This window comes from Rhodoferax sp. GW821-FHT09E07, assembly GCF_059416145.1.
The window spans coordinates 394,375-450,490 of record NZ_JBWKOP010000003.1; the positions used below are offsets into that span (position 1 = coordinate 394,375).

General features: G+C 63.0%; 54 protein-coding genes (2 of these 54 running past the window's edge). 38 read left to right on the plus strand and 16 right to left on the minus strand.

The window, feature by feature from the left end:
* Positions 1-2,165 carry the 5' portion of a sensor domain-containing protein gene (locus AC07OE_RS07670; RefSeq protein ID WP_495069964.1) on the minus strand. Its footprint begins 799 nt before the window's first position, so only the first 2,165 of its 2,964 coding nucleotides appear in the window; the start codon lies at positions 2,163-2,165; its stop codon lies beyond the left edge, outside the window.
* Positions 2,162-5,065: a sensor domain-containing protein gene (locus AC07OE_RS07675; RefSeq protein WP_495069965.1), complete on the minus strand. Its 2,904-nt coding sequence runs from the start codon at positions 5,063-5,065 to the stop codon at positions 2,162-2,164. Before AC07OE_RS07675 ends, AC07OE_RS07670 begins: the two co-directional genes overlap by 4 nt.
* 193 nt (positions 5,066-5,258) lie before the next feature.
* Between AC07OE_RS07675 and mutS the strand changes: the two genes are divergently transcribed.
* The 6 genes from mutS to AC07OE_RS07705 all read left to right on the plus strand — a co-directional run bounded on the left by mutS (position 5,259) and on the right by AC07OE_RS07705 (position 13,615).
* Positions 5,259-7,829, plus strand: a complete 2,571-nt coding sequence (gene mutS, locus AC07OE_RS07680; protein ID WP_495070088.1) for a DNA mismatch repair protein MutS — start codon at positions 5,259-5,261, stop codon at positions 7,827-7,829.
* A gap of 13 nt (positions 7,830-7,842) precedes the next feature.
* Positions 7,843-8,376 carry a hypothetical protein gene (locus AC07OE_RS07685; RefSeq protein ID WP_495069966.1) on the plus strand — a complete coding sequence of 178 codons (534 nt, stop codon included), beginning with the start codon at positions 7,843-7,845 and terminating at the stop codon, positions 8,374-8,376.
* 83 nt (positions 8,377-8,459) lie between these two features.
* On the plus strand, positions 8,460-9,287 hold the full coding sequence (locus AC07OE_RS07690) for a proteasome-type protease (RefSeq protein ID WP_495069967.1): 828 nt from the start codon (positions 8,460-8,462) through the stop codon (positions 9,285-9,287).
* A gap of 11 nt (positions 9,288-9,298) precedes the next feature.
* The gene (locus tag AC07OE_RS07695; RefSeq protein WP_495069968.1) at positions 9,299-10,102 is read left to right on the plus strand and encodes an alpha/beta hydrolase; all 804 of its coding nucleotides are present in this window, start codon (positions 9,299-9,301) and stop codon (positions 10,100-10,102) included.
* A gap of 9 nt (positions 10,103-10,111) precedes the next feature.
* Complete coding sequence (locus tag AC07OE_RS07700) at positions 10,112-11,905, plus strand: sensor histidine kinase (RefSeq protein ID WP_495069969.1); 1,794 nt, start codon at positions 10,112-10,114, stop codon at positions 11,903-11,905.
* A gap of 3 nt (positions 11,906-11,908) precedes the next feature.
* The gene (locus AC07OE_RS07705) at positions 11,909-13,615 is read left to right on the plus strand and encodes a putative bifunctional diguanylate cyclase/phosphodiesterase (protein WP_495069970.1); all 1,707 of its coding nucleotides are present in this window, start codon (positions 11,909-11,911) and stop codon (positions 13,613-13,615) included.
* A 21-nt stretch (positions 13,616-13,636) separates the two neighbouring features.
* Here AC07OE_RS07705 and AC07OE_RS07710 read toward each other — a convergent pair whose 3' ends face one another.
* The 4 genes from AC07OE_RS07710 to AC07OE_RS07725 form a co-directional block, all read right to left on the minus strand.
* Positions 13,637-14,461: an undecaprenyl-diphosphate phosphatase gene (locus AC07OE_RS07710; RefSeq protein ID WP_495069971.1), complete on the minus strand. Its 825-nt coding sequence runs from the start codon at positions 14,459-14,461 to the stop codon at positions 13,637-13,639.
* A gap of 65 nt (positions 14,462-14,526) precedes the next feature.
* Complete coding sequence (locus AC07OE_RS07715) at positions 14,527-15,762, minus strand: ABC transporter permease (protein WP_495069972.1); 1,236 nt, start codon at positions 15,760-15,762, stop codon at positions 14,527-14,529.
* Positions 15,759-16,487 carry an ABC transporter ATP-binding protein gene (locus AC07OE_RS07720; RefSeq protein ID WP_495069973.1) on the minus strand — a complete coding sequence of 243 codons (729 nt, stop codon included), beginning with the start codon at positions 16,485-16,487 and terminating at the stop codon, positions 15,759-15,761. Before AC07OE_RS07720 ends, AC07OE_RS07715 begins: the two co-directional genes overlap by 4 nt.
* Before the next feature lie 10 nt (positions 16,488-16,497).
* Positions 16,498-18,108, minus strand: coding sequence for an efflux RND transporter periplasmic adaptor subunit (locus AC07OE_RS07725; protein ID WP_495069974.1), 1,611 nt, complete (start codon positions 18,106-18,108; stop codon positions 16,498-16,500).
* A gap of 192 nt (positions 18,109-18,300) precedes the next feature.
* Between AC07OE_RS07725 and AC07OE_RS07730 the strand changes: the two genes are divergently transcribed.
* The 9 genes from AC07OE_RS07730 (at position 18,301) to AC07OE_RS07770 (ending at position 25,838) form a co-directional block, all read left to right on the plus strand.
* Positions 18,301-18,837 (plus strand): DUF6622 family protein, encoded by a 537-nt coding sequence (locus AC07OE_RS07730; protein ID WP_495069975.1) that lies wholly within the window; start codon positions 18,301-18,303, stop codon positions 18,835-18,837.
* Positions 18,838-18,873: 36 nt separating this feature from the next.
* The gene (locus AC07OE_RS07735; RefSeq protein WP_495069976.1) at positions 18,874-19,287 is read left to right on the plus strand and encodes a DUF2306 domain-containing protein; all 414 of its coding nucleotides are present in this window, start codon (positions 18,874-18,876) and stop codon (positions 19,285-19,287) included.
* Positions 19,288-19,307: 20 nt separating this feature from the next.
* Positions 19,308-20,351 (plus strand): alpha/beta hydrolase family protein, encoded by a 1,044-nt coding sequence (locus AC07OE_RS07740; RefSeq protein ID WP_495069977.1) that lies wholly within the window; start codon positions 19,308-19,310, stop codon positions 20,349-20,351.
* Positions 20,352-20,386: 35 nt separating this feature from the next.
* Entirely contained in the window at positions 20,387-20,683 is a 297-nt protein-coding gene (locus tag AC07OE_RS07745; protein WP_495069978.1) for a 2TM domain-containing protein, read from the plus strand.
* A gap of 5 nt (positions 20,684-20,688) precedes the next feature.
* Positions 20,689-21,750, plus strand: a complete 1,062-nt coding sequence (locus AC07OE_RS07750) for a sensor histidine kinase (protein ID WP_495069979.1) — start codon at positions 20,689-20,691, stop codon at positions 21,748-21,750.
* Positions 21,747-22,571 (plus strand): LytR/AlgR family response regulator transcription factor, encoded by an 825-nt coding sequence (locus AC07OE_RS07755; RefSeq protein WP_495069980.1) that lies wholly within the window; start codon positions 21,747-21,749, stop codon positions 22,569-22,571. The genes AC07OE_RS07750 and AC07OE_RS07755 overlap by 4 nt, the downstream gene beginning before the upstream one ends.
* A gap of 137 nt (positions 22,572-22,708) precedes the next feature.
* Complete coding sequence (locus AC07OE_RS07760) at positions 22,709-23,869, plus strand: branched-chain amino acid ABC transporter substrate-binding protein (RefSeq protein WP_495069981.1); 1,161 nt, start codon at positions 22,709-22,711, stop codon at positions 23,867-23,869.
* Between the two features lie 25 nt (positions 23,870-23,894).
* Entirely contained in the window at positions 23,895-24,485 is a 591-nt protein-coding gene (locus AC07OE_RS07765) for a hypothetical protein (RefSeq protein ID WP_495069982.1), read from the plus strand.
* Positions 24,486-24,701: 216 nt separating this feature from the next.
* Positions 24,702-25,838: a branched-chain amino acid ABC transporter substrate-binding protein gene (locus tag AC07OE_RS07770; protein ID WP_495069983.1), complete on the plus strand. Its 1,137-nt coding sequence runs from the start codon at positions 24,702-24,704 to the stop codon at positions 25,836-25,838.
* A gap of 87 nt (positions 25,839-25,925) precedes the next feature.
* Here the strand turns inward: AC07OE_RS07770 and AC07OE_RS07775 are convergent, their stop codons facing one another.
* A complete protein-coding gene (locus AC07OE_RS07775) occupies positions 25,926-27,050 on the minus strand; it encodes a DUF2157 domain-containing protein (RefSeq protein WP_495069984.1) in 1,125 nt (374 codons plus the stop codon).
* 61 nt (positions 27,051-27,111) lie between these two features.
* Between AC07OE_RS07775 and AC07OE_RS07780 the strand changes: the two genes are divergently transcribed.
* Positions 27,112-28,074, plus strand: a complete 963-nt coding sequence (locus AC07OE_RS07780; RefSeq protein WP_495069985.1) for a glutaminase — start codon at positions 27,112-27,114, stop codon at positions 28,072-28,074.
* A gap of 94 nt (positions 28,075-28,168) precedes the next feature.
* Complete coding sequence (locus tag AC07OE_RS07785) at positions 28,169-29,080, plus strand: hypothetical protein (RefSeq protein ID WP_495069986.1); 912 nt, start codon at positions 28,169-28,171, stop codon at positions 29,078-29,080.
* Here the strand turns inward: AC07OE_RS07785 and AC07OE_RS07790 are convergent.
* Positions 29,061-29,990, minus strand: coding sequence for a sensor domain-containing diguanylate cyclase (locus AC07OE_RS07790; protein ID WP_495069987.1), 930 nt, complete (start codon positions 29,988-29,990; stop codon positions 29,061-29,063). The two genes, AC07OE_RS07785 and AC07OE_RS07790, sit on opposite strands and share 20 nt — an antisense overlap.
* A gap of 86 nt (positions 29,991-30,076) precedes the next feature.
* Here AC07OE_RS07790 and AC07OE_RS07795 point away from each other — a divergent pair, with 86 nt between their 5' ends.
* The 5 genes from AC07OE_RS07795 (at position 30,077) to AC07OE_RS07815 (ending at position 35,313) form a co-directional block, all read left to right on the plus strand.
* Entirely contained in the window at positions 30,077-31,888 is a 1,812-nt protein-coding gene (locus tag AC07OE_RS07795; protein ID WP_495069988.1) for a glutamine--tRNA ligase/YqeY domain fusion protein, read from the plus strand.
* Between the two features lie 28 nt (positions 31,889-31,916).
* Positions 31,917-33,881 (plus strand): DUF262 domain-containing protein, encoded by a 1,965-nt coding sequence (locus AC07OE_RS07800; protein ID WP_495069989.1) that lies wholly within the window; start codon positions 31,917-31,919, stop codon positions 33,879-33,881.
* A gap of 144 nt (positions 33,882-34,025) precedes the next feature.
* Positions 34,026-34,565, plus strand: a complete 540-nt coding sequence (locus AC07OE_RS07805; RefSeq protein ID WP_495069990.1) for a DUF924 family protein — start codon at positions 34,026-34,028, stop codon at positions 34,563-34,565.
* 107 nt (positions 34,566-34,672) lie between these two features.
* Positions 34,673-34,963 (plus strand): nucleotidyltransferase family protein, encoded by a 291-nt coding sequence (locus AC07OE_RS07810; protein ID WP_495069991.1) that lies wholly within the window; start codon positions 34,673-34,675, stop codon positions 34,961-34,963.
* Positions 34,960-35,313, plus strand: coding sequence for a HepT-like ribonuclease domain-containing protein (locus AC07OE_RS07815; RefSeq protein ID WP_495069992.1), 354 nt, complete (start codon positions 34,960-34,962; stop codon positions 35,311-35,313). The genes AC07OE_RS07810 and AC07OE_RS07815 overlap by 4 nt, the downstream gene beginning before the upstream one ends.
* A gap of 17 nt (positions 35,314-35,330) precedes the next feature.
* Here AC07OE_RS07815 and AC07OE_RS07820 read toward each other — a convergent pair whose 3' ends face one another.
* Entirely contained in the window at positions 35,331-36,803 is a 1,473-nt protein-coding gene (locus AC07OE_RS07820; protein WP_495069993.1) for an RNB domain-containing ribonuclease, read from the minus strand.
* A gap of 89 nt (positions 36,804-36,892) precedes the next feature.
* Here AC07OE_RS07820 and udk point away from each other — a divergent pair, with 89 nt between their 5' ends.
* From udk to AC07OE_RS07850, 6 genes are all read left to right on the plus strand, one after another.
* Positions 36,893-37,534: a uridine kinase gene (gene udk, locus AC07OE_RS07825; protein ID WP_495069994.1), complete on the plus strand. Its 642-nt coding sequence runs from the start codon at positions 36,893-36,895 to the stop codon at positions 37,532-37,534.
* A 4-nt stretch (positions 37,535-37,538) separates the two neighbouring features.
* Complete coding sequence (locus AC07OE_RS07830) at positions 37,539-38,411, plus strand: hypothetical protein (protein ID WP_495069995.1); 873 nt, start codon at positions 37,539-37,541, stop codon at positions 38,409-38,411.
* A 46-nt stretch (positions 38,412-38,457) separates the two neighbouring features.
* The gene (gene trxC, locus AC07OE_RS07835; RefSeq protein WP_495069996.1) at positions 38,458-38,898 is read left to right on the plus strand and encodes a thioredoxin TrxC; all 441 of its coding nucleotides are present in this window, start codon (positions 38,458-38,460) and stop codon (positions 38,896-38,898) included.
* A gap of 115 nt (positions 38,899-39,013) precedes the next feature.
* On the plus strand, positions 39,014-40,069 hold the full coding sequence (locus tag AC07OE_RS07840) for an alkene reductase (protein ID WP_495069997.1): 1,056 nt from the start codon (positions 39,014-39,016) through the stop codon (positions 40,067-40,069).
* Positions 40,070-40,140: 71 nt separating this feature from the next.
* Complete coding sequence (locus AC07OE_RS07845) at positions 40,141-40,410, plus strand: MoaD/ThiS family protein (protein WP_495069998.1); 270 nt, start codon at positions 40,141-40,143, stop codon at positions 40,408-40,410.
* 29 nt (positions 40,411-40,439) lie between these two features.
* On the plus strand, positions 40,440-41,537 hold the full coding sequence (locus AC07OE_RS07850; RefSeq protein ID WP_495069999.1) for a WD40/YVTN/BNR-like repeat-containing protein: 1,098 nt from the start codon (positions 40,440-40,442) through the stop codon (positions 41,535-41,537).
* On the opposite strand, the gene AC07OE_RS07855 is transcribed toward AC07OE_RS07850, so the two are convergent.
* Entirely contained in the window at positions 41,534-41,803 is a 270-nt protein-coding gene (locus tag AC07OE_RS07855; RefSeq protein WP_495070000.1) for a hypothetical protein, read from the minus strand. The genes AC07OE_RS07850 and AC07OE_RS07855 overlap by 4 nt on opposite strands.
* Before the next feature lie 106 nt (positions 41,804-41,909).
* Between AC07OE_RS07855 and AC07OE_RS07860 the strand changes: the two genes are divergently transcribed.
* The 4 genes from AC07OE_RS07860 (at position 41,910) to msrA (ending at position 43,887) form a co-directional block, all read left to right on the plus strand.
* Positions 41,910-42,152, plus strand: coding sequence for a hypothetical protein (locus tag AC07OE_RS07860; RefSeq protein WP_495070001.1), 243 nt, complete (start codon positions 41,910-41,912; stop codon positions 42,150-42,152).
* Between the two features lie 70 nt (positions 42,153-42,222).
* Positions 42,223-42,471, plus strand: a complete 249-nt coding sequence (locus AC07OE_RS07865; protein WP_495070002.1) for a hypothetical protein — start codon at positions 42,223-42,225, stop codon at positions 42,469-42,471.
* 11 nt (positions 42,472-42,482) lie between these two features.
* On the plus strand, positions 42,483-43,100 hold the full coding sequence (locus tag AC07OE_RS07870; protein ID WP_495070003.1) for a DUF938 domain-containing protein: 618 nt from the start codon (positions 42,483-42,485) through the stop codon (positions 43,098-43,100).
* 49 nt (positions 43,101-43,149) lie between these two features.
* Positions 43,150-43,887, plus strand: coding sequence for a peptide-methionine (S)-S-oxide reductase MsrA (gene msrA, locus AC07OE_RS07875; RefSeq protein ID WP_495070004.1), 738 nt, complete (start codon positions 43,150-43,152; stop codon positions 43,885-43,887).
* 13 nt (positions 43,888-43,900) lie between these two features.
* Here msrA and AC07OE_RS07880 read toward each other — a convergent pair whose 3' ends face one another.
* Complete coding sequence (locus AC07OE_RS07880) at positions 43,901-44,494, minus strand: 3'-5' exonuclease (protein WP_495070005.1); 594 nt, start codon at positions 44,492-44,494, stop codon at positions 43,901-43,903.
* 44 nt (positions 44,495-44,538) lie between these two features.
* On the opposite strand from AC07OE_RS07880, the gene AC07OE_RS07885 reads away from it, so the two are divergent.
* Complete coding sequence (locus tag AC07OE_RS07885) at positions 44,539-44,871, plus strand: DUF6172 family protein (protein WP_495070006.1); 333 nt, start codon at positions 44,539-44,541, stop codon at positions 44,869-44,871.
* Between the two features lie 4 nt (positions 44,872-44,875).
* Here AC07OE_RS07885 and creD read toward each other — a convergent pair whose 3' ends face one another.
* Positions 44,876-46,189 carry a cell envelope integrity protein CreD gene (creD, locus tag AC07OE_RS07890; protein ID WP_495070007.1) on the minus strand — a complete coding sequence of 438 codons (1,314 nt, stop codon included), beginning with the start codon at positions 46,187-46,189 and terminating at the stop codon, positions 44,876-44,878.
* Positions 46,190-46,345: 156 nt separating this feature from the next.
* On the opposite strand from creD, the gene AC07OE_RS07895 reads away from it, so the two are divergent.
* Positions 46,346-46,486: a hypothetical protein gene (locus tag AC07OE_RS07895; protein WP_495070008.1), complete on the plus strand. Its 141-nt coding sequence runs from the start codon at positions 46,346-46,348 to the stop codon at positions 46,484-46,486.
* Between the two features lie 111 nt (positions 46,487-46,597).
* The gene (locus AC07OE_RS07900) at positions 46,598-47,032 is read left to right on the plus strand and encodes an RcnB family protein (protein ID WP_495070009.1); all 435 of its coding nucleotides are present in this window, start codon (positions 46,598-46,600) and stop codon (positions 47,030-47,032) included.
* On the opposite strand, the gene AC07OE_RS07905 is transcribed toward AC07OE_RS07900, so the two are convergent.
* Both AC07OE_RS07905 and AC07OE_RS07910 read right to left on the minus strand, forming a co-directional pair.
* Complete coding sequence (locus tag AC07OE_RS07905; protein WP_495070010.1) at positions 47,016-48,407, minus strand: DUF3999 family protein; 1,392 nt, start codon at positions 48,405-48,407, stop codon at positions 47,016-47,018. The two genes, AC07OE_RS07900 and AC07OE_RS07905, sit on opposite strands and share 17 nt — an antisense overlap.
* Positions 48,404-51,295 (minus strand): DUF2339 domain-containing protein, encoded by a 2,892-nt coding sequence (locus AC07OE_RS07910; RefSeq protein WP_495070011.1) that lies wholly within the window; start codon positions 51,293-51,295, stop codon positions 48,404-48,406. The genes AC07OE_RS07905 and AC07OE_RS07910 overlap by 4 nt, the downstream gene beginning before the upstream one ends.
* A gap of 147 nt (positions 51,296-51,442) precedes the next feature.
* Here AC07OE_RS07910 and AC07OE_RS07915 point away from each other — a divergent pair, with 147 nt between their 5' ends.
* Positions 51,443-52,588, plus strand: coding sequence for an alpha-hydroxy acid oxidase (locus AC07OE_RS07915; RefSeq protein ID WP_495070012.1), 1,146 nt, complete (start codon positions 51,443-51,445; stop codon positions 52,586-52,588).
* A gap of 11 nt (positions 52,589-52,599) precedes the next feature.
* Here the strand turns inward: AC07OE_RS07915 and AC07OE_RS07920 are convergent, their stop codons facing one another.
* Entirely contained in the window at positions 52,600-53,958 is a 1,359-nt protein-coding gene (locus AC07OE_RS07920) for an ABC transporter substrate-binding protein (protein ID WP_495070013.1), read from the minus strand.
* Between the two features lie 85 nt (positions 53,959-54,043).
* Here AC07OE_RS07920 and dinB point away from each other — a divergent pair, with 85 nt between their 5' ends.
* Positions 54,044-55,312 (plus strand): DNA polymerase IV, encoded by a 1,269-nt coding sequence (dinB, locus tag AC07OE_RS07925; RefSeq protein ID WP_495070014.1) that lies wholly within the window; start codon positions 54,044-54,046, stop codon positions 55,310-55,312.
* Here the strand turns inward: dinB and AC07OE_RS07930 are convergent.
* Entirely contained in the window at positions 55,309-55,764 is a 456-nt protein-coding gene (locus AC07OE_RS07930) for a DUF1569 domain-containing protein (RefSeq protein ID WP_495070015.1), read from the minus strand. The two genes, dinB and AC07OE_RS07930, sit on opposite strands and share 4 nt — an antisense overlap.
* A 235-nt stretch (positions 55,765-55,999) precedes the next feature.
* Between AC07OE_RS07930 and AC07OE_RS07935 the strand changes: the two genes are divergently transcribed.
* On the plus strand, positions 56,000-56,116 hold the 5' portion of the coding sequence (locus AC07OE_RS07935; RefSeq protein ID WP_495070016.1) for a methyl-accepting chemotaxis protein. The gene runs 1,443 nt beyond the window's last position; 117 of the gene's 1,560 nt are visible here — the first part of the coding sequence; it begins with the start codon at positions 56,000-56,002; its stop codon lies beyond the right edge, outside the window.

Genomic DNA, 56,116 nt, shown 5'->3' on the forward strand with positions numbered 1-56,116 from the left:
TCAAAAAAGCGCAACGTATTGCGTCCCGCAGCCTTGGCCTCGTACATGGCCAGATCGGCCTGCTTGAGCAGCTCGTCCACGGTCTGCCGCTGCTGGCCGAACAGCGTGACGCCGATGCTGGGCGTGCTGTGGTGCTCCACCGTGCCCAGCATGTAGATCTGGTTCAGGCTGGCAATCACCTTCTTGCCCACCAACTCCACCTGGGCAATGGCGCGGTCCGGGTCATGCTCCAGGTTGTGCAGCATGATCACAAACTCGTCCCCTCCCAGGCGGGCGACCGTATCGGCCTGGCGCACGCAGGCCACCAGCCGCTGGGCCACCTGCTGCAGCAGCATGTCCCCCATGTCGTGGCCCCGGGTGTCGTTCAGGTCTTTGAAGTTGTCCAGGTCAATGAAGAGCAAGGCGCCCACAGCGCGGTCACGTCCCGCCACCACCAGCGCCAGTTGCAGTCGGTCGATCAGCAGACGGCGATTCGGAAGACCCGTGAGCACATCGAAAAACGCCAACCGCTCGATCTTTTCCTCCGCCACCTTGCGTCCGGTGATGTCGCGCCCCACACCGCGGTAGCCCTGAAAGCGCCCATCCGCATCGAACATGGGCGCGCCGCTGGTGGAGATCCAGTACACATTGCCCTCATCGTCGGTATCGCGCAGCTCCAGCTCACGGAACTCCTTGTGTGCCTGCAGCACCTCGCGGTGGGCTTTCCAGTCCACTTCGGTCATGTTGAGCGCGCCAATCTCCCAGCGCGTCTTGCCAAGGTGGCCCGTCCCCGTCTGGCTGGACTGGGCAGGCGGCGCACCGTCAAAACGGACAAAGCGGAACTCGGCATCCTGTTCCCAGTACCAGTCCGACGACAGCTCGGTGAGCGAGCGGAACCGTGCTTCACTTTCCAGCAAGGTGGCCTGTGAGGCCTTGTGGTCGCTGATGTCGGTCACAGATCCATAGGCCACGTGATGGCCTGAGGGCTCCAGCAGGGTCACTGCTTTGCCGAACAGGGCCCGCACTGAACCGTCGGGCAAGCGGATACGGAACTCATGGGCCCAGGTCGTGCCGCTGAGCACGCTTTCGTTCATGGAATCGATGGTGCGCTGCAGGTCTTCAGGGTGGATGCGGCGGAACAGGCTGTTGGGGTTCTCACGCGCCTGCTCGGCGGTAACACCAAAAATCGCATGGCAGGCGTCGCTGACAAAACTGAAGGCCCCATAGTGCTGCGAATAGCGCACGAACTGGAACACCATCTCAGGCAAGCGGCTGGTCAGGCGCTGGATCAGCTCCAGCCGCTCCTGCAGGGCCTGCTTGACCTTGGCCTCTTCGGTGAAGTCCTGCACCACCCCGAAGTCCACAAACGATCCATCGCTGCGGTGGTGGCGGCGCATGCGGGTGCGCAGCCAGAGCTGGTGGTCACCCTCATTGATCCAGCGGTAGGCCAGCTCGGTGCCGTCCATGCGGGTGCGGGCCTCCAGAAAAGCGGCCCGGTCGTCCGGGTGGATGTGGGCACGTGCCTCTTCAAAAGATAGGTGTTCTTGGGCAGGCGTATGTGCCAGCGCATGCAACCCTTTGGACCACACCGGCAATTGCCCCTGGGTTACCGTCCAGTGCCCCACATTGGCCAGACTCTCGGTCAACTCAAACAACTCCAGCTGGCCCCGCAAATCCTCGTTGGCCAGTTGCAGGGCACGCTCGCCCGCGGCCACAGCCTTCTCGGCCTCGCGTTGCAAAGTGATGTCGTTGAGGTACACCACCGCATGGGGCTCCCCCGCAATGTCGAGGCGGGTTCCATTCATGAGGAACAGCACCTTGCGCCCATCCTTGGTCGTGAATGGCACCTCCTGCTGGTGTCCGACCTCGGCGTTCATCAGCCGCGCAAACGCTGCATCGCGCGCCTCTTGGCTTGGCCAGAAGCCCAACTCCAGTGACGTAGAGCCCACGGCATCCTGCCAGGCGTAGCCAGTCACCTGCTCCCAATGCCGGTTCACGTCGACAAAACGACCATCACTGAGGCGATTGACCGAAATGGCGGCCGGGCTGCGCACAAACAGCGCGTCCAGCATGTCGTACTGGCGCCGCGCCGCTGACTCGGCCGCACTCAGCGCCGAGCGCAAACGCGCCAGCTCGGCCTGCAAGGCCTCGGGTGTCTCGGGGCTCACCGGCTGCTCCCCGCTCATGGACTGGGCAGCTGCAGCAATTCAACCGGCACCGGGCGCCCGAAGAAATAACCCTGAAAAGCCTTGCACCCGTTGCGCAGCAAAAAGTCACGCTGGCCTGCGGTCTCCACCCCTTCGGCCACCACCCCCAGATCCAGGCTCTCGGCCAGGTTCAGGATGGTGCGGGCGATCGCCGCATCGTTGGGGTCGGTCAACACGTCGCGCACAAAGGACTGGTCGATCTTGAGCTGGTCCAGCGGCAGGCGCTTGAGGTAGGACAGCGAGGAATACCCGGTGCCAAAGTCATCCAGCGAAAAACCCACCCCAATGGAACGCAGCTCGCTCATTTTTTCGATCACTTCGTCAAAGTCGGACAACAGCAGACTCTCGGTGAGCTCCAGCTTCAGGCGATAGGGGTTGGCCCCGGTCAGGCGCAACAGATTCAGGATGTGGTTGGAAAAATCGGGGTGCTTGAACTGGCGCGCACTCACGTTCACGGCCATGGTCAACTTCTGCGTATGCGGCTTGGCGCTCCAGGCCACCAGCTGCGCGCAGGCGGCTTCCAGCACCCATTGGCCCAGTGGCAGGATCAAGCCGGTCTGCTCGGCAATGGGAATGAACTCGCCCGGCGACACGATGCCGCGCTGCGGGTGTTTCCAGCGCAGCAGGGCTTCCACGCCCGTGGGCACCCCTTCGGCGTCCACCACACACTGGTAGTACAGCATGAACTCGTCGCGCAGCATGCCCTGGCGCAGGTCAGTCTCCATGGCCGCACGGGCCGTGGCGGCTGCCTGCATTTCCGGGTCAAAAAAGCGCAGCGTATTGCGCCCCGCTCCCTTGGCCTGGTACATGGCCAGGTCAGCCCGTTTGAGCAACTCGTCCACACTGTGCTGGTACTGGTAGAACAGCGTGACCCCGATGCTGGGAGAGCTGTGCAGGTTGTGGCTGGCCAGTGCGAACTGCTGGTTCAGTGTTTGCAAAATCTTCTTGGCCACGGTCTCCGCCTGCGCGGCAGCCTCGGCGGCATCTGTACCCAGCTCTTCGAGCATGACTACGAACTCGTCCCCACCCAGCCTCGCCACCGTGTCCACAGTACGCACACACTCCTGCAGCCGCTGCGCCACCTGCTGCAGCAGCAGGTCGCCCATGTGGTGGCCCAGTGTGTCGTTGAGAATCTTGAAGTTGTCCAGGTCAATGAACAGCAAAGCGCCATGGTGGCCGTTGCGCGCACTGGAGGCCACGGCGTGGTTCAGCCGGTCAATCAGGAGGCGCCGATTGGGCAATCCGGTCAGCGCGTCGTAAAAGGCCAGGCGTTCGATATCGGCTTCGGCCTGCTTGCGCGCAGAAATATCGCGCCCTGTGCCCCGGTAGCCCTTGAACACGCCTTCGGCGTCGAACACCGGCTCGCCGCTGATGGACGCCCACATGTAGGTGCCGTCGGAGCGAATGCGTTGCAGCTCAAAGTCATGAAATGTCTCGTGCGCAAACAACAGGGCCTTGTGCGCTTCCCACTGGGCTGGCGACACTCCTTGCGCCCCGGAATCCCAGCGCGTGCGGCCCATGGCGTCTTCGGGCGCCAGATAGCTGTCGGTGCGGCCATCGCCGTCCACCCGCACAAAGCGGAATTCCTCGTCCTGCTCCCAGTACCAATCGGACGACAGAGCCGACAGGTTGCGAAAGCGCTCTTCGCTGAGCTGCAGCCGGGCCAGCGCTTCTTTTTGCGAGCTGATGTCGGTAATGGAACCACAAAACAGCACTGAGCCGTCGGCCTGCTTTTCGGGCAGGGAATAGCCCAGCACCCAACGCTCCTTGCCATCCACCGGGCGGGTGCGAAATTCGCATCGCCAGGGCTTGACCGCCTGCGTGGCCTCCCAGGTGGACTTGGCCACCATGGCAGCATCGTCGGGATGCACCTGCCGCATGATGGCAGAGGGGTCGTTGCGTGCCTCTTCGGGTGTCAACCCGAACAGCTGCTGCACCGCAGCGCTGACAAACGGGAAGCTGTAGCGCCTATCGGGCCACATCTGGTATTCGTACACCATGCCCGGCGCCCGGCTGGTGATTTTCTGGATGAAGGCCAGCTGGTTCTCCAGCTCCTGGCGCGCCTGCCACTCGCTGGTGAACTCCTGCACGATGCCAAAGTCGGCCCGCACCTGCCCGCCTTCCACCTGGCGGTGCATGCGCGAACGCAACCACACCACACTGCCATCACTGCGCCGCAGGCGGTATTCCACCGTCTGCCCATCCATGCGCTCCCGCGCCTGCAACACGCGCTCGCGGTCTTCTTCCAGCACGTCATTCAGCAGCTCCGTGCTGGGCACCAAGGCACGCCCCTGCTGCACGATCTCGCCGTAACCCCGCGACAGGTGCACCATGGCATCACCGGGGTAGATCACCCAGTGGCCCACTTTGGCCACCGACTCGGTCACCTCGTAGAGCTTGACCTGGCGATTGAGCTTGTGATTGGCATGCTCCAACGCCTGCTCACCGGCGCGCAGGGCCTCGTGGGCCAGACGTTCGGCCGTCACGTCGCGCAGGTAGATCAGGATGTACTGCTCGTTTTGCTCCTGCATCAACGCGGCGTTCATGCGCACCACCCGCGGGTTGCGGTCTTTCATTACCAGCGTCACATCGGTGTCCACCACGCGTCCGCCCGCCTGCAGCGGGGCAAACACACGCATGCGTTCCTCCGGGTCCAACCAGTGGCCCATGTCGACGGCGGTGCGGCCCAGGGCTTCGGCACGGGAATAGCCGGTCAGGCTCAGCCACTCGGCGTTGACTTCCACCAGCACGCCGTCACGCGCACGGGTCAAGGCAATGGCCTCAGGGCTGCATTCAAAAACGGTTTGGAACACCGAACCTGCCAGCCCGGCCGCTGCAACACCGCCACCCACCCACGGGGTGGGAGAAGCGGGAGGCACGGGGTCCGGTCGGGTCTGCACAGCGGTGGGGCGGGGCCAGGGTGGTTGTCTACGTATGATAGGGCCTGAAATCAGGGGGCGCCATCCTTAGGACCTCCATACATACCCGCGTAATTACTTTGGCCACGCCCTCCTTTCCAGCCCCGTGACACGACCTCAAGACCCCGCCGCCCTGGACCCGCAACACACCCCCATGATGGCCCAGTATCTGGGTCTCAAAGCCCAGTACCCCGGCACCCTGCTGTTCTACCGCATGGGGGATTTTTACGAGATGTTTTATGCCGATGCAGAGAAGGCCGCACGGTTGCTGGACATCACGCTGACCCAACGCGGCCAGTCGGCCGGTGAGCCCGTCATCATGGCCGGCGTGCCCTTCCACGCCATGGAGGGCTACTTGGCCAAGCTGATCCGCCACGGCGAGTCGGTCGCCATCTGCGAGCAGACCGGTGAAGTGGGCGCGGCCAAGGGGCCCGTAGAACGCAAGGTGGTGCGCGTGGTCACCCCCGGCACGCTGACCGATGCCGAGCTGCTGAATGAAAAGTCCGAATCCATCCTCATGGCCGTGCACCAGGGCCCGCGCAACCGCTGCGGCCTGGCCTGGCTTTCCGTCACGCAGGGCGTGGTGTTTTTGGCCGAGTGCGCCCCCGACGAAGTCAACGGCTGGATCACTCGTGTGGCACCCAGCGAGCTCGCTTACAGCGCCGGCTGCACCACCACCTTTGAGGACCGCCTCAAGCGCCTGCGCTCCACCAGCAACGCCCTGTACCTGACGGCCCGGCCCGAATGGCAGTTTGACAGTGCTTTAGGCCAACGCAAACTGCTGGACGCGCTGCAGGCCGCCAGCCTCTCCAGCTGGCATGCGCAAGACCTGCCACTGGCCCACGCCGCCAGCGCCGCCCTGCTGGGTTATGCCGAGCACACGCAAGGCCGCGCCCTCACCCACATCCACAGCGTGCAGGTGCAACGCAACGACGCGCTGATCGACCTGCCCGTTACCACCCGCCGCAACCTGGAGCTGGTGCAGACCCTGCGCGGAGAAGACAGCCCCACGCTGTTCAGCCTTATCGACACCTGCATGACCGGCATGGGCAGCCGCATGCTCAAGAGCTGGCTGCTGGAGCCCGCACGCGACCGCACCGAGGCCCAACACCGGCTGCAGGCGATCGGCGAGCTCAAGTCCAACCTCTGGCAAACCCTGCGCGGCCAACTCAAAGGCTGCGCCGATGTGGAGCGCATCACGGCCCGCACTGCGCTGCGCCAGGTGCGCCCGCGCGAACTGGTGGCGCTGGTGGTGACGCTACAAAAAACACAGCTACTTGCCCAACATCTGCGAGGGCTAGAGGGCTATTTGGCCCATATTTCTGAGCAGCTGCAGCCTCCGGGCGACGCCACCACCCTGCTGGCCCGCGCCATCGCCCCCGAGCCGGCCGCCCTGGTGCGCGATGGTGGCGTCATCGCCAACGGCTTTGATGCCGACCTGGACGAACTGCGCGCCATCCAGACCAACTGCGACGTCTTTTTGCTGGACCTGGAAGTCCGCGAGAAAGCCCGCACCGGCATTGCCAACCTGCGTGTGCAGTTCAACAAGGTGCATGGTTTCTACATCGAGGTCACCACCGGCCAGGTGGACAAGGTGCCCGACGACTACCGCCGCCGCCAGACCCTGAAAAACGCCGAGCGCTTCATCACGCCCGAACTCAAGGCCTTTGAAGACAAAGCCCTGAGCGCGCAGGAGCGTGCGCTGGCGCGTGAGAAGTATTTGTTCGAGCAGGTGCTGGACCAGTTGCAGACCCACATTCCGCAGCTCACCCGCGTGGCCCGTGCGCTGGCCGCGCTGGACGCACTGTGCGCGCTGACCGAGCGTGCACTGACGCTGGACTGGTGTGCCCCGCAGTTTGTGGACCAGCCCTGCATCGATATCGAAGCCGGCCGCCACCCCGTGGTGCAGGCGCGGCTGGCAGAGCTTTCCAGCGGCAACTTCATTGCCAACGATGCACGCCTGGGCCCGAAGCAGCGCATGCAGATCATCACCGGTCCCAACATGGGCGGTAAATCCACCTACATGCGCCAGGTCGCCCTCATCGTCCTGCTGGCCAGCATGGGCAGCTACGTGCCTGCCAAGGCCTGCCGCATGGGGCCCATCGACGCCATCCACACGCGCATTGGCGCGGCCGACGATCTGGCCAATGCCCAGTCCACCTTCATGCTGGAGATGACCGAGGCCGCGCAGATTCTTCACAGTGCCACGCCGCACAGTCTGGTGCTCATGGACGAGATTGGCCGCGGCACTAGCACTTTTGACGGTCTCGCGTTGGCCAGCGCGATTGCCACGCAGCTGCACGACAAGACGCAGGCCTTCACGCTGTTTGCCACGCACTACTTCGAGCTCACCGAATTCCCCGCCACCCACCATGCGGCCATGAACGTGCATGTGAGTGCGGCCGAGGCCGGGCGCGACATCGTCTTCCTGCACGCCATCGAACCCGGGCCGGCCAGCAAGAGCTACGGCGTGCAGGTGGCCCGCCTGGCCGGCATGCCGGCAGCCGTGCTGAACCACGCCCGCCACACGCTGGATGCGCTGGAAGCCCACGCCTCGGAGCAGCAAACCCAGGTGGACCTGTTCGCCGCCCCGCCGACACCGGAAGCCCCACCCGTGAGCGCCGTGGAGTCCGCGCTGGCCGCCATCAACCCCGACGCCATGAGCCCACGGGAAGCCATGGACGCGCTGTACCAGCTCAAGGCACTGGCTGCTCGAGAGCAATAGGAATGGATGTGATATGGCCTTCAGGCTTGAGCCCATCAGTGATGAAGCTGTTCTCAGAGATACAGCCACTTACTTGCATGTGTATGGAGGCCAATGGGCCATAGATCACTCGCGCAAAGCTTTTCTCTACTTTTCTGGAAGTGATGCGCTGGATCCGCAGATCCCAGAAGGATTTGTGTTTTCGCTGGAGGGTCAGCGCTACCACGTAGAAGTACTCGACAGCAGCTATTCGGCCGAAGAAGTCCGTATGGCCTCCGATCAACTTTTTATTGTTGTCATAGATGGCCCGCGCGGGGACCCCATGGTGGATCGCTTGTCGGAGCTGCATGCACTCGTTGTGGACGCGTTGAAGCTCTTGATCAATCGTCCCAAAGCCAGCTACCAGATCGTCGAGAAATTCCGACAACACTCCCAGCCCACCTACGTCCCGGCGCCGCCACCACGTGCAGCGCCAAGCTGGGGCGACTATTTGGATGCCTGGGTGCCAATCACCTTCTTTCTGCTCTTCGGACTGCTTGTCTTGTGGTCGTTGAGCAGCAAACATTGAAGCAGCCCCGCCTCTTTCGCAGTACAGGCTTGCCAGCTGGGGATTTACACTAGACCCACTCTCCATCCCCCAGTTCTCCCAAAATGACCTACTGCGTCGCCATCAAACTCAACGCCGGCCTGGTGTTCCTCTCCGACTCGCGCACCAACGCAGGACTCGACCAGATCAGCACCTTCCGCAAGATGATCGTTTACGAGAAGCCTAACGACCGTTTCATGGTGTTGTTGTCGGCTGGCAACCTCAGCATTTCGCAGTCGGTGCGCGAGATTTTGCAGATCGAAAAGCTCAAAGACCACGAGGACGACGAAGGCATCACCATCTGGAATGCCAAGAGCATGTTCGACGCCGCGCGCGTGCTCGGCTCCGCCATCCGCAAGGTGCAGGAGCGCGATGGCGCAGCGCTCAAGAACGCCGGTGTAGATTTCAATGTTTCCCTCATCTTCGGCGGCCAGATCCAGGGCGAAGGCATGCGACTGTTCCAAGTCTATTCGGCCGGCAACTTCATCGAGGCCACGCCCGAGACGCCCTACTTCCAGGTGGGCGAGTCCAAGTACGGCAAGCCCGTGCTGGACCGCGTGATCACCCCCCACACCCCGCTGGACGAAGCCGCCAAGTGCGCACTGGTGTCCATGGACTCCACGCTCAAGTCCAACCTGTCGGTGGGCCTGCCGCTGGACATGGTGGTTTACGAAGCCAACAGCTACCAGACCGACAAGGTGGTGTGCATTGACGAGAACAACCCCTATTTCAAGATGCTGCACAACAGCTGGGGCCAGAAGCTGCGCGAGGTGTTTGACAGCATTGAAGACCCGATGTGGAATGGCGGCCAGACCGAAGTGCCACTGCTGATTCCCAGCACCCGCAGCCTGCCGCTGAAGAAAATCACCACGCCCGACGAAAAACTGATCTAAATCGGTTCTTGATGTCCACCATCGTTTTCTCCCACGCCAACAGCTTCCCCGCCAGCACCTACAAGGTGCTGTTCAAAAGCCTGCGGGCCCGCGGCTATGCCGTGAAGGCCATCGACAAATACGGCCACGATCCGCGCTTTCCCGTTACCGACAACTGGCCGCATGTGGTGCAGCAGCTGGTGGAGTACGCCACGCGCGTGGTGGACAAGGCTGGTGAGCCCGTGTGGCTGGTGGGCCATTCGCTGGGCGGCTTCCTGAGCCTGATGGCTGCGGCCCGCCACCCCGCACTGGCCAAGGGCGTGGTGCTGATCGACTCGCCCATTCTGGGTGGCTGGCGCTCCAAGGCCTTGGGCCTGGCCAAGACTACGCAATTGGTGGGGTCCATCTCGCCCGGTGCCGTAAGCCGCCAGCGCCGCCACCACTGGCCCAGCGTGCAGGCCGCGTTTGAACATTTCCAGCACAAGAAGGCCTTTGCCAAATGGAACCCGCAGGTGCTCATGGACTACGTAGATGCCTTTGTAGAGGACGCTGACGGCAAACGCGTGCTGGCCTTTGACCGCGCAGTGGAGACCGCCTTCTACAACACCGTGCCCGACAACCTGGACCGACTGCTGGCCCGCCACCCGGTGAAATGCCCGGTGACCTTTATTGGCGGTGACCAGTCGGCCGAGATGAAGCAGGTGGGTATGGCCATGACCGAGAAGGTCACCAAGGGCCGCATCATGATGCTCGATGGCAGCCATCTGTTTCCCATGGAAAAGCCCCTTGCCACCGCAGCGGCCATCGAAGCCGCACTGCGGAACATGGACTCCTGACCCAGCGCCATGAGCAACAGCCCGCAAGCGCAACTGGACCTGCTGCAACAGCAGCTCCTGGCCTTGCAGGAGCAGAACAACACATTGCAGGCAGCGCTGGCTGCGCAGCAAACCCAGACCACCGAATGGCTGGAGCAGCGCACCCGCGAACTGCAACAGGAAGCGCAAGCGCAGAAGAAAGCAGAAGCTCTGCAGCGGGTGTTCTACCGCATTGCCGAGCGCGCCACGGCCGGTCTGTCGTTCTATGACTTCCTGAAGGCCGTTCACGAGCTGCTGGGCGAGCTGCTCTACGCCAAGAACTTCTTTGTCTGCCTGTGCCACCCCAGCGACAACACGGTGGACTTCCCCTACTACGTAGACGAAAAAGACGGCGACACCATGCAGTGCAACGATGTGCCGCGCGGCCGCGGTATGACGGAGTTCGTGTTGCGCACGGAGGAGCCCCAACTCATAGACGCCCAACGCTTCGTGGCCCTGCAGGAGTCCGGAGAAATCACCGAGGCCACGGGCGACCTCACCTTCACCACCTGGCTGGGTGTGCCGATGAAAGTCGAGGGCCGAATCAGCGGTGCGCTGGTGGTGCAGGGCTACGAGGCAGGGGTCAAGCCCTACTCCGAAGCGGACGCCGATATCCTGAGTTTTGTGGCCAACCATGTGGGGGCCGCCATCGAGCGCTACCAGGCCATCGAGGCCATGCGCAGCTCGGAGGCGCGCTACCGCTTGGTGATCGAAAACGTGGGCGTGGGTGTGGTGGTGGTGCAAGACGGACGCATGGTGTTTGCCAACCCCAGCATGGTGCGCATTGTCGGGCACCCCCTGGAATACCTGCTGTCCCAGCCCTTCACATCCACCATCCACCCCGACGACAGACCCGCTGTGGTGGAGCGCCACCAGCGCCGCCTGCGGGGCGAGCCTGTGGAGGCCAACTACGGCTTTCGCGTGATCACCGAGTCGGGCGACGAGCGCGCCCTGGAGCTATCGGCCGTCGTCATCCAGTGGAACCAGCGCAATGCCACCCTGATGTTTGTGGTGGATGCCACGGCCCGCTTGCAGACAGAGCAAAGCCAGCGCCAGGCGCTGCAACAGCAGATTGCGCTCAATGACATGAAGACCCGCTTCATCGCCATGGCCTCGCACGAGTTCCGCACGCCGCTGGCCACCATCCATGGCTCGGTGGAACTGCTGCAGCACTACAACGACCGCATGCCGGTGGACAAAAAAATGGCCACGCTGCAAAAGATTGACGATGCGGTGGAACGCATGACCCACATGCTGGAGAACGTGCTGGTCATAGGCCGCACCGACGCCGGACGCTTGCAGTTCAAACCGCGCGCGCTGGGAATGACCGCGTTTTGCCACGCCCTGGTGGACGAGATGCGCAGCGCCATGGCCCGCCAGCTCACGCAGGTGCAACTGGTCCTAGACCTGCCCCCGGCAGAGCAGCGCTACTGGCTGGACGACACCCTGATCCGCAACATCGTGGGCAACCTGCTGTCCAACGCCGTGAAGTACTCACCGCAAGGCGGTGTGGTGCTATTTGCTGTGCAAGAGCTGGACGACGCATTGGTTCTGACCGTGCGCGACCAGGGCATCGGTATTCCCGAGGCCGACCAAGCCCAGCTGTTTGTGAGCTTTCACCGGGCCAGTAACGTGGGGCCGATTGCCGGCACCGGCCTGGGCCTGTCCATTGTCAAAGAAGCGGTGACCTGCCACCTGGGCCAGATCGCGGTGCACAGTACCGTGGGCCAGGGCAGCACCTTCACGGTTACCCTGCCCACCCGCCGCTGCGCCCCCGAGGAATAGCCCATGAAGATCCTGATCGCCGAAGACGAGCCCTCGCTGCGCGAAAACCTGCAGTGGATGCTGGAGCTGGAGGGCTACGAGGTGATGGCCGCACGCCACGGCGCCGACGCACTGGCGCAGGCCCAGGCCAACCGGCCCGACCTGGTGTTGACCGATGTGATGATGCCGGAGATGGATGGCTTTGGCCTGGTGCGTGCGCTGCGCGAAGACGCCCGCACTGCCACCATTCCCATCATCATGCTGACCGCCAAGGCCGACCGCGCGGACGTGCGTGCTGGCATGAACGTGGGTGCCGACGACTACCTCACCAAACCCTGCCGCCGCGATGAATTGCTGGAGGCCGTGCAAGCCAGGCTCCAGCGCAGCAACAGCCTGGAAGAAGCCGCCCAGCGCCTGCAAAACGAAACCCGACAGGCCATGCAGATCGACACGCTCACGGCCCTGCCCGGGCGTGACCTGTTTGAACAGCAGCTGACCACCGCGCTGGAGCGCCAAAGCAGCGTGGCGCTGCTATGCTTGGGGCTCGACGGGTTTTCCAAGATCAACGAATCGCTGGGGACCGGCGTGGGCGATCTGGTGCTGCGCGAAGTGGGCAAGCGCCTGAACCTGTACTCTGCCGAATGGCCGCACCCCACGGCGCATGACAGCGTGGGCCGCATCGGCGGCGACCAGTTTGCGCTGTGCATGGCAGGCTTGGCTGACGAGGCTGCGCTGGAGCAGCGCGCCACCGAACTGCTGCGCCGCCTGGCCCTGCCCTACCAGGTCAGCGGCCACACGCTGTACCTCACTGCCTGCGCAGGTGCCAGCCTGTACCCCAACCAGTCCGACAGTGTGCACGCGCTGCTGCTCAATGCCGAATCGGCCTTGCACCACGCCAAGCCCAACGGCCCAGGTACCTACCTGGTTTTCGACGCAGCCATGAACCGCCAGGTGGCGCGCAGCCTGCAGATCCACAACGAGCTGCACCACGCGCTGGCCCAGGGCGCACTGCAGGTGTACTACCAGCCCCAAATCCGCATTGCCACCGGCGCCGTGGTCGGCTTTGAGGCGCTGCTGCGCTGGCAACACCCCACGCTGGGCTGGATCTCACCGGCCGAGTTCATCCCCGTGGCGGAGCAAAGCGGCATCATCGTGCAGATTGGCCAGTGGGTGATGCACACGGCGGCCACGCAGGCCGCACGGTGGCGGGCGTTGGGCCATACGGGCTTTCGCATGGCGGTAAACCTGTCGGCGCGCCAGTTTGCCGGCAAGGACTTGCCCAAACTCGTAGCCCAGGTGCTGCAGGACACCGGCTTGCCGCCCGAGATGCTGGAGCTGGAAGTGACCGAAAGCATGGCACTGCAAAGCGTGGCCTCTACGCTGAGCACGCTGCACGCCTGCAAGGCGCTGGGTGTGAAGCTGGCGATGGATGACTTTGGCACCGGCTACTCCAGCCTGGCCTACCTCAAGCAGTACCCGCTGGATGCGCTGAAGATCGACCAGGCCTTTGTGCGCAACATCACGCAGGACCCGGGCGACGCCGCCATCACGCGCGCCATCGTGGCCATGGCCCACAGCTTTGGCATGACCGTGATCGCCGAAGGCGTGGAAACCGTGGAACAGCTGGAGTTTCTGCGCGGCTTGCAGTGTGAGGAATTCCAGGGCTACCTGTTCAGCAAGCCCGTGCCCGCGGACGAGGCCGTGCAGTGCTTTGGGGGCTACCGGGGCTAGGCCCGGCACCGCACACAGGGCTTAGGCGGCCCAGGTCACCAAGCCGGTCCACGCCGTGACCAGCACCACCACGCCAAACGCAATGCGGTAGTAGGCGAAGCCCACAAAACTATGGGTTGCAATAAAGCGCAGCAGCCAGCGGATGCACAGCCAAGCGCTGATAAACGACACCACAAAACCCACGGCGAACAGCGGCGTGTCGGCAAACGACAAAATCGCACGCTCCTTGTACAAGCTGTAGACGCCCGCGCCAATCAGCGTAGGAATGGCCAGAAAAAAGGAAAACTCGGCAGCTGCTTTGCGCGACAGGCCCAACAGCATGCCGCCAATGATGGTGGCCCCGCTGCGGCTGGTTCCCGGGATCATGCCCAGGCACTGCACCAGGCCCACTTTCAATGCATCCCACGGGGTCATATCGTCCACGCTGTGGATGCGCGGCACGGGTTTGATGATTTTTTCCACCCACAAAATGATCAAGCCACCCAAAATGAAGGCGCCTGCCACCACGCCGGGGTTGAACAAATAGCTTTTGATGGCCTTGTAAATGAGCAGGCCCAATACGCCAGCGGGCAAAAAGCCGATGACCACATTGATCGCGAAGCGCTGCGCCTGCTTGCTGGTCGGCAGGTTCAGCAAGGTGTCACTGATTTTTTGCCAGTAAACCAAGATCACCGCCAGAATCGCGCCGGTCTGGATGGCGATGTCAAACACCTTGGCCTTGTCGTCGTCAAAGCCCAGCAGCGAGCCTGCCAGGATCAAATGCCCCGTGCTCGAAATCGGCAAAAACTCGGTCAGCCCCTCGACCACGCCCATGATGGCGGCCTTGATCAGCAATGCAATATCCAACTCACTCTCCCGGTTAAGAACAAAATAGGCCTCTAGCCCCCGTATTATCTGCGCAAGCAGCTCACTTATTCATAGCGCAGCGCCTGAATCGGTAACAGTTTGGAAGCGCGGCGTGCCGGGTAGTACCCAAAGAAGACGCCCACAAACCCCGAGAAGCCCACGGCCAGCAGCACCGCCCACAGGCTCAGCGACACCTGCCAGCCCGCAAAGCGCCCCACGCCCCAGGTAGACGCCGCGCCCAGCGCCACGCCCACGGCACCACCCAGCACACTGAGCGTCACCGCCTCTATCAAGAACTGCGCCAGGATGTCGCGCCCGCGCGCGCCCACGGCCATGCGCAGACCGATCTCGCGCGTGCGCTCGGTCACACTCACCAGCATGATGTTCATGATGCCAATGCCGCCAATCACCAGGCTGATGCCGGCAACGGCAGCCAGCAGCAGCGTCATCACGCGGCTGGACTCTTCCTGGGCTTGCAAAATTTCGGTGAGGTTGCGCACCACGAAGGGATCTTCCACCCCCGCCTGCACCTTGAAGCGCTGGCGCAGCAGATCTTTGATGCTGTCTTCCACGGGCTTCATGTCATGGCCCTCACGCACCTTCACGCTGATGGAGCCCACGCGCTTGAGACGGCTGGTGGCGTCGCCGCCCCAGATGCGGTTGCGCAGCGTGCCCAGCGGGATCATCACCACATCGTCCTGGTCCTGGCCCATGGAGTTCTGCCCCTTGGGCGCCAACACGCCGATCACGGTGATGGGGATATTGCGCACGCGCATCACCTGCTCCACCGGGTCCTGCTCGCCAAACAGCTCGCGCGCCACGGTCGCACCTATCCACGCCACCTTGGCCGAGCCGGACAGCTCCGCAGCATCAAACAGGCGCCCGCTGGCCAGCGGCCAATCGCGCGCCTCCAGGTAGTCGTTGTTCACACCCACGATGCTGGTGCCCCAGTTGCTGTTGCCAAACACCAGCTGCCCGCTGGTGCGGGACGTGGGTGCAGCCACCTGCACTTCAGGAATCTCCAGCGCAATGGCCAGCGCGTCTTCTTCGGTCAGGCGCTGGCGGGTCTGCGCGCCCAGGCGTACGCCAGCCTGCGACACACCGCCAGGCAGCACCAGCATGATGTTGGAGCCCAGTCCCTTCATCTGCTCCTGCACGCGGTCGGTCGCGCCCTGGCCCACCGCCACCATGGTGATGACGGCGGCCACGCCAATGATGATGCCCAGCATGGTGAGGATGCTGCGCAGCGTGTTGGCAGAAAGGGACCGCAGTGCGCTGCGCAGGGCAGCAAAAAGGTTCATAGCGGCTTGACCTCCACGGCTGCGACATGCACGGGCTGCTGCACGTCTTCCACCATCAGGCCATCCTTGAACACCAAGCGGCGCCGCGCCCAGGCAGCAATGTCGGCCTCGTGCGTGACCAGCACCACCGTCATGCCCTGGCGGTTCAGCTCGGTCAGCAGCTGCATGATGTCTTCGCTGGTGTGCGAGTCCAGCGCGCCCGTGGGTTCGTCGGCCAGGATCAGCTGCGGGTTGTTCACCAGCGCACGCGCAATGGCCACGCGCTGTTGCTGCCCGCCTGACAGCTCGGCGGGCGTGTGGCTGCATCGCTGGCCCAGACCCACGCGCTCCAGCGCGGCGCGGGCGCGCTGCTGGCGCTGGGCCGCGGGCACACCCGCGTAGACCATGGGCAGCTCCACGTTCTCCAGCGCGCTGGTGCGCGGCAGCAGGTTGAACTGCTGGAACACAAAGCCGATGCGCCGGTTGCGGATGCCGGCCAGCGCGTCCGCCGCCATGGCCTGCACTGCCTCGCCCGCCAAGTGGTAGGTGCCGGTGCTGGGCTGGTCCAGGCAGCCCAGGATGTTCATGAGCGTGGACTTGCCCGACCCGGAGGCGCCCATGATGGCCACCATCTCACCTTCGGCAATGTCCAGCGACACGCCACGCAGGGCATGCACCGTCTGGTCGCCCATGGTGTAGGTCTTGGTGAGGTCGCGCGCGGCAATCAGCGCGGGGGCCGTGGTCATGCGCCGTGCCTCAAAACGGGGGACGTGGGCCCGGGCCCTTGGCGCCTGCAGCCGCCGGCGCCTTGACGCCGATGATGACTTCCGCGCCTTCTTTCAACTCGCCGTTGGCGGCATTGGGGCCCTGCAGCAGTTCGGTGGTGCTGCCGTCGGACACGCCCAGGCGCACATTCAACGCCTTGGGCTGGCCCTGTTCGTCCAGCACATAGACCCGGCCGCGCGTGGAGGTACGGCCTGCACTCTCGGCCACCAACGCACCGTAGCGGGTCTTCTGATCCGGCGTCAGCACCTCGCCAATGCGAGCGCGGATGTCGGCCATCAGTCGATCCCGCGCCTTGGGGCGTTCCTCGGCGGGCAGGTCGCGCAGTGCGCCGAACTTGGGCCGGGTTTCAGAATAGATGGCATCCACCTGTGCGGTTTGCGCGTCGCTGAGTTTCAGCTCGGCCACCAGCTTGTTGCGGAACTCGGTGGCCTGGCCTCCACCGGCCGGCCGGCCAGCGCCCTCCGCAGCCGCAGGTGCCGCGGGGGCACTGGCTGCGGCACCCGGCGCCGATGCCGCGCCCTGCAGCGCAGGAGCCTCCACGCCCGCAATGCGCATGCGCAGCGCCGCATTGGGCACCTTGAGCACGCTCTCGCGCTGGTCCGTCACCACACGCACATTGGCCGTCATACCCGGCAGCAGCTTGCCGCCCACGTTGGAAAAGCCCACGATGGCCACATAGGTCACCACATTGGCCACATTGGTAGCCGCCTTGCGCACCTGGCGAATCTCGCCGTCAAAGGTCTGGCCCGGGAAGGCATCCACCGTGAAGCTGGCCTTTTGACCCGTCTTCAGGCGGCCTACATCGCTCTCGTCTATGGCGGCCTCCACCTGCATGTCCGACAGGTTCTGCGCAATCACAAACAGCTCGGGTGCCTGCAGGCTGCTGGCCACGGTCTGGCCGCGCTCGATAGCGCGTTTGATGACGATGCCGTTCACGGGCGAGGTAATACGCGTGCGCGCCAAGTCGATACGGGCCTGGGCCAGTGCGGCGTCGCGCTGGGCCACATTGGCCTGCGCGGTTTTCACCTGCGCTTCGGCCACGCCTACCTGGGCCTGCACGGCCTTCAACGCCTCGGTGCTGGTATTGACGAGCGCCTTGGACTTGTCAGCCTCGCTCTGGGCAATGAAGCCCTTGCCCACCAACATCAAATTGCGTTCATGCGTGCGCCGGGCCTCGTCCAGGTCCACCTGCGCGCGCGACACCTGGGTCTGTGCGGCCAGGGCATTGGCCTGGGCCGTGAGCACGGCGGCGCGGGCAGCGTCCACATCGGCCTGGGCGCTGCGCACACGGTATTCAAAGGTTTCGGGGTCAATCTGGGCCAGCAGCTGGCCGGCCTTCACTTCGGTGTTGAAGTCCACCAGCAGGTCGCGAATCTGACCGCTAACCTGGGTGCCCACACTGACCTGCGCCACCGGGCTGACCGCACCGCTGGCCGCCACCGTGGCCTGCAGGCTGCCGCGCACCAGCGGGGCGGTGCGGTACTCCACCCTGCTGGCATTGCCCTGCTGCACCCACCACCAGCCGCCAGCCCCCAGGGCGACCGCCAACACGGCGCCCGTTGCTATCAGTTGTCGTTTCATGCCCCGATTCTAGGAAGCCTGTACGACGCCCAGGTGTCGGCTCGGTAAATCTGGCCTCCGGTCACGCCGCCCGGCTGCATTTCGCGCCGCCCAAACCGCATTTCGTCGCAAACCGCTGGGCGCGGCCCAGGGCCATGGGCACAGTCGCTCCTGTCCTGATTCACCACCCACCGTACTGAAAGAGAACACACCATGGCACACAGCATCCTCTCCGGCACCCCCACCTGGGTCTGGTTTCTTCTGGTCGTACTGCTCAGCATGGGACTGCGCCAGACCCTGACCCAAACCGCCTCCCTGCGCCGCGTCACCCTCATGCCTTTGGCGCTGGTGGCCTTGTCCCTGTACGGCACCATCACCGTGTTTGGCAACCAGCCCCTGGCCTTGCTGATCTGGGCCAAGGCTGCAGCCGCCACCGCCTACCTCGTCATGCGCCGCCCCGTAGCCCCCGGCACCCGCTTTGACCTAGCCAGCCAGACCTTCACCCTGCCGGGCACCTGGGCCCCGCTGGCGCTGATGATGACCATCTTCTGCACCAAGTACGCCGTGGGCATCACCAACGCGGTGAACCCCGCCGTGCTGCACGGCACCGCCGTGGCCCTGACGATCAGCGCCATCTACGGCCTTTCCAGCGGCGTGCTGATCGGCCGCGCCCTGCGCCTGTGGCGCCTGGCCATGTCCGCTGACGCCGCCTGGCACGGCCAGACAGACGCCCAGACTGTCACCGCCTGATCACTACGCCTTACCTTTTTCGCACCGGAGCCCCCCATGCAACTCACCCCCGTCATCGCTGTACACATGACTGCCGCCCTAGGTGCCCTAGCCTTGGGCCCGGTGGCCCTGTGGGCCCGCCGCGGCGCCCAGCAGCGCCCCCAGCTGCACCGGGCCGCAGGCTATGCCTGGGTCACGCTGATGCTGCTGGCCGCCCTGTCCGCCATCTTCATCCGTGACTACCAGTTGCCCAACATCGCCGGCTATTCGCCCATCCACCTGTTTGTGCCGGTCACGCTGGTAGGGCTGTTTGGCGCGTTCTGGTTCCTGGCCAAAAAGAACATCAAGGGCCACCGCGCCACCATGCAGCGCCTGTACATCGGCGCCTGCCTGGGTGCCGGTCTGTTTGCCCTGGCCCCCGGCCGCTACCTGGGCCACCTGGTCTGGGGCCAATGGCTCGGTTTGGTTTGAGTTTGAAAGGACACCCTGCCATGAACACCCGTCTCTCTCTGGCCCTGGCCAGCATCGCCCTTGTCACCACAGCCAGCGCCCATGCGGCCATGGGCTTTACCGAACTGCCCGGCCTGCAAGGCGATGGCCCGGTCACCGTGTTCTACCCCACGGCCGCCGCCGAGGCCCCCATGCAGCGCGGCCCCTTTACCTTGTCCGTGGCGCAGCAGGCCGAGCCCCAGCGCGGCAATGGTCACCTGGTCATCATTTCGCACGGCTCGGGCGGCGCCCCCTGGGTGCACACGGACCTGGCCCGTGCGCTGGTCGATGCCGGCTTCACCGTGGCCATGCCCGAGCACGCGGGGGACAACTACAAAGACACCAGTACCCCAGGCCCCCAGAGCTGGCGTCAGCGCCCGGCCGAGGTGTCACGCGCCATCGATGCCCTGGCGCAATCCCCGCGCTTTGCGCCCCTGCTGGCGCTGAACCAGGTGGGTGTATTTGGCCAGTCCGCCGGCGGCCACACCGCACTGAGCCTGGCCGGTGGCCAGTGGTCGCCCCAGCGCTTTCTCCAGCACTGCCAGGCCCATATTGCGGAAGACTTCAACGCCTGTGTGGGCACCTTCACCCGGCTCACCGGTGGCTGGTTTGACGGCCTCAAGAAGGCTGTGGCGCTGGGTGTGCTGCGCCAGCGCTTTGACGACCCACAGCCCGTGGCTTACCACGACCCGCGCATCGTGGCAGCGGTGGCCGGTGTGCCCGCCGCGGCTGACTTTGACCTGGACACCCTGCGCACACCGCGCATTCCGCTGGGCCTGGTGACCTCGGGGCACGACATCTGGCTCACCCCACGCTGGCATGGCGAGGCCGTGGCCGACGCCTGCACACCGTGCGAGCGCATTGCCCACCTGCCCGAGGCTGGCCACAACGCCATGCTCTCGCCCCTGCCACCGCCCGACGTCCTGGGCCGCGTAGAGCGCGTGCTGCTGGCCGACCCGCCCGGCTTTGACCGCAGCACCCTGGGCGCGCTGGACCTGCGCGTCACGGCCTTTTTCCGCCAGCACCTGCTCCCGGCGCCACAATAACCCCTGCAAAAGCACCCTCTAGAATGCGACCCACCATGCCCACCCCCCTGAGCCCTGAAGAGATCGACCGCCTGGCGCGCAAGCGCGCAGGTGCCAAGCTGGGCTGGTACATCCATGCCACCGTCTATGTCTTGGTCAACCTGCTGATCTTCTCCATGTCGCAGTACGCGTTCGGCACGCGCCCCTGGTCGCTGGGCCCGCTGCTGGGCTGGGGCCTCGGGCTGGTGTTGCACGGCATCTCGGTGTTTGTGCTGGGCCGGGGCAGCAGCCTACGCGAGCGCATGGTGCAGCGCGAGCGTGAGCGCATCGAGCGCTCCCAAGGCGGACGCTGACCCCCATGCGCCTGGACTGGATCAACAAGCTGCAGCACCTGCTGCAGACCTGGGCCTTCAGCCTGGCCATTGCCACCCTGCAGTACGCCTTCCAGCCCGACAAGCCCTATGCGCCCCTGGTGGCCTATTCGCTGGCCATTGGCAGCTTCATCTGGGCCATCATCGACCTGGGACGTCACCTGTTTCCCTCGGCCGCCGAGACCGGCTGGCCCCTGGGCGCCTCGGGCTTCCTGCTGATGGGCGGCGGCATTGTGGCCGGCTACTTTCTCGGCAACCTGGTCGCCGACACGCTGTGCCACACCTTCGGCTGGTATGCCGGCTACCCCATACCGGACAAAGCCACCGACCTGCGCAACAGCATCCTGATCACCCTGACCGCCGGCACCGCGGGCACTTACTACTTCTACACCCTGAACAAGAGCGCCTACCTGGAGCGCAAGATGACCGAGGCGCGCCACCTGGCAGCCGAGGCACGGCTCAAGCTGCTGGAGACGCAGCTGGAGCCGCACATGCTGTTCAACACGCTGGCCAACCTGCGCGCGCTCATTGGCGTGGACCCGCAGCGCGCCCAGACCATGCTGGACCACATGATTGCCTACCTGCGCGCCACGCTCAGCGCGTCACGCGCCAGCGGACAGGACGGGCAGCACACCTTGACCGACGAGTTTGCCCGCCTGCAGGACTACCTGGAGCTCATGAAGATCCGCATGGGGCCGCGCCTGCAGTTCACGCTGGACCTGCCTGAGGCACTGCGCACCCAGCCGGTACCGCCGCTGCTGCTGCAGCCGCTGGTGGAAAACAGCATCCAGCACGGGCTGGAGCCCAAGGTGGAGGGCGGCAGCATTGCCATCCGCGCCGCGCAGGAAGGCGGCCTACTGTGCCTGGAGGTGAGCGACACCGGCCTGGGCGCACCCGAGGTGCTGCAGTCCCGCCCCGGCCACGGCTTTGGTCTGCAGCAGGTGCGCGACCGCCTGCTCACCACCTATGACACCCTGGGCACTATGGAATTGGTAGCAGTACCCAAAGGCGGTACGCGGGCCCGCATCACTTTTCCCATTCAAGCATGAGCCAGGCCACCGCGCTGATTGCCGAAGACGAGCCGCTGCTGGCCCAGGCCCTGCAGGCCGAGCTGGCGCGCGCCTGGCCCGCGCTGCAGGTGCTCAAGACCGTGGGCGATGGCATGTCAGCCGTGGAAGCTGCACTGGCGCTGCAGCCCGACGTGCTGTTCTTCGACATCCGCATGCCCGGCCAGAGCGGCCTGGAGGCCGCGGCCGAGCTGGCCGATGCCTGGCCCGCCGGTGCCAAGCCCTTCCCCGCGCTGGTGTTCGTCACCGCCTACGACCAGTACGCCGTGCAGGCCTTCGAAGCCCAGGCCGTGGACTATGTGCTCAAGCCCGTGCAGGCCGTCCGGCTGCAGAAAACTGTGTCAAAACTGCAGCTAGCCCTCGCCAAACCTGCGTCTACCGCTATCAATTCAGAAGCAGCCCTGGAGGCTACGCTGGCCCAGCTGCGCGGCTTGCTGGCGCGTGACGCCAGCACCAACGCCCCCGCGACACCCGCTACCCCCCTGCGTGTGCTGCAGGCCAGCGTGGGCAGCAGCATCCGCATGGTGCCGCTGAACGAGGTGGTCTATATCGAGGCCGCCGACAAATACGTGCGCGTGCTGACCGCCAGCCACGAATACCTGCTGCGCACCCCGCTCAAGGAGCTGCTGCCACAGCTGGACGAGCAGGTGTTCTGGCAGATCCACCGCGGTACTGTGGTACGGGCTGACGCCATCGATACCGTCACGCGCGACGAGGCGGGCCGACTCGCCGTGACCTTGCACCACCGAGACGAAAAACTTGCCGTCAGCCGGCTCTACGCCCACCGCTTCAAAGCCATGTAGGCCCTCGGCCTATGCAAGGCGCGTATAAAGTCAAAGCGAATAGACATGCGTTGCTACGGGTAAACCACGGGGACTTGGCATATCGGTTGCTTAGGCTTGCTCCCTACAATCGCCGCTTCTCCTCACAGGAACCCCATATGCAACTGAATCTCTCGCGCAGCAGCGCCATGCGTCTGCTGGCTTTGTCTGCCGTTCTCACCTCAGCCCTGTTGCAGGGCTGTGACTCCACTCCCTCGGTCATCAAGATTGGTGTGGCCCAGCCACTCACGGGCAATCTGGCCGCGCTGGGCCAGGATTTGCTCAACGGCGTGAACCTGGCCGTGGAAGAAATCAACAAGGAGGGCTACAAGATCAAGGGCAAGCCCGTGACCTTTGAAGTCGTGGCCGTGGACGACCGCGCCAACGCCGACACCGGCAAGGAAGTGGCGCAGCAACTGGTGGATGCCGGTGTGGTGGCCGTGATTGGCCACCTGAACTCGGGCGTGAGCATTGCCGCCGCGCCCATCTATGCGGCCAAGAGCATTGCCGAACTCTGCATTTGTACCAACCCCAAGTTCACGCAACTGGGCTTTGACACCACCTTCCGCCTGGTGGGCAACGACAACCTGCAGGCCAAGGCCATTGGCAGCTACTCGGCCTCGCAGTTCCGCGGTACCAAGGTGGCACTGCTGGACGACGGCACACCGTATGGCAAAGACCTTGCCGCTGGTGCTGGCGTGCAACTGAAGGCGGGCAAAAAGGAAATCGTGCTGCAGCAGTCGTTTGACGACAAGACCACCAAGTTCGAAGAAACGGCCGCCAAGATCAAGAGCGCCGGCGTGGAAATCGTCGTCTCCACGCTCAACGACTTCCAGGTGCTGGCACTGCTCGAAGCCCTCAAGGCCATCAACTACACCGACATCAAGGTGCTGGGCGGCGACACCATCAAGACCACGCTGATGCTCAAGGGCACCGGCATGGTCAGCGGCCTGTATGCCACCTCGCCCAGCCTGGAAGCGCGCGAGTTCACCGCTGGTGGCGCCTTCCTGGACAAGTACCGCGCCAAGTACAAGATCGAGCCCGCCTACGCCGGCCACTACACCTATGACGCCATGTACGTGCTGGCCGCGGCCATCCGCCGCTCCGAATCGGCCAAGCCCAAGGACATCGTGACCACGCTGCGCAAGATTGACGGCTACGCGCCCGTCACCGGCTCCATGAAATGGGACGACAAAGGCGAACAGCGCTATGGCGTGATTGGGGTGTACAGTGCCGGTGGCGGGCTGTGGGAATCCCAGATGCGCTCGGATTCCTGGTAAGTCTGCGTCCCCGAGGAGACACGGCATGACGATTCGCTACACCACAGTGCCCAACACCTTGCCAGAGAGCAAGATGCGCCTGTACCCCACCAAGGTGATCAACATCATCGGCGGGCCGGGTAGCGACAAGTCGCTGTTCTCCTCGGCCATCATCCTGTTCCTGAACCTGCACCACAAGACGGTGGAGACCATCCCCGACTACGCCAAGTCGCTGGTCTGGCAGCAAAACTTTGAAGTGCTGAAGAACCAGTACTTCATCGCCCAGCGCCAATACGAGATGCTGAACCTGCTCGACGGGCAGGTGCAGTACCTCATCACCGAGTGCTCACTGCCGCAGGTGCTGTACTACAACGAACACTACCCCGAGAACATCTGCGACATCGCCAAGACGCGCGCGCAGATCCTGGAGTGGTACCGGCAGCACAACAACATCAACATCCTGGTGGAGCGCGGTGACAAGAAGTACGTACACACCGGACGCTTTCAGGATGAGGAGCAGGCCCGCACCGTAGACCGTGGTCTGCGGGCCACCCTGATCCATGAAGGTTTCCCGTTCACGGCACTCAAGCCAGACGTGGAAACCATCAATGCCTTTGCCCAAACATTGCTCGAATAAGCGCGCACTACACGCGTGCACAGAAGGAGGTCAGGCACCAAATCAAGACGCCGTGCCAATACAAATCCCGTTTCTGGGAGTAATGTAATTCATGACTCATTAGATATTTGAATACTAGAGTCGTATCAGTGAAAGCCTGATGCCCATGGCACAGGACTTGCGCTAATGTTCGCCCCGGTGAGAAATTTATTCACACTTTTTTAATTTGGAGTTTCTATGAAGTTGAAAATCGTTGCAGCCGCAGCCATCGCTTTGTCTACTGGTCTGGCATTCGCCCAAAACGCGGTTGTCACCATTGCCCACGTTGGTCCTACCAGCGGTGCGATTGCCCACTTGGGTAAGGACAACGAAAACGGCGCCATCCTGGCCGTGGAAGAACTCAACGCTGCTGGCGTGACCATTGGCGGCAAAAAAGTCACCATCAAGCTGATGACTGAAGACGACGCTGCTGACCCCAAGCAAGGCACTGCAGTCGCCCAAAAGCTGGCTGATGCCAAAGTCGCTGGCGTGATCGGTCACCTGAACTCCGGTACCACCATCCCCGCTTCTTCCATCTACTCCGAAGCTGGCATCCCCCAAATCTCCCCCTCCGCTACCAACCCCAAGTACACCCGCCAAGGCTTCAAGACAGCCTTCCGTCTGGTGGCTGACGACACCCAACTGGGTGGCACCCTGGGCAAGTACGCTGTGAAGGAACTCAAAGGCAAGGCCATCGCTGTGATCGATGACCGTACTGCTTACGGCCAAGGCGTTGCTGCCGAGTTCGCCAAGGCTGTGGAAGCCGCCGGTGGCACCGTGGTTGCCAAGGAATTCACGACCGACAAGGCCACTGACTTCTCCGCTATCCTGACCACCATCAAGGGCAAGAAAGCTGACGTCGTGTTCTTCGGCGGTATGGACGCCGTTGCCGGCCCCATGCTGCGTCAAATGAAGTCCCTGGGCATCAACGCCAAGTTCATGGGCGGCGACGGCATCTGCTCCACCGAACTGGTGAAGCTGGGTGGCGACGCGATTGCTGACAACCAGGTCTACTGCGCGGAAGCCGGTGGCGTGGAAGGTCAACAAAAGGTTGGCATGGAAGCCTTCAAGACCAAGTTCAAGGCCAAGTTCGGCTCTGACGTTCAAGTGTACGCACCCTACGTGTACGACGGCGTGAAGGTCATGGTTGCTGCCATGGTCAAGGCCGGTTCTTCTGACCCCGCCAAGTACCTGCCCGTGTTGGCAGCTACCAAGGACTTCAAGGGCGTGACTGGCAACATCACGTTTGACGAAAAGGGCGACATCAAGAACGGTGCTCTGACTCTGAAGACCGTGAAGGCTGGCAAGCTGACCGAACTGGCTGTGATTCGTTAATTCATCGCAAGTCTCCGGGCAACGCAAGTTGCCCAGAAACGAAAAAGCGCACTGCCTGCAGTGCGCTTTTTTTATGCCTGCCTGTTTTCAGTTGCGGGGCCGCAAACCCGCCGGCACATAGCGCGCCAGCCGCGCCGCAATGGCCAGCTCGTGCCGTTGCCACCACACGCCCAGCGCCACCACACCCAGCCCCAATAGCGTGAGCGCCAGCGGGAACAGCAGGCTGTCGCGGAACACCTGATGCGACAAATAGCCCAGGTACAGCACCACGCCCAGCGCGCCAAACACCGTGAACACGCGCCGCCCAATGGCCGCGCCCAGGAACACCAGCACCAGGTTGATCAGCGCGTAGACCACCTTGCCCCAGTCCGAGCCCGAATCGTGCAGGCTCAGCCCGCCCCAGAACATCAGGGTGCCAAAGATATAGAGCCAAAAGGCAAAGTCCTGCCGCCACTCCGCCGTGCGGGACAGGCGGCTGCGCGCATCCACCCACATGGCCAGCGCCACCGTGCCAATGCCAAACACCAGCGACACATCGCGCGAAAACTCCCAATCCCAGCCGTGGTCGTTCAACAAGCCGTTGGCCACATCCATGCTCATGTACCAAAGCGTCACCGCCAGCGGCATCACCATGAACGGCAGGCGGTAGCGCCACAGCATCACCACGCCTGCGGCCAAGGTGATGAATTCGAGCGTGAGCCAGCGCCAGTCAATGCGCGTGTGGTAGCTGGAATAGGAATCGGGCCCGCCCGGCGGCCACAGCCCGGCCACACTCTGCGCGCTCCACGCCACCAGCGACACCAGGCACACCGCCAGCGTGGCCAGCAGCCCCGCGGGGACATACAGGCCGCGCACCTTGAAGTGGTCCGCCACCTTCAGGCAGGCCACCAGATAGGCCACGCCAATGGCCAGCAACGCACCCGCGCCCAGCGCCTGAAAGCCCAGCGTCATGAACAGGCTCATGGCACCAATGGCCACCATGCCACCAAAGTAATACAGCACATTCACAAAGCCAAACGACGGCCCCGCATGGGGCGCAGCCGTGCGTTCCAGCGGCAGCGTGCTGTGGGTGATGGCGTCGCGGCTCCAGCGCCGCCACAGCGTGTCGGCCTGCGTTTGGGTCAGCAGGCCATCGCGTTCCGCGTCCCGCAGGTCCTGGTAGCGCAGCTCAATCACCAGATTGGTGGTGTCGGTGAAGTCTTTGATGTGCATGGTGCATACCTGCTGTGGTTTTGCCGCATATGTACCACAGCCGGCCTCCTAGAATCCGCCCATGCAAACCCTTATGCCCGCGGCCAGCGCCGCTGCCCTGCCCGCCATCCTGGACCAGATCCACACCGACGCCCAGGCCCTGTTTGGCCAAGGCCGGGTGGCCAGCTACATCCCTGCGCTGGCGGAAGTGCCGCCGCGGCAGTTTGGCATTGCGGTGGCGCTGGTGGACGGCAGCACCTACAACGTGGGCGATGCGCACGTTCCGTTTTCGTTGCAAAGTATTACCAAACTGTTTGCCTTTGTGCTGGCGCTGAAGTCTGTGGGCGACGAACTCTGGCGCCGCGTGGGGCGCGAACCCTCGGGCGCGGCATTCAACTCCATGGTGCAGCTGGAGACCGAAAAAGGCATTCCGCGCAACCCATTCATCAACGCCGGGGCCCTGGTCATCACCGACATATTGACCACACGCTACGCCCACCTGGACTACGCGCTGCTGGGCGCCTTGCGCCGCCTGACCGACGACCCCGAGCTGAGCTGGAACGCCCGCATTGCCAAGTCCGAGCGCGACACCGCGCATCGCAACATGGCCATGGCCTACTTCATGAAAAGCTACGGCAACTTTGTGAATGACCCCGAGCTGGTCCTGGACAACTACTGCCGCCAGTGCGCCACCGAGATGAGCTGCGCCCAGCTGGCCCAGGCCACCATGTTCCTGGCCAATGGCGGGCGCGACCTGGGCCGCGACGGCAGCCCCGATGAGCAGTTTCTGCACGCCGACGACGCCCGCCGCGTGAACGCCCTGATGCTGACCTGCGGCGCCTATGACGCCGCCGGCGACTTTGCCTACCGCATTGGCCTGCCCGTCAAAACCGGGGTGGGCGGCGGCATTGTGGCCATTGCGCCGGGCATAGGCACCGTGGCCGTGTGGGCGCCCGAACTAGACGCCAAAGGCAACTCCGTGCTGGGCGCCTACGCGCTGGAGCAGCTGGTGCAACGCACCGGCTGGAACCACGGCCAGGCCTGAAAAATTTTTGTAAAAACCGCGTGCATTGGGCCGCCGTTTGGTGCAAGCTGTCGCCATAAAGAATTCCAGGGAATAACGTTGTTGGAGCATCCTTATGTCTACCGGTTCAAGCGTCGCACGCTGGGCCACGCGCACCCGCCATGCCCTGGTCCATTGCAGCCTGGCCTGCCTTGCAGTTCTCAGCGCCTACCCTGCGTGGGCTGGCAAATTCACCGTCGTTTACTCACGCGAAATCCCCGAATCCGATAGCCGCCTGGAATACCCCGTGCGCCTGCTGGAGCTGGCGATGAAAAAGTCCGGCTCCGAGTACGAGATGCGCTCCTACCCCCGGCACATGCCCCAGGGCGCGGCGTTGAGCCGCCTGGCCGCCGGCTCGGGCGTGAACGTGGTGTGGAGCATGACCTCCAGCGAACGCGAGAAGCAGTTGCTGCCCATCCGCATCCCCATCGACAAAGGCCTGTTCGGCTACCGCTTGGCGTTTGTGCGGCAGCAGAACAAGGACGTGATCTCCGGCGTCAAAGGGCTGGACGACCTGCGCGCCTTTACCGCCGGCCAAGGCCACGACTGGCCCGACACCGAAATCCTACAAGGCAACGGCCTGAAGGTGGCAACCAGCACCGCTTACGAAGGTCTGTTTGGCATGCTGCAGGCCGGGCGGTTTGACTACTTCCCGCGCTCCGCGCTGGAAATATGGGACGAGACCGACAAAGCCAACAAACACCAGCTGGCGGTGGAAGACAAGCTGGTGCTGCACTACCCCACGGCCATCTACTTCTTTGTGAACAAGCAAGACATAGCGCTGGCCCAGGTGATAGAGACCGGGCTGAACCGCGCCATTGCCGACGGCAGCTTTGACACGCTGTTTTACGAGCGCTTTGGGGATGTTATCAAGCGCAGCAACCTGCGCGGGCGCGTGGCCATTGCGCTGAACAACCCGCTGCTGCCGCCCGAGACGCCGCTGGCCCGCAAGGCCCTGTGGCTGGACGTCAGCGCGCTGCCGAAGTAGCCCACTCCAGCCGGTTGCGCCCATTGGCCTTGGCCGCGTACACCGCGCGGTCGGCCTGGCGGATGTTCTCAATCGCGTCCAGCCCCGGCTCCAGCATGGCCACGCCCGCCGAGCAGGTGTAGCCAAAGCCCGGCACCTCGGGCAGCGGCTCGGAGGTACGCACCATCTCCAGCACCCGGTTCACGATGTGGGTGAGTGCCGCCGCCTCGATATTGGGGAACAGCAGCATGAACTCCTCCCCGCCCAGGCGGCCAAAGCCGTCCTCGCGGCGCAGCGTGCTGGCCACCAGCCGGGCAAAGTGCGTCAGCACCAGGTCGCCTGCGTGGTGGCCGTGGGTGTCGTTCACGCGCTTGAAGTGGTCCAGGTCCAGCATCACCACGCCGCAGGGCTGGCCCGCCATGCGCAGCTGGTCCAGCCGCTGGTCCAGCTGCTGCAGGATGTGGGCGCGGTTACTGATGCCGGTGAGCGCATCGGTCTGCGCCGCCCGCAGCGCCCCGTCGCGCGCCAGTCGAAGGGCCCGCTCGCTGGTACGCATGGCGGTTATGTCAAACGCCACGCAGAGCATCCAGCCCTGGTCGTCCACCGTCTCGGTCATGTAGATCCAGCGGCCATCGGTCAGGTCGGACTCAAACCCGCGAAACGGCAGCTTGCCCCGGCGCGACTGGGCCGAGGCCAGCCAGGCATCAATGTCCGAGGTCTGGATGGCCGTGCCCACGCCCTCGTTGTAGCTCTTGCGCATCATGGCCAGCCAGGTCATGGGCGGGCAATTGCCAATGCCCAGCGCCTGGCGAAACGCCGGGTTGGCGTAGCGCAGCGTGTCGGTGGTATCAAACAGCGCCACCAGCAGCGGCGTCTGCGCATAGAGCCGGGCCACATGCTGCACATGGTCTTCAACGGACAGAGACTGCATGGGCCAGCGGACCTCCGGCAAAAGCGGGTGAAATGGTTTAGTCCCCAGTGTAAGTAAGCCGGTGCCCCCCGTCTAGAATCGTTGTTATGAGCGCCAATACCCCTGCATCCCCCGCCAACACCCCCGAAACGCCCAAAGTCAGCAACTTTCTGCGCCAGATCATCGAGAACGACCTGGAAAAAGGCACCTACGCCGCCCGCCGCTGGGCTGGCTCCCCCGGCGACGCCGCCCACCACGCCGCTGGCCAGCCCGACCCCGCCAAGATCCGCACCCGCTTTCCGCCCGAGCCCAATGGCTACCTGCACATCGGCCACGCCAAGAGCATCTGCATCAACTTTGGCCTGGCGCGCGACTACGGCGGCGTGTGCCACCTGCGCTTTGACGACACCAACCCCGAGAAGGAAGACACCGAATACGTCAACTCCATCATCGACGCGGTGAAGTGGCTGGGCTTTGACTGGAACGGCGCGCCTGACGCAGCCGCCTACCAGGCCAGCGACTACTTTGACTTCATGTACCGCGCAGCGGAATACTTGATTGAAGCCGGCCACGCCTATGTGGACGAACAAACGGTGGAGCAAATGCGCGTGAACCGCGGCGACTTTGGCAAGCCCGGTGTGGACAGCCCCTTCCGCAGCCGCACGCCTGCCGAAAACCTGGCGCGCTTTCGCGAGATGCGCGACGGCAAGCACGAAGACGGCAGCATGGTCTTGCGCGCCAAGATCGACATGGCCAGCCCCAACATCAACATGCGCGACCCGGCCATCTACCGCATCCGCCGCGCCACGCACCACAACACCGGCGACACTTGGTGCATCTACCCCATGTACACCTACGCGCACCCCATTGAAGACGCGCTGGAGCAGATCACCCACAGCCTGTGCACGCTGGAATTTGAAGACCAACGGCCTTTCTACGACTGGCTGCTGGAGCGCTTGACGGAAGGCGGCCTGTTGGCTGCGCCCGCACCGCGCCAGTATGAATTTGCCCGCCTGAACCTCACCTATGTGATCACCAGCAAGCGCAAGCTGGCGCAACTGGTGTACGACCACAAGGTAAGCGGCTGGGACGACCCGCGCATGCCAACCATCGTCGGCCTGCGCCGCCGCGGCTACACGCCCGAGAGCCTGCAACTGTTTGCCGAACGCATTGGTGTGACCAAGAGCGACAGCTGGATCGACTACAGCACGCTGGAAGGCTGCCTGCGCGAAGACCTGGAAGCCAAGGCCCACCGCGGCATGGCCGTCATCAACCCCGTGAAACTGGTGCTAACCAACTGGGACGACGTGATGGGCGCCGGCCACCTGGAGCCCTGCACCCAGCCCGCCCTGCCCCACCCGCCCGAAGGCGTTGAGTCGCCCACGCGCCACTTCACCATCGGCAAAGAAGTGTGGATCGAACGCGAAGACTTTGAAGAAGTGCCCCCCAAGGGCTACAAGCGCCTGTTCCCCGGCAACAAGGTGCGCCTGAAGGGCGGCTATGTGATCGAGTGCACCGGCTGCACCAAAGATGCGAGTGGCACCATCACCGAAGTGCTGGCCACCGTGGTGTCCGACACCAAGAGCGGCACGCCGGGCAGCGACTTGGTGAAGGTGAAAGCCGCCATCACCTGGGTGGGCGTGGCCAACGGTGTGAACGCCGAAGTCCGCATGTACGACCGCCTGTTCCTGGATGCGCAACCCGATGCGGGTGGCAAAGACTTCATCGAAAGCCTGAACCCCAACAGCCTGAAAGTGGTGACCGCGATTGTTGAGCCTTCATTAGCGAATGCGTTGCCGGATCAAAAGTTTCAGTTTGAACGACATGGGTACTTTGTGGCGGACCGCGTGGATCACGTGCAAGGTAGCAAGCCGGTGTTTAACCTGGCGGTGGGGTTGAAGGATAGTTGGGGGAAATAGTTTGGAATTAAATATTTGGGAGCCATAAATGGATTCTTCTCTTAGTACTTTATCGAAACTGTTCACAGAAAAATTATTTCGAATTCCTGACTATCAACGCGGTTATTCGTGGGGAAAAAAACAACTCAAAGATTTTTGGACCGACTTGGATCAGCTCACCGCAGAACAGCGGCACTACACTGGAGTATTGACACTCGAATCGGTCAAAGAGAAAGCATGGGCGAAGTGGGATGATGACGCTTGGGTAATACAGGGAAAGAGCTTTAAACCGTATTTTGTTGTCGATGGGCAACAAAGACTTACGACAATCATCATTCTCCTACAGTGCATTCTTGAGAAAACAAAAGCAGAATTGAAACTTAATTTCAGCACAAAAACAGAAATTCAACAAAAGTTCATTTTTGTACCGAAAACAACTCATCACGGTTCTTATGTATTTGGCTACGCCAAAGACAATCCAAGTTACGAGTGCTTAAAAACTCAAATTCTCGGAAAAACATCAACAAAGTATTCTGCTGGCGAAACAACGATCTACACCAAGAACTTGATAACCGCAAAGGAATTTTTTAGCGAAAAGATTGCAAACCTTTCCCACGCTGAAGTCGAAGCGATATACACAAAGGTTACGCAACGACTACTGTTTAATGTTTTTCATATTGATGAAGAAGTAGATGTTCACGTTGCTTTCGAGACGATGAACAACCGTGGACTTCAACTCTCAAATCTTGAACTGCTAAAAAATAGACTGATATACCTGACCACAAAATTAGGTGAGGGTCAAAGCAACATAGAAACAACCAGAAAAACAATTAATGATTGCTGGAAAACCGTTTACTACTTTCTCGGAAAAAACTCAAAACACTCACTAAATGACGATTATTTACTTTTCGTTCATTTTGTAATTTATTTTGGTCAGAAAGTACTAATTTTAAATCCCAAACTATTCGAATCAGGTTTTCATTTAGCTCATAGACACGATTTCTATAAGGACTATCTGCTAGAGCAAGAGTTCAACGTTAGAAGAATATATGCAACAAAATCAGAAGAACGACTTAGTTCAACTGCGCTTTTAAATTATGCATTAGATTTAAAGCGAGTATCCGAAAATTTCTACGCACTGTCATTTCCAGAAGATAGCAAGTATTCTGAACCTGTCAAACTATGGCTAGAGCGTTTGAAACGACTTAGAGGCGTATCAAACTCTAGGGAGGTTATGGTTGCCACTTTGCTTTTTCTTCCGCAGTTCAAAGATGATGCCTCTAGAGTCGGATTTTTAGAATTGGTTGAGAAATACTTTTTTGTATCTAATCTATTGCCATATGGCTTTAGACGGAAGAATAAACCCGCCAAAATTGCGGAAGAGCTTGTCAAGTTGGTCTCCAGGAAAACCGGTTTAGAAGAATTTACCAAGATCATAAAAAATGATATAGATTCTTGGCTCAAACTTCCTGACTTCAAAAATGCCCTACTTAATGGTCTTGGTGAGTCCTCCTACTATGGATGGAGTGACATAAAGTACTTTCTTTTTGAGTACGAGGTTTACCTAAAGGACAAGGTAAAGAGGAAAACAGAAAAAATTGTATGGGACGATTTTTTAAAGAATAACTTCGATGAAGACCATGCGAGTATTGAGCATATTCTTCCTCAAACTATTTCATTTCCATACTGGAAAGATGCGCTCAAAGGTTACGATGCCAAGAAATTGAAAAAACTAAAAAACTCGCTTGGAAACCTTGTTGCGATATCTAGTCCACGTAATTCTTCTTTGCGCAACAAACCTTTTCCGGAGAAAAAAGGAACAAAAGATCAAAAGACAGGTTATTTGTTCGGTAGTTATAGTGAAAATGAAATTGCACTTAATCAAAATTGGGGGCCAGTCGAGATTTTGGAACGCGGAATCCGTTTGTTGGATTTCATGGAACTACGATGGAAAATTGATCTAGGTGATAGGCTGGAAAAGAAAAGGCTCTTAGGCTTGGACTTTATGGCTTAAGCCCGCGGACATATTCATGGAACGATGGCGTTGCTAAAGAAAATTGGAGTCTTTGTCTCTTCATCTACGAAATTGAGCGTACGCGGGTAGATTTACACCCATTCGTTTAAATTGCTTCAAAGACCGCTAAGCTGAGTCTTGCCCATGCATCCCCAATCCATCCTCCACTTCTGGTTCGAAGAGCTAACCGCCAAGCAGCACTTCGTCAAAGACGCCGCGCTGGACGAAACCATTCGCGCGCGATTTGGCGAGACGCTGGAGGCGGCGGCGCGATGTGAGCTGTTTGCGTGGCGCACAACCGCAGAGGGGCGGCTGGCGGAGATCATCGTGTTGGACCAGTTCTCGCGCAACGTGCACCGCGACACGCCGCGCGCCTTTGCGCAGGACGCGCTGGCGCTGGTGTTGGCGCAAGAGCTGGTGGCCAGTGGGCAGGACCGCAGCCTGCCGGTGGCGCAGCGCATCTTTGCCTACATGCCCTACATGCACAGCGAGTCCGCGCTGGTGCATGCGCAGGCCGTGACGCTGTTTGCGCAGCCGGGCATGGAATACAACCTGGACTACGAGCAGCGCCACAAAGCCATCATCGACCGCTTTGGCCGCTATCCCCACCGCAACACGATTCTGGGGCGAAGCTCCAGCGTCGAAGAGCTGGCGTTTTTGAGCGAGCCGGGGTCTTCGTTCTAGGCTTGCGCCTTATATCTGCTACGCTTTTAGTAGCTGTTAGCGCATATTCTACGGGGGCTAGAGGCTGATTTGACACATAAACAAGGCGCTCCGGTAAACTCCTAGCCATGCGCCCGTCCCAAGCCCTCCGCCAGCACCGCGAAGCCGTCTGCCTTGCTGCAGCACGCTATCGCGTGGCCAACCCGCGGGTCTTTGGCTCCGCATTGCGCGGGGATGACCGCGATGGCAGCGATCTGGACCTGTTGGTAGAAGCATTGCCTGGCACCACGCTGCTGGATTTGGGCGGTTTGCAAGACGAACTGCAGGAATTGCTGGGCGTGTCGGTCGATGTGCTCACCCTCAAAGACCTGCCAGCCAAGTTCCGCGACATCGTCGCCCAGGAAGCCCGGCCTGTATGACCGTGAACCGGTTAGCAGACTATCTGGACCACATGCGCCAAGCGATTGCTGACGCGCAATCGTTCACCGAGGGCATGGCTCAGGCCGATTTTGAGCAAGACAAGCGCACCCAGCAGGCGGTGGTCATGAGTCTGATCGTTCTGGGCGAAGCAGCAACCAAGGTGATGGATCAGCATCCTGCTTTTGCCGAACAACACAAGCAAATCCCCTGGCGCAGTATGCGAGGCATGCGCAACCGCATTGCCCACGGCTACTTCGACATCAACCTTGAAGTAGTTTGGGACACGGTGCAAACAGCACTGCCTGTGCTGAAAGGCCAACTCGACGCCTTACCAACGGTGTCGCAGTAGCCGCACAAGGCGCTCTGCTACCCCGCCTCAAAGTCAATAAACCCGCGCTCCACGTTGGTGGCCACCAGCCGCACGCGGACCTTGTCGCCCACGCGCAGCGCGCTTGCGCCGCGCAGCAGCTTGCCTTCGGCGGGCGGGTTCAGCAGGCGCACCCACATGCCATCGGCCGCGCTGCCGGTGACGATGGCGTCAAAGCGCTGGCCGATGCGGGATTCGAGCAGCAGCGCGGCTTCGGACTTGCGCATTTGGCGCTCCACCTTTTGCGCCGCATCTTCCTGGCGGGTGCAGTGCTGGGCCAGTTCGTCCAGCTCGGCATTCGAATACGGGGGCGGCTCCTTCGCCAGCGTGGCCTTGAGCAGGCGCGCGGTGATGAGGTCGGGGTAGCGCCGGTTGGGCGCGGTGGAGTGGGTGTAGTCGCTCACAGCCAAACCAAAGTGGCCCACGGGCGGGTCACCGGGGGTCTCCAGCACGTATTCGCCCCGCCCCATGAGTTTGACGATGACCAGCGACAGATCGGGAAAGCGCAGCGGGTCAGCCCGGCGGCGCTTGGCCAAGAAGTCTTCCAGCGCTTTGGAGTCCGGCTCGTTGGGCAGCACCTCGCCATATTCCTTGGCCACGCCCACGATGCGCAGCCATCGCTCAGGTGAGCGCACCACGCGCCGCAGCGACGCAACGCCCCGCCCCGCCAGGTAGTGCGCGGTGCAGGTGTTGGTGGCAATCATCACCTCTTCAATCAGCTGACGGGCGCGGTTGTGTTCTTGCAGGTGAATGTCGGACACGCGTTCACCCTCAAACACCACGCGGGGCTGAAAGCTTTCAAACTCCAGCGAGCCCGCGCTGTGGCGGCGCGCGCGCAGCTGCTGGGCCAGCGCATCTTGCGTGCGCAGCTGCGCGTCCATGCCGGGCACGGCCGCCGCAGCCGCGGGCAGGTCGCCCTGCCCATCCAGCCAGGCGCTGACGGCGTCGTATGCCAGCTTGGCCTGGTTGCGCACCCGGGCGCGGTAGACGGTGGAGCCGGCCAGCGAACCATCGGGGTTGAAGACCATCTCGGTCACCATGGCCAGGCGGTCCTGGTGGGGGTTGAGCGAGGTAAGGTCGGTGGACAGGCGCTCGGGCAGCATGGGGAAGATGCGCGCCGAGGTGTAGACCGAGGTGGTGTTGGTGCTGGCGTGTTGGTCGATGGGCGTGTCGCGCGGCACCAGGGCGTCCACATCGGCAATGGCCACCCACAGGCGCACACTGCCGTTGGGCAGGGCTTCGGACACGGTGAGTTGGTCCAGGTCCATCGAGTCGTCGTTGTCGATGGAACACCACAGCAAGGCGGTGAGGTCGTGGATGGCGGGGTCTGCGCTGGCACCGGTGGCGGCAATGCCGGCCAGCTGGCGCTCCACCGCGGGCGAGAACTCGGGCAGCAGACCGCGCTCGGACATGGCGTGGATGGCGATGCGAACCAGGTCGCTGCGGTGGTGAACATGGGTGTTGGCGTGCATCGTGCCAATATACGCCTGCACTTGCACCCGGGCGCAGAGCGGCTGGCTTGTAAGATCACGGCCTTTGCCAGCCAGGACACGGAGACCGCATGCCCAAAACCAATAACAAACCTTTCGTGATCGGTGTCGCAGGCGGCAGTGGCAGCGGCAAGTCCACGGTGACGCGCGAGGTGTTGGCCTCCATCGGCCCGGAGCTGGCCACGGTGGTGATTCAGGACGACTACTACTGCGACCAAACCCATCTGTCACCCGAAGACCGGCGCAAAACCAACTACGACCACCCCGACGCCTTCGACTGGCCGCTGATGGTGCAGCACGTGCAGGCGCTGCGCCGTGGCGAGTCGATTGAAATGCCCACCTACGACTTCACTCTGGACAACCGCGCCAGCAAGACCATCACCGTGAAGCCCGCGCCGGTGATCGTGATCGAAGGGCTGTTTGCGCTGTTTGATGCGGACCTGCGCAAGATGATGTCACTCAAGGTGTTTGTGGACACGGCGGCAGACGTGCGCTTCATCCGCCGCCTGCAGCGCGACATGGCCGAGCGCAGCCGCAGCGCCGAGAGCGTGATCAACCAGTACCTGGAAACCGTGCGCCCCATGCACAAGCAGTTCATCGAGCCCACCAAGCGCTACGCCGACGTGATCCTGCCCCACGGCGCCAACGGCCCGGCGGTGGACATCATCACCACCAAGGTGAAGACGCTGGTGCGGGATTTGGGGCATGGCTGACACGATGAAAACATTAGGAAGGTTTGCAGGTCTGGCGGCCTTGCTGGTGGCGGGCCTGCTGGCACTGGCTGGCTGCCAAAGGTCTGAGGTTCGATATTCGGAGACCCTGGACCGCAACGCCTTGATGGTCCTGCCGTTTCCCGGTTGGGGGCCAAGCGCCAAAATACAAAGCGTGGACATGTCGGCTTTGGAAAACAACTCCAAGAAATCCGAGACTGCCGCAACACGCGCGGAAGTCACGCCGCTGTTCGTGGTGAAGCTGGACGACACGCATGCGGCGCTGGTTACCCAGGTGCTGCCGGTCGGCGACGATGGTGCGCCCATGGTGTGCCACGCCTGCTCGGGCGCCGTGGGTGCGTATTTCTTCGAACACAGTGCGTCGGGTTGGCGCATGTCGGCCCGGCAGGATGCGGTCTTGGCGAGCGGGGTGGAAGGCGCTCTAGGTAGAACCAAGATCACCAAGCTGGGCGACCAACATTTCGCGTTCACTGCGGAATGGGGAAGCTGCTGGCAAGGCTACTGCGGCACTTGGCTGGATTTTGCGGACCTGCGCATCGACAAGGCGACATCGCAGCCCGGAATCAGGCTGTCGGTGGACAACGATGGTGCCTACGGATCATGCGCCGCATTGGATGCGCCTAAAACCGGAACGCCAGAGGACGATGCCGACCAGGGGCCGCACGAATGTTTGGACATCAAGAGCACGTGGCGCTTCCAGGGCAATCGCCTGCTGGTGGCGTTTGAAGGCCGGCTGAGCCAGTTGGACAAAGCCGGACAGTTGCAACCCACCCAGAAGATTCGGCAACAGGCCATTTACGAAGCCACGCCGGGCAAACTCACGCTGGTCAGCGGCAGCAATCCGGTCCCCGGTTTCTGAACACACCGGCCTTGCAAAGCTGCACCAGCGCCCCTATGTGGGTGCCATGAGCGAAGCCTTGCACATCGTCTGCCCCCATTGCCACACCACCAACCGCGTGCGCGCCGACCAGTTGGGCAGCGCGCCCGACTGCGGCAGCTGCAAGAAGCCCCTGTTCACCGGCAAGCCCGTGGACCTGGACGTGGCCGCGTTTGACAAGCACTTGCAGCGCAACCAGATTCCCCTGCTGGTGGACTTTTGGGCACCCTGGTGCGGCCCCTGCCGCCAGATGGCGCCGCACTATGTGCAGGCTGCAGGCCAGCTGGAGCCGCGCGTGCGCGTGGCCAAGGTAGATACCGAGGCCCACCAGGCCCTGGGTGCGCGCTACCAGATCCGCAGCATTCCCACGGTGGCGCTGTTTGTAAACGGCCGCGAAGTCGCGCGCCAGGCGGGCGCCATGGGTGCCGCCGACATCGTGCGCTGGGTGCAGCAGCACACAGCCCGCTAAACACCGCGCCCAATTCCCCACCCGCGCATACATCAATTTGCAGTAACCCGCCCAGAGTCCGAATATTCCGCGGCTGGTACCTTCCGTTTCCCTTTCACCCACTCACCTTCAAACCATGCTCTTCAATCCCCTCCAAGTCGGCGCCCTCACCCTTCCCAACCGCATCCTGCTGGCGCCGCTGACGCGCACCCGTGCCGATGCCGGCCATATGCCCAATGGGCTAATGGCCGAGTACTACGCACAGCGCGCCACCGGCGGCCTGCTGATCACCGAGTGCACCATGGTTGCACCCGGCACCTCGGCCTTCATCAACGAGCCCGGCATTTACAACGACGCGCAAATCGCTGCCTGGAAGCAAGTCACGCAGGCCGTGCACGCCAAGGGCGGACGCATCTTCATGCAGATCTGGCACGCCGGCCGCGCCGCGCACCCGGACATCAACGACGGTGAGCCCATCGTGTCGTCCAGTGCCACCGCGGTCGAAGGCGACATCCACACGCCGAACGGCAAGGTGCCGCACGCTGTGCCGCGCGCACTGGCGGCCGAAGAGATTCCAGCCATCGTCGCAGCCTTTGCTCAGGGCGCCAAGAACGCCATCGCCGCCGGCTTTGACGGTGTGGAAGTGCACGGCGCCAATGGCTACCTGATTGACCAGTTCCTGCGCGACAGCCCCAACCAGCGCACGGACGCCTACGGTGGCTCGCTGGAGAACCGCGCGCGCTTCCTGTTTGAAGTGCTGACCGCCGTGACCGCGGCCATTGGCGCGGACAAGGTGGGCCTGCGCCTGTCGCCACTGAACAGCTACAACAGCATGAAGGACAGTGACCCGCTGGCCTTCATCGGCTTCCTGGCCGACAAGCTCAACGCGTTCAACCTGGCCTACCTGCATGTGATGCGCGCCGACTTCTTTGGTGCACAAAAGGGCGATGTGTTGACCGTGGCGCGCGAAAAATACAAGGGTGTACTCATCGGCAACATGGGCTACACCGGCGAAGAGGCCGAGGCGGCCATTGCTGCCGGTAAGCTGGACGCTGTAGCCTTTGGCACGTCCTTCCTGGCCAACCCGGACCTGCCCGCGCGCATCAAGACCAAGGCCCCACTGAACACACCGGACCAAAACACCTTCTACACCCCCGGCGCCAAGGGCTATACCGACTACCCAGCGCTGTAAGACCGGCGCATCCCCGTCTTGCCAAGTGGCGCCGCGGTTGCAATACTGCGGCGTCTGAACAAGGGGATGCCATGGTGAGGGTGGAATTTGCGTCCAGCTTGCGGCGCCACGTGGAATGCGCGCCGCAGCAGGTAGCCGAAGGCAGCTTGCGCGCGGTGCTCCACGCGGCCCTGACGGCGGCACCCGATCTGGGCCACTATGTCTTTGACGACCAGGGCAACGTGCGCAAGCACGTGGCCGTGTTTGTGAACAAGACCCTGGTGACAGACCGTGAAGACCTCAGCCAGCCCATCGCCAACGGCGACAGCGTGCTGGTGATTCAGGCCCTGAGCGGCGGCTGACCCCGCACGCAACACACCATGGAGACGTCATGATGCAAACCCTTTTGGTAGCCAGCCGCAAAGGCTTGTTTGTGGTGCGCGGCCAAGGCACACAGTGGGCGGTGGAGGGCCACCATTTTGCGGGCGACCCGGTGACGCAGGTGCTGGCAGACCCGCGCAACGGCCACTGGTACGCGGCGCTGCGCATGGGCCACTTTGGCGTGAAACTGCGCAAGAGCACTGACCAGGGTGCCACCTGGGCCGACATCGCCGCCCCGGCCTTCCCCCCCAAGCCCAAAGACGGCCCAATGGCCGCAGACCCCACGCCCTGGAATGTGGACTTGGTGTGGGCCCTGACACCGGGCGGCGCTGCGGAGCCTGGCACGCTGTGGGCTGGCTGCATGCCGGCTGGCTTGTTCAAGTCGGAAGATGGTGGGCACAGCTGGGCGCTGAACACCGCGCTGTGGGAAGACCCGCGCCGCCCAGGCTGGTTTGGTGGGGGCAATGACTTTCCCGGCATGCATTCGGTGCTGGTGGACCCGCGCGATGCGCGGCACATCACCGTGGCGATTTCATGTGGCGGTGTATGGCAAACCCAAGACGCGGGCGCCACTTGGGTATTGACGGCAGCGGGCATGACCGCGGACTACCTGCCCGCAGACAGTGCGGAAGACCAGAACACCCAGGACCCGCACCGCATGGTGCAGTGCGCCGCACAGCCCGATGTGCTGTGGGTGCAACACCACTGCGGGATCTACCGCTCCACCAACGGCGGGTTGCGCTGGACGGGCATTGCCGCGCCGGCACCGTCAGGGTTTGGGTTTGCGGTGGCCTGCGACCCCAAGGATCCGAAGCGCGCCTGGTTTGTACCTGCCAAGGCGGACACCCACCGCTACGCGGTGGACGGCAAGATGGTGGTGAACCGCACGGACGATGGTGGGAAAACGTTCAAGACCTTCAGCGCAGGCCTGCCACAGAACCACGCCTACCATCTGGTCTACCGCCATGGCGTGGAGCTGGCGCCGGACGGACACACGCTGGCCATGTCGTCCACCACGGGTGGACTGTGGATCAGCACCGACGCGGGCGAGCACTGGCACGGTGTGAGCCAGGACTTGCCGCCCGTCGCGGCGCTGGGTTGGGTTTAGATGCCTTCGTGGCGGTCCGCTGCGGCGAACAGGTCGCGGGCGAAATCCGGATCGGTGCGCTGCAGGGTCGCGGCAAAGGAGCGCAGTGCTTCGGCTTCTTCAAAGGCAGTTTGAGCAGGCGCTTGCGCTGGGGCGGGGGCAAAAGCGGTGTGCCAGATGGCCAGGGCCAGATGTTGGCCTGCCACCAGCAGCTCCCGAACCGATGCGCCCACGGTGGGTTGCTCGTTCTTGGGTAAAGAAAGGGCATTCAAAGTAGTGCTGGTCATAGGGTTCTCCTGTAAAACACTGTCGTGTTGCACCGCAGTATAGGGTAAACCCTAGTCTCAATACAAGGGTTTACCCTAATAACAACAGTTTTACCTACGCTTCGCCATGACCGAACTTCAACTCCGCACCGTCAATTCCAACGTACACAGCGTGCACCTGCCCAACGGCACCCATGTGGGCAACCTCAAGCGCATAGGGCTGGTGTGGAAATTCAAAGCAGTGGGCTACGACGCAGCCGGCGCCGTGGAGCCCGGGGGTGGGCCGCTGACCGACCAGCACAACATGGCGTTTGAAGCGCCCGACGCGGAGGCTGTGAGCCTGCGCCTGGGACCCCATGTACAAAGCTGAGTGCCAACGCCGGTCATCCAAGTGCGTTACCCTCGCCGCCTCACCTACACGGCATGACAAGGACCCCTTCATGAAAAAACTCAACGTCACCATCAAACTCGAAATGTCCGTCCCCGACGACTGGGCGCTGGTCGAGACATCGGAAGGCACCCCCGTGCTGAGCCTGCCCAACGGCCAATTTCTGGACATGGCCATCGAACCCCTGTTCTCCGCTGATCCCGAAGACACCTGGAGCAGCACGGACAGCGAAGACGAGCTCAACGACATCCTGGACATGGTGGAAAGCGAAGAAGTGTCCTACGAGTTTGTGACGCACTAAGCCCCAGCCCCATGGCCCAACCCGACTACAGCCCTTCGGCCGAACGCAACAAGCAACCTATTTTGGAGGTGCTGCAACAGCTGCTGCCTGCACAAGGCCGCGCGCTGGAAATTGCCTCGGGCACGGGCCAGCACGTGGTGTGGTTTGCGCAGCACCTGCCGCAATGGACCTGGCAACCCACCGAGGTGCACCGTGGCGCGCTCTACAACATTGAAGTGCGTGCCACCGAAGCGGACCTGGCCAATGTCGACATCGCAGTGGGGCTGGACGTTTGCAAGGAGCCCTGGTTTCCCGCGGACAGCGAGCAAGCCGGCCCCTACAACCTGGTGCTGTGTATCAACATGCTGCATATCGCCCCCTGGGCGGCCTGCGGCGCGCTGATGCGCGGTGCGGCGCAATGCCTGGCGCCGGGTGGCGTGCTGGTCACCTACGGCCCCTACTTTGAAGCGGACGTGGTGCCCACACAGAGCAACTTGGACTTTGACCAGAGCCTGCGTGCACATGACCCGAGCCACGGCATCCGCCAGCTGGCAGATGTAGTGCAAGAGGCCGAATGTGCGGGCCTGCGCCTGCAGTCACGCCACGCACTGCCCGCCAACAACCTGCTGCTGGTCTGGGGCCGGGTGTAAGAACGCCGGGCCACCACCGACCAATGGGTAACCACTGCAAGGAACCGCCATGCCCCATCTGCCCACCCTACGTTCAAATGCCATCAACCTGAGCAAAAGCAAGCTTCTGCTGCTGGCGGGGGCCATGGTCCTGGCCGCGCTGTACTTCAGCCCCAGCGCGAGTGCGGAGAAAGCTACCGTACTGCCCAGTCCTTCGGCGGAGGTAGTGGCCGCCCTACCCGCTCCCGCCAAGGAGCGTGAAACCGCAGTCTTTGCGGGTGGCTGCTTCTGGGGTGTGCAGGCCGTGTTTCAGCACACCAAGGGCGTGCTCAACGCCGTGTCCGGCTACGCGGGAGGGTCATCAGCGGATGCGGAATACAACCGGGTGAGCAGCGGCAGTACCGGCCATGCCGAGGCAGTGCAAATCACCTACGACCCGCGCCAGATCAGCTACGCGCAGCTCTTGCAAATCTATTTCTCGGTGGCGCACGACCCCACACAGCTCAACCGCCAGGGGCCGGACTCCGGCACGCAGTACCGATCGGCCATCTTCTTCCAGGACCCCGCGCACAAGACTGTGGCAGAGCGCTATGTGGCCCAATTGGAGGCTGCCCATGTGTTCTCCAGCAAGATCGTCACCCAGCTCAACCCCTTGCAAGGCTTTTACCCGGCCGAGGGCTACCACCAAAACTATGCGACGCTGCACCCCGAGTCCGGCTACATCGCCCGCTTTGACCTGCCCAAGATTGCCAACCTGCAGAAGCTGATGCCTGCGGTGTACCGCGCGCAACCGGTGCTGGTGCCGTGAGGCTGGACCGGAATTACAGTCCCAGCGCCTCGAGCACGCGAATGGCCGCGTAGGCGTCATTCGCGGCGTAGACCAACTGCGATTCGGTCAGTTGGGCATTGGCCCAGTTGCTGGTCGCGGCCTTTTTGGATTTCATGAAGCGCTGGTTGAACAGCACGGCCACGGCGCCCTTGACGCCCATGTCCTTGCGGTAGCCGCGCTCACGGAAGATGGTGTTGAGTTCCAGAATGCCCTGGGGCTGCACACCCAGCTTCTGAACGATGCGCTTTTTGTCATCCCCCAGCCCAAAGCCGGCCTTGGCAATGCCGACCAGCGCCAGCAACTCGGCCGCCACGGCGCGGCATTCGGGGTCGTGCAGCTGGAACACCCAGGCACGTTCGGTGGTGGCGAGTTGCAGGATGTGCGGCCCATCGGACACCTCACCCACTTTGAAGGTCGGTTTGGACTCGGTATCAAAGCCCCAGGCGCGGGCCTGGGTTAGCGCAGCGTGGGCTTGGTGGGCCTGTGCGCCCGTACTGACCAGGGTGATGCGGTCCAGCCCGAGGCGCTCGAATGGAGGCAATAAGGCAATGGCGTCTTTGTCGGGGGTGGGGTGGCGTTCCTGCATGGGGCGTATCATCGCCCACCCGCCCGTATTGGCCCAGGACACCCATGAAAAAGACTTTCCCCCTCGCCGTAGAAGGCAAACACCCCGACCGCCTGCTGGAAGCCACCAAGCACGAAATCCGCAAATACATTCAGCGTGAACGCCGCCGCGACCTGCCCAAGGGCGTGGACTTCTGGGACTTCGATTGCAAGTTTGGAGCCAACGCAGACAGCGCGGTGGTGGTCCATCTGGCCGAGATCACGCCCCTGATCGACGCCCTGGTCAAAGACGGCGGCACCCAGTTCTACGTGGAAATTCTGGCCAAGCACGGCATCCGCAAACCCCGTGACCCGGCCGACGCGCCTACGTTGAAGAACTTCTTCGACGAGGAAGAGTAAGCGCCTAGGCGCCAGTTGCGGCGTACCAGTTCACCCGGCGTGTTCCCAGCATGAAGGCTGCGAGCACCAGGAACAGCAACAGCGAGCCCAGCAACAAGGCGTTCTGCTCGGATTGCAGGATGCCAAACAGCGCTGCATACAACGTCGCCATGGCCGTGCCCAGACCCGTGGCACGCCACACGTTGTGCAACACCGACGCCAGATAGACGCTCACCAAGGCCACCGAAGCCGTGGCTGCGAGCCCATAGGCCATTGCAAACACGATGTGCTCGGACAAGCTGGTCAACAGCAAAAAGAACACCGCCTGCGCCAGCCCCACCAGCAGGTACTGGATGGGGTGAATGCGCAACTGGCGCAGCTGCTCAAACAGGAAGAAGCAGGCAAAGCTTAGCGCGATGAACAGGAAACCGTACTTGATGGACCGCATGGCCTGCTGGTACACGTCGATAGGCTCGATGAGCTTGACCTGAAACCCCTGCCCTTGCTGGGCTGTGTCCGAAGAGCCTGACGACGCCAGCGCCGTGGTGCTCCACTGCGCGCTGAAACCCGTTTTCTCCACTGACCGGGTGCGTGGCAGGAAGTCCCCACCAAAGCTGGGGTGCGCCCAGTTGCCGGACAGTGCGGCCGTGCTGACCTCGCCCATGGGTACAAACGCAAACGCACTGGTGCCGGCCAATTGCAGGTTCACTGTGAAGGGCAACACCTTGGCATGCCCATCCGTGACCGCTGACCCAGTGGCATGGAAGCCGGTTTTGAAGGCCTCTGCCTCGCTGCCGCGCGCCGTAGTCAGTTCCACACCGCCCAGCACCACGCGCGGTGCACCGGCCAGGCCCCGCGTATCGGCCACACCCAGCGACAGCACAGGCGCGCCCCACTTCAGCGTGGCGTTGGGCCCCAGCATGGGCAGTGCACTGGCCGTGGGGGCGACAAACTGGCCAGTCAACGTGGCATTGAGCTCAAACACCGGTGTGCTGTACAGGCCAAAGGCCCGTTTTTCCACCGTCATCGTGCCCTGCAGGTCCACGGCGGTGGGCTGCGTGATCAGCGTGTGCTGGCGGGTGGCGCGCTTCCAGACCTTCTTGCTCTCGCCATTGACCCAGCCCGAGGCCAGGTCGTCGTACTCTTCTTCCACCTTCACGGTCAGCACCGGCCCCCACAGTTTTTGCTCGCCAGCCGAGCTGGCCGCAATGGCCTGCACAGCCTCTTCTCGGTAACGGGTGCGTTCTTCGATGGTGTGCTCAATCATGGTCAGCGGCAGCCACAGCAATAGGGCCAGCAGGGTGACCAGCACCCCCTTCTGCAGCAGTGTATTTTTCAATGTCAGCTCCTTGGTTTGGGATGGAGCTGGCAGTGTCTCGATCCACCATGAAGGCAGTGTGCGGTTGGCATGAAAACCGCATGAAAACACGGTGCCGGTCTGGCGTAACATCCTCGACTGCAAGTCTCATCCCGAGACCCCACCAAGGAGAGGCCCATGGCCAAAGGCGAACAACGCAGCAACAAGATGGTTAAGAAGCCCAAGAAGGACAGCGCCCCCCCCAAGCCCGGTAGCGTGTCGGACCGCCCCATGCCCCCTATCACCGCGGTCATTCCACGCGGCAAAGAAAAAAAATAAGCCTTTGCGCAGTGCAGCCCAACCATTGGTTGCACAAATGCGCAAGGGCTTTACACGCTGGACACCTGGACGGGGGACTATGCAAGCTCCTTCACTTCCATAGGCTACTTTATGAAATCCACCGCCATTGTGTGCGCCATCGTCGTCGCCAGCATGGGGTTCAGCTCCCTGTCGCAGGCGGAGGGCCGTGGCCGACACGGGCCGGACGACGAACGCTGGAGCCAGCAGGACCGGGGGCGCCACGACAACGGGCGTGGCGATGACCGCGACGAGCGTCGGGATGACCGACGCGACGACCGCCGTGATGGCCGATGGGACAACCATTGGGATGGCCACCCCGGTTACTACGGCGCCCGTGGACCCGACTTCCGCCGCGGCGGCCACCTGCCCTATGAATACCGCCGCCCGGTGTATGTGGTGAACAATTACTACGGCCACCACCTGCCACCACCACCCCGTGGCCACCAGTGGGTGCAGGTAGGCGCCGATTACGTGCTGATTGCCATTGCCACCGGCATCATTGCGCAGATCATTTTGAACCAGTGATCTGGCGCAGCAGGGCGTAGGCCACGCCCGCAAGCGACAACACCCCAACCACCAGCACCGCCCACAACAGGGCGGTGCGCAGGGTGATGCCATTGGGCAACAAGGCAGCGGCCCATACATGGGGTGCGTCGGGTGCATCGGCCCGCACTTGCTGCACCGCGACAGCAGGCAACTCGGCCAGCTTGGCGGGTGACACCGATCCCAGCAATGCGACGTCGACCGCCGCAGCTGCCGTGTTGGCACGCCCCACGGCCAGCGTGAACGGCCCTGGGCCGGAGGCCAAAAAAGCCACCTGCAAGGGAGCGAACTCCACGCTGGCTTGCAAGCTGCTGGCCGCCAAAGCTTGGCCATTACTGGCCTCCACCCGCAAGCCACGCACCGAAGCGCCCTGCAGTGCCACCGGCGGGTTGCTGCTGCCTTGCCCCACCGTATCCAGCCGGTACACCACGGTGGATGTCAGCGTGCGCCACAACTGCGTGGCATCCGCGCGACCCGAGATGCGCAATGGCAGCAAGGTGTTGTCTTGTGCGGCCTGCAGGTGCAAGGCTGCAATGGGCGTGGCAAATGGCAAGTCCCAGCTGAGGCCGTTGCCGTCAGGCGTGCCAGCCGGCAAGGCGGCGCGCACGCGCGGCAGCACTGCCGTTTGCGGCGCCACGCGGCCGGTGATGGCGGCAACCTTCACCCCGCTCTGCCCCGCCCAGCTCAGGCGCAGGTAGCGGCCTTGCGGGTTCAGTGGCTGCTGCAGCTCCAGTGTGCTGCTGATGGGCGCATCGGCACCCTCAAAGCGAAACAGCGGCCCCTTCACCGGCACAGGACGCCAGTCCTGCAAATCCTCGCTGCTCGCCAGCGCCATCTGCACCAGCGCATTGCGCGGCAGCTCAGCCTTGATGTCCAGTGCGGCCAGCGCATGCTTTTCGGCCCGGGTGTCAAACAGTGCGGCCTGCAGGGGCTGCGCGTCGTCCGGCAGTGGCGCGGCTTTAGCACCCCACTGCACCCAGGCACTGCCATCGGCAGACACGCGCACCTCCATGGCGCCGCGCACCGGTTTGGCACCGGCAGCGGTGGCAAACAACGGGTAGGCGGTGTACGCGCGGGTTTGCACCACCGGCGCACTGCGCTCCAGATCGGCCGGGCGCAGCAGCGCGTAGGGCACCACCATGCCATCGGCGTTGAACACGCGCAGGTCCTGCGCGGCACTGCTTTGCATGCGCAACAGCGCCTCTACAGGCACCTCGGCCCGCACCAGGCTGCTTCCGGCGGGCAGGGCCAGCGTGCCGCGCCAGGCAAACTCGGCGGGTGCCACAGCGTCGGCGGCCAAGGCCAGCACCGCCGTCATCGAGGCCAGCAGAGCGACCCATAGGGCGCGCGCCGTCATGCCACCACCTCCTCGTCTTCCACCGCAACGCGGGCTGGTGGAATAGGTGCAAAGTAGCCCACCACCAGCATCATCACGCCCACAGCGATAAAAGCCACGATGCGCTCCGACCCACCGCGGTTGCTAAGGTCCACCAGGAAAAGCTTGGCCACGGTGAGCCCGAGCAGGGCCGCGCCGCCCATCCACACCGGTCGCGCATGGCGGCGGTGGGCCACCAGCATCAGGCCCAGGGCCAACAGCGTCCACAGGATGGAGTAGCCAGCCTGCACCAGGAAGGATTCGAACAGGCGCTCCGCATCCCAGGGCACAGCGGCATAGTGGTGCGCCACGCGCAGCCACACTGTGTTCAGCGCCACAAAGCCCAGGCCGGCCAGCACCAGCGTCCAGCGTGCATGGCCTACCCAGGTGGGCACGGCCAAGTCACTCTGGCGTAGGCGGGTCAGCCACAGGGCGCAGGCCAACAAGGCGAGCGCCACGGTGACGTCGGTCGGATTCAGCAACGGCACATAGGGCAAGGGGCGCGCATTGCCGTTGGACGACACGGCCACCAACAAGGCCCCCAGCCCCACCGCCACGGCCAGCGGCACCGCGCCATGCCACAGATAGTCCAGCGCAAAGCGGTTCAGCGGCCAGGCTTGGCGCACGCGGCTGCCCGCGTCGTACAGGCTGCGCGCGCACAGCGCCAGCAGCACCAGCACACTGGCCACCAGGAAGATGACGGCCGCCCACGAGGTGCCCTGCAGCTGCGCCTGTTGCACAGCCCAGACCAACAGATTACCGACGAGCAGCGCCACCAGCCACACACCGCCGGTGTGCACCGCGCGCCACCAGCGTTGAGGCGCCAGGGCGTCCAGATTTCGGAGCGTGGCAAAGTGCAGCAGCAAGGCCACCGGCCAGACCAGCCAGCCCCAGACCTGGAACACGTGGTCCAGCGACACAATGCCGTCCAGCGCAAACAGCACCATCAGCGGCAGAGAGAACCACGCCGGCGTGGCCGCAATGGCCCAGGGCTTGGCCCGTGTGGGCAGGGAAAACCGGTGTGCCACCCAGGCGCTGACCAACCAACCCAGCATCTCCAGGTGCGACTGCATATTCGTGCTCAGCACCGGCGCCCAGTTGCCATCGCCCCCCGGTGCCGCGCGCTCGATGTCATGCACCAGCGCAAACTGCCACCAGGCAAAGCCCACCCAGAACAACAGGGGTGAAATCTTGTGTTCCACCTTGGCCAGCAGCAAGCTGGCGCCCGAGGCGCTCTGGGCGGACTCGGTGGCAAAACGCGTCCAGTGCGCCAGCGCCAGGGCCGATGCTGCCAGTAGCACGGCGCCGATGAAAGCGGGATTAGCAATGGGCCAGGTGCTTGCGTGCATCTGGTCCAGCCCGTTCAGGTAGCTGCCTGCGGCCAGCACCTGCAGCACCAGCCCGGCCAGGCGCGCCAGCCAGCGGCCCTGGCGCTGCCCCATCCAGTAGACGGCAGCCCCTTCGGCGGCCCAGACGGCGCTGGTCCAGCGCGCATCCAACGCCAGCGGCACCGCCAGCGTGACAAAGCCCAGACCCAGCACCGCAAAGCATTCGGCCAGCCACTGGCCCACAGCCTGGTTGGCGCCCTGGCGCTTCACGGCCCACCAGCCCAAGCCCAGGTACAGGGCCCCCAGCGCCAGCGACGAGAAGGCGGTGGCGTATTCGATGTCTTTCACCAGCGCGGCCTGCAACCCAAAGGCCACCAGCGGCGTGCCGAAGACCAGCGTGGCGTCCACCGCCTGCTTGGGGGCTAGCGAATGGCGCGTGGCGTACAACACACTCGCCAGCAGGTAGATGCAGAAGAAGCCGACGAGGAAAGGCTCGGTGCTGGCAAAGTGCTCTGGCTGGTACTTGAGTGCCCCCCAGGCCGTGGCGACGCCAAAGGTGGCAAAGAAGCCCAGCAGGTTCAGCGGGCGCCAGGCACGCAGCCAGGCCACCGCCACGATGGCCAGGTTCAGGATCAGGTAGTAGCTGAACAGGCCCACATGGCTGCCCTGCCCCGTGGACACCAGAATGGGAGCCGCAAACGCACCCGCAAAGCCGATGAAGGCCATGGGCATGGCGTTTTGCAATAAGGCAATGGCGGTGGAGAACGCGCACACCAGCGCGAGCACGCCAAACGCCGCGCCCGCGGGCAGAAACTGGTAGAGCCGGAAGGCGGCAAACACCGTGAGGTAGAGCACAGCCACACCCGCGCCCTGCAGCGTCAGCGCGTAGGCCTGCTTGTCGGGCTGGCGGCCGCGCAGGCGAAAGCCAAACACCAACAAGGCGATGCCGAAGGCGCCAATGGCGGCCAGGCGCAGCTCCGGCGGCAGTAGCGCGTTGTCCACCGCAAACTTGGCCAGGAAGGCCAGGCCCACAAACAGCACCAGCACACCGGCGCGCACGATGGTGTTACCCCCCAGCAGCCAGCCCTTGGCCTGGTCCACCAGACGCATCAGCGCATCGGGCGGCTCTGCCACCCATTCGGCGGGCTCGGGCAATTCGGCGGTCTGGTTGCGGGCTACGGCTGAAGGAGTGATAGGGGCCGCTCGCACCATGGCTGGCGCAGGGGTCGGCACCGTGTCCACCGCATCTAAAAACTCGTCGGGTTCGTTGGGGTCCAGCAGCGCGCGTGGCGCAGCGGCCGGCACGAAAGGCGGTGTGTTCCGCACCGCGTCCGCCTCGGTACGCGCGGGCGCTGCTGCTTGCACAGCCACAGGGGCATCCGGCGCCTGGCGCTGGGCGGCGATCTCGTTGCGCACCGCACGGCGCAGGGTCCAGCCAGCAAGGGCGCCCAGGATGGCACCGGCAAACAGGCCAAGGCCTTCGTCGTATTGCACCGTGAGGTAGCCAATGACGGCCCCCCAAATCACACCCCATAGCACCATGCTGCTGCTCCCTTGTAGTCGTTGTCTGTCTCTGTGGCGGGTCAGTCTAGCCCAAGAACCTCAAATTATTTCAATCCCCACCCGGCGGATTTCACGCCACGCCCGCCCCCTGCGCCGCTACCATTTGGGCCATATTCAGGAGACCCCATGCCCGTAATCACCAACATTGAAGACCTGCGCGTTTTGGCCGAAAAACGCGTGCCGCGCATGTTTTACGACTACGCCGACTCCGGCTCCTGGACCGAAGGCACGTACCGTGCCAATGAAGACGACTTCCAGAAGATCAAGCTGCGCCAGCGCGTAGCCGTGAACATGGAAAACCGAACCACCGCTACCAAGATGGTCGGCATCGACGCCAAAATGCCCGTGGCCATTGCCCCGGTAGGCCTAACCGGCATGCAGCACGCCGATGGCGAGATCCACGCTGCGCGCGCCGCCGAGAAGTTCGGCATTCCGTTCACGCTGTCCACCATGAGCATCTGCTCGATTGAAGACATCGCGGAGAACACCAGCGCGCCGTTCTGGTTCCAGCTCTACATGATGCGCGACCGCAACGCGATGGTGAAGATGATCGAGCGCGCCCGCGCGGCCCGCTGCAGCGCGCTGGTGCTGACGCTGGACCTGCAGGTGATCGGTCAGCGCCATAAAGACCTGAAGAATGGCCTGACTGCGCCGCCCAAGCCCACACTGGCCAACATCATCAACCTGGCGACCAAACCACGCTGGTGCCTGGGCATGCTGGGTACCCGCCGCCACACCTTCCGCAATCTGGTGGGCCATGTGGAGGCGGTGAGCAATATGTCGTCTCTGGCGGCCTGGACCAACGAGCAGTTCGATCCCCGCTTGTCGTGGGACGACGTGAAGTGGGTCAAGGAAAAATGGGGCGGCAAGCTGATCCTCAAAGGCATTCAGGACGTGGAGGACGCGCAGCTGGCCGTGGCCAGCGGGGCCGACGCCATCGTGGTGAGCAACCACGGAGGTCGCCAGCTAGACGGCGCGCCCAGCAGCATCAGTGCCCTGCCCGCCATCGTGGCGGCTGTGGGCAGCCAGATCGAGGTGTGGATGGACGGTGGCATTCGCAGCGGGCAGGATGTGCTCAAGGCCTGGGCCCTGGGCGCCAAGGGCACGATGATAGGCCGCGCCATGGTCTACGGCCTGGGCGCCATGGGCGAGGCTGGCGTCACCAAGGCGCTGCAAGTCATCCACAAGGAACTGGACGTGACCATGGCCTTCTGCGGCCACACCAACATCCAGAACGTGGACCGCAACATCCTCATTCCGGGCAGCTACTAGCGCACGACGCCTTAGCGGTAACCACCGGCAATCAGGATTTCGGTTACGCGACCCAAGATGGCGCCAAGCGCCTGGCCCGGCGGCGTGGCCCCGGTCATGCCCTGGAACACGGCCGCCCCCAGCGGGCCGGTGTTGATGTCGTCCCACACGGGGATGATGGGGCGCCAGTCCCGGTCGGCATAGCGCAGCTGCTCGCGCAGCGTGTGGTATTCCGGGTACTGCCGTAGCAACTCGGCATCGTGCAGGCTCGACAAGCGGTTGGGGCCACCGCCCAGCAGGCACACAGCTTTGTCCTGCGCCTTGGAGGTCAGCCACTGCATGAGCAGAAAGGCGGCGTCGGCACGCTCCGAGTTGCGCGCCACCGCCAGCCCCAAACCGCCGGACTGGGACGATGCACGCTGCCCCCGGGGATGCAGCGCGTAGGCCACCTTGCCAGCCACGCTGGAATGGGCAGAGGCACGCACGGCACCGAACACGGCGGTGGAGTCCAGGTACATGGCGCTATCCCCTTGCAGAAAGGCGTTGAGCGTCTCGTTGTACCCAAAGCCCGGAATACCCTGCGGCCCGGTGTCCACAATCTCCTTGAGCAACTCCAGCGCCTGCACACCGGGGGCCTGATGAAAGGTAGGAATCCAGCGCGCATCGAACACGTGGCCTCCCAGAGGGTTCAGGTGCAGCAACCAGGCGTGCACGCAGTTGTGACCCATCTGCCCACGGGAGCTCAGGGCGCCAAGGCCGGTTTTTTCGCGCAGGGGCTGCAGCAGCGCGCGCAGGGCGGTATAGGTTTTGGGTGGCTGGAAACCATGGCGCGCAAACAGGTCGCGGCGGTAGGCCAGCACGGAAGTTTCTGCACCATAGGGCAAGCCATAGAGGCACGCCCCCGGCCCGGGCAGGTAACCCTTTGGGCCACCAACCAGGCCAATGTTCTGCAGGTAGCTGGGCACGATGTCGGCTAGGTCGAATGCTGGGTCGGCCAGCTCCGGCCTGCGCAAGAAAATATCCAGCGGATGGATGAGCTGTTTCTGCACGTATTCGCTCTTCCAGGTGACCACGTAGCTCACCAGGTCCAGCGAACTGACGGGACGCGCCAGCTCGGCCATCTGTCGGGGTTTGGTACGCAGCAAGCTGTCCCGGCTCAAGGCCACCTGGATGCCGGTTTCCTGCGTGAAGCGGGGCAGCAACTGGACCATGGCGTCGTAGTGGGGGTGGTCCGGGATGCTGAAGGCCACGGTCTGGCCGCGGTATTTGGCATATCGGTTGGCCGCCCGGCTGCTGGCCAGCGGCAGCGCCGCGCCGAACACGGCCACCGTTGCCTTCAAGGCATCACGCCGACGCGGCAGGCTGGCACCATAGTGGAACAACGACGTCATTTGAATAACCCAAGAGGGCAGGGTCCAAGCGACTCTATTGTGACACCGGCAGGGGCCTGCGAGGGCCTTGCTATGCTTGGCGGCCATGAGCACCCCGCCCTTTCCGGTGCGCCCCATTCGGCGCATCGCCCACTTGGACATGGACGCGTTTTACGCGTCGGTGGAGTTGCTGCGCTACCCGCAGCTCAAGGGGCTGCCGGTGGTGATTGGCGGGGGACGGCGTGCACTGGATGACGCGCTGCGGAGCCAGTACGCCGACCTGCCGTTGCATGAAATTCCGGTGGCCGCCTTTCCACTGCTGCGCGACTACACCGGGCGCGGCGTCATCACCACTGCCACCTATGCGGCGCGCCAGTTTGGTGTGGGCTCGGCCATGGGCATGATGAAGGCGGCCAAGCTGTGCCCGCAGGCGATTCTGCTGCCAGTGGACTTTACCCAGTACCGGCACTACTCACAGCGCTTCAAGACCATCATCACCGAGATCGCACCGCTGATGGAGAACCGCGGCGTGGACGAGGTCTACATCGACTTCACGGAGGTTCCCGGCGGCCAGCGCGAGGGCGGGCGCGTGCTGGCACGGCTGATCCAAAAAGCGATTTTTGATGACACCGGACTGACCTGCTCGGTGGGTGTGGCGCCTAACAAGCTGCTGGCCAAGATGGCCAGCGAGTTCAACAAGCCCAACGGCATTGCCATCGTCCACGAGAGTGACCTGGAGACCATGATTTGGCCCTTGGCCTGCCGCAAGATCAACGGCATTGGCCCCAAGGCGGATGCCAAGCTCAAGAGCCATGGCATCGAGACCATCGGCCAGCTGGCGGCCAGAGACCTGCAATGGCTCATGGACACCTTTGGCCAGCGCACCGGCGCATGGATGCATGAGGCCTCGCACGGCCGCGATGACCGGCCCATCAGCCTGGAGAGCGAGCCTGTGAGCATCAGTCGCGAAACCTCGTTCGAGCGCGACCTGCATGCCGTGCGCGACAAGGCTGAGCTGGGCGCCATCTTCACGCGCCTGTGCGAACAGCTGGCAGACGACCTGCAGCGCAAGGGTTATGTAGGCAAGACGATTGGCATCAAAATCAAGTACGAGGACTTCACAGCCGTGACGCGCGACATCACCATCGACCGCCACATCGCCAATGCCAAGGAGATACGCCGCGTGGCTGGCCTGTGCCTCAAGCGCGCGCCGCTGCACAAGCGGCTACGCCTGCTGGGCGTGCGCATGGGCGCACTGCTGGGTGCCGAGGAAGCCCTGAGTTACACGTCAAACAAGCCTCTGGCCCCCGTCGATATTAGGCTATCAGCTACAAATTCAGGAGCAGAGGACACGCTGACCGGGCAGCTGTTTTAGGCTACGGCAATCTCGTCCTGGTGGTTGGCAATGTGCAAGGCATGCGCCAGTGCAAAGTCCGACCGGCTCAGGGCGCCGTAGGCAAAGTGCGGCTGCAGCGGACCGCTGTAGGCCTGAAACCGCTGCACCGCGCTGCGCAGATGCACCAGGCCCGGCTTCCAGTCGTCGGCTTGTGGCAAGACCGGCGCACCGGGAATGGGCTCGGTCAAACCGTGCGTCATCTTGCCCCGCAGGCGAAACACCGCAAAAGCTGCCGAACCCAGCGTGGCCTGAAACAACGCGCTCTTGGGCTGCGGAAACCCGTCCATGCTCATGTCCACGCTTTGCGCCATGTGCTCCAGCACGGCTGACATCTTCCAGGCCGTGGTGCTGTGCACCTGGGTGGCGCGCTCCAGCTTGTCCAGCCAGTGCAACACGTCGTCCAGTGATTGGACCTTGGGGATATCGGCCATGGCGGCTCCTGTGGTGAATGCGAGAGGGGTGACGAGAAAGTAGCGACGCTGCATGCAGAAATCATACGGGCATGGCGGCAACGCTCCCTGAAGGCGTCATCTTCGGTTTCTTGACCTATGTCAATTAATACCCGAACACCCCTGGTTTCCACGTTGACGACCATCCCCAGCCTGATGCTAAATCTGTAACAGACAGGCTGCATAGTGTCTGTTGCAACTTAGGGAGAGAGTTCACATGCGAATGAACCTGCCAGTCACCCAGCGTGAGTTTGATTACCCCGCTGATCACATGCTGGTGTCCATGACGGACACCAAGGGCATCATCACCCACTGCAACCACGCGTTCGTGGAA

What these genes read in the sequence shown, in the direction of transcription:
- mutS (WP_495070088.1), top strand. Translation starts at nt 5,259, where the DNA reads ATGATGGCCCAGTATCTGGGTCTCAAAGCCCAGTACCCCGGCACCCTG.
- AC07OE_RS07685 (WP_495069966.1), top strand. Translation starts at nt 7,843, where the DNA reads ATGGCCTTCAGGCTTGAGCCCATCAGTGATGAAGCTGTTCTCAGAGAT.
- AC07OE_RS07690 (WP_495069967.1), top strand. Translation starts at nt 8,460, where the DNA reads ATGACCTACTGCGTCGCCATCAAACTCAACGCCGGCCTGGTGTTCCTC.
- AC07OE_RS07695 (WP_495069968.1), top strand. Translation starts at nt 9,299, where the DNA reads ATGTCCACCATCGTTTTCTCCCACGCCAACAGCTTCCCCGCCAGCACC.
- AC07OE_RS07700 (WP_495069969.1), top strand. Translation starts at nt 10,112, where the DNA reads ATGAGCAACAGCCCGCAAGCGCAACTGGACCTGCTGCAACAGCAGCTC.
- AC07OE_RS07705 (WP_495069970.1), top strand. Translation starts at nt 11,909, where the DNA reads ATGAAGATCCTGATCGCCGAAGACGAGCCCTCGCTGCGCGAAAACCTG.
- AC07OE_RS07715 (WP_495069972.1), bottom strand. Translation starts at nt 15,762, where the DNA reads ATGAACCTTTTTGCTGCCCTGCGCAGCGCACTGCGGTCCCTTTCTGCC.
- AC07OE_RS07720 (WP_495069973.1), bottom strand. Translation starts at nt 16,487, where the DNA reads ATGACCACGGCCCCCGCGCTGATTGCCGCGCGCGACCTCACCAAGACC.
- AC07OE_RS07725 (WP_495069974.1), bottom strand. Translation starts at nt 18,108, where the DNA reads ATGAAACGACAACTGATAGCAACGGGCGCCGTGTTGGCGGTCGCCCTG.
- AC07OE_RS07730 (WP_495069975.1), top strand. Translation starts at nt 18,301, where the DNA reads ATGGCACACAGCATCCTCTCCGGCACCCCCACCTGGGTCTGGTTTCTT.
- AC07OE_RS07735 (WP_495069976.1), top strand. Translation starts at nt 18,874, where the DNA reads ATGCAACTCACCCCCGTCATCGCTGTACACATGACTGCCGCCCTAGGT.
- AC07OE_RS07740 (WP_495069977.1), top strand. Translation starts at nt 19,308, where the DNA reads ATGAACACCCGTCTCTCTCTGGCCCTGGCCAGCATCGCCCTTGTCACC.
- AC07OE_RS07745 (WP_495069978.1), top strand. Translation starts at nt 20,387, where the DNA reads ATGCCCACCCCCCTGAGCCCTGAAGAGATCGACCGCCTGGCGCGCAAG.
- AC07OE_RS07750 (WP_495069979.1), top strand. Translation starts at nt 20,689, where the DNA reads ATGCGCCTGGACTGGATCAACAAGCTGCAGCACCTGCTGCAGACCTGG.
- AC07OE_RS07755 (WP_495069980.1), top strand. Translation starts at nt 21,747, where the DNA reads ATGAGCCAGGCCACCGCGCTGATTGCCGAAGACGAGCCGCTGCTGGCC.
- AC07OE_RS07760 (WP_495069981.1), top strand. Translation starts at nt 22,709, where the DNA reads ATGCAACTGAATCTCTCGCGCAGCAGCGCCATGCGTCTGCTGGCTTTG.
- AC07OE_RS07765 (WP_495069982.1), top strand. Translation starts at nt 23,895, where the DNA reads ATGACGATTCGCTACACCACAGTGCCCAACACCTTGCCAGAGAGCAAG.
- AC07OE_RS07770 (WP_495069983.1), top strand. Translation starts at nt 24,702, where the DNA reads ATGAAGTTGAAAATCGTTGCAGCCGCAGCCATCGCTTTGTCTACTGGT.
- AC07OE_RS07775 (WP_495069984.1), bottom strand. Translation starts at nt 27,050, where the DNA reads ATGCACATCAAAGACTTCACCGACACCACCAATCTGGTGATTGAGCTG.
- AC07OE_RS07780 (WP_495069985.1), top strand. Translation starts at nt 27,112, where the DNA reads ATGCAAACCCTTATGCCCGCGGCCAGCGCCGCTGCCCTGCCCGCCATC.
- AC07OE_RS07785 (WP_495069986.1), top strand. Translation starts at nt 28,169, where the DNA reads ATGTCTACCGGTTCAAGCGTCGCACGCTGGGCCACGCGCACCCGCCAT.
- AC07OE_RS07790 (WP_495069987.1), bottom strand. Translation starts at nt 29,990, where the DNA reads ATGCAGTCTCTGTCCGTTGAAGACCATGTGCAGCATGTGGCCCGGCTC.
- AC07OE_RS07795 (WP_495069988.1), top strand. Translation starts at nt 30,077, where the DNA reads ATGAGCGCCAATACCCCTGCATCCCCCGCCAACACCCCCGAAACGCCC.
- AC07OE_RS07800 (WP_495069989.1), top strand. Translation starts at nt 31,917, where the DNA reads ATGGATTCTTCTCTTAGTACTTTATCGAAACTGTTCACAGAAAAATTA.
- AC07OE_RS07805 (WP_495069990.1), top strand. Translation starts at nt 34,026, where the DNA reads ATGCATCCCCAATCCATCCTCCACTTCTGGTTCGAAGAGCTAACCGCC.
- AC07OE_RS07810 (WP_495069991.1), top strand. Translation starts at nt 34,673, where the DNA reads ATGCGCCCGTCCCAAGCCCTCCGCCAGCACCGCGAAGCCGTCTGCCTT.
- AC07OE_RS07815 (WP_495069992.1), top strand. Translation starts at nt 34,960, where the DNA reads ATGACCGTGAACCGGTTAGCAGACTATCTGGACCACATGCGCCAAGCG.
- AC07OE_RS07820 (WP_495069993.1), bottom strand. Translation starts at nt 36,803, where the DNA reads ATGCACGCCAACACCCATGTTCACCACCGCAGCGACCTGGTTCGCATC.
- udk (WP_495069994.1), top strand. Translation starts at nt 36,893, where the DNA reads ATGCCCAAAACCAATAACAAACCTTTCGTGATCGGTGTCGCAGGCGGC.
- AC07OE_RS07830 (WP_495069995.1), top strand. Translation starts at nt 37,539, where the DNA reads ATGAAAACATTAGGAAGGTTTGCAGGTCTGGCGGCCTTGCTGGTGGCG.
- trxC (WP_495069996.1), top strand. Translation starts at nt 38,458, where the DNA reads ATGAGCGAAGCCTTGCACATCGTCTGCCCCCATTGCCACACCACCAAC.
- AC07OE_RS07840 (WP_495069997.1), top strand. Translation starts at nt 39,014, where the DNA reads ATGCTCTTCAATCCCCTCCAAGTCGGCGCCCTCACCCTTCCCAACCGC.
- AC07OE_RS07845 (WP_495069998.1), top strand. Translation starts at nt 40,141, where the DNA reads ATGGTGAGGGTGGAATTTGCGTCCAGCTTGCGGCGCCACGTGGAATGC.
- AC07OE_RS07850 (WP_495069999.1), top strand. Translation starts at nt 40,440, where the DNA reads ATGATGCAAACCCTTTTGGTAGCCAGCCGCAAAGGCTTGTTTGTGGTG.
- AC07OE_RS07855 (WP_495070000.1), bottom strand. Translation starts at nt 41,803, where the DNA reads ATGACCAGCACTACTTTGAATGCCCTTTCTTTACCCAAGAACGAGCAA.
- AC07OE_RS07860 (WP_495070001.1), top strand. Translation starts at nt 41,910, where the DNA reads ATGACCGAACTTCAACTCCGCACCGTCAATTCCAACGTACACAGCGTG.
- AC07OE_RS07865 (WP_495070002.1), top strand. Translation starts at nt 42,223, where the DNA reads ATGAAAAAACTCAACGTCACCATCAAACTCGAAATGTCCGTCCCCGAC.
- AC07OE_RS07870 (WP_495070003.1), top strand. Translation starts at nt 42,483, where the DNA reads ATGGCCCAACCCGACTACAGCCCTTCGGCCGAACGCAACAAGCAACCT.
- msrA (WP_495070004.1), top strand. Translation starts at nt 43,150, where the DNA reads ATGCCCCATCTGCCCACCCTACGTTCAAATGCCATCAACCTGAGCAAA.
- AC07OE_RS07880 (WP_495070005.1), bottom strand. Translation starts at nt 44,494, where the DNA reads ATGCAGGAACGCCACCCCACCCCCGACAAAGACGCCATTGCCTTATTG.
- AC07OE_RS07885 (WP_495070006.1), top strand. Translation starts at nt 44,539, where the DNA reads ATGAAAAAGACTTTCCCCCTCGCCGTAGAAGGCAAACACCCCGACCGC.
- AC07OE_RS07895 (WP_495070008.1), top strand. Translation starts at nt 46,346, where the DNA reads ATGGCCAAAGGCGAACAACGCAGCAACAAGATGGTTAAGAAGCCCAAG.
- AC07OE_RS07900 (WP_495070009.1), top strand. Translation starts at nt 46,598, where the DNA reads ATGAAATCCACCGCCATTGTGTGCGCCATCGTCGTCGCCAGCATGGGG.
- AC07OE_RS07905 (WP_495070010.1), bottom strand. Translation starts at nt 48,407, where the DNA reads ATGACGGCGCGCGCCCTATGGGTCGCTCTGCTGGCCTCGATGACGGCG.
- AC07OE_RS07910 (WP_495070011.1), bottom strand. Translation starts at nt 51,295, where the DNA reads ATGGTGCTATGGGGTGTGATTTGGGGGGCCGTCATTGGCTACCTCACG.
- AC07OE_RS07915 (WP_495070012.1), top strand. Translation starts at nt 51,443, where the DNA reads ATGCCCGTAATCACCAACATTGAAGACCTGCGCGTTTTGGCCGAAAAA.
- AC07OE_RS07920 (WP_495070013.1), bottom strand. Translation starts at nt 53,958, where the DNA reads ATGACGTCGTTGTTCCACTATGGTGCCAGCCTGCCGCGTCGGCGTGAT.
- dinB (WP_495070014.1), top strand. Translation starts at nt 54,044, where the DNA reads ATGAGCACCCCGCCCTTTCCGGTGCGCCCCATTCGGCGCATCGCCCAC.
- AC07OE_RS07930 (WP_495070015.1), bottom strand. Translation starts at nt 55,764, where the DNA reads ATGGCCGATATCCCCAAGGTCCAATCACTGGACGACGTGTTGCACTGG.